Origin of the sequence: Rhizobium sp. NLR22b (assembly GCF_019685295.1) — a bacterium.
Lineage (GTDB): Bacteria > Pseudomonadota > Alphaproteobacteria > Rhizobiales > Rhizobiaceae > Rhizobium.
Genome location: NZ_JABDWM010000003.1, coordinates 340,145 through 397,815, shown reverse-complemented (window position 1 = coordinate 397,815; position 57,671 = coordinate 340,145). Strand labels below are relative to the sequence as shown.

Genomic DNA, 57,671 nt, shown 5'->3' with positions numbered 1-57,671 from the left:
CAGTGGGAAACCTTGTCGAAATATGCGCTTGCGCTCTTTGCCCGCGGCCAGGAAATGGCCGCGAAGCGAGGCCTGATCCTCGTCGATACCAAATATGAATTCGGCACCGATGGCGACGGCAACATCATCCTCGCCGATGAGATCCACACGCCGGACAGCAGCCGCTACTGGCTTGCCGACAGCTACCCGGCAAGCTTTGCCGCCGGAAAGCGGCCGGAAAGTTTCGACAAGGATTTCGTCCGCGCCTGGGTGGCGGAGCGTTGCGACCCCTACAAGGATGAAATCCCTGAAATCCCAACCGAACTGATCGAGCAGACCTCGGCCGTCTATATCAGGGCCTACGAGGCGATAACCGGCGAGCGTTTTGTTCCCGACAATAGCGGCGAGACGCCGCTTGCCCGTGTCCGAAACAATCTCGCCCGCTATTTCCCTTGAAAAGGCGACACGAGAGCCGCCGGGCCTTGCATCGGCTTGGCAGTTTTCGCTGAATAGCGCTAGCATCGGCAAAAAGGGATACCGGGCGCGGCCCGGCGGGGGACGGATGGTAAGAAGGCCGAGACGCAAGGCCGAGGAAACGCGACAGGACATCCTCTCCATGGCGGAGATGCTGTTTCGCGAACGTGGCTTCGCCGCGGTGTCGATCGCCGATATATCAGGCGCGCTGCACATGTCGCCCGCCAATGTCTTCAAGCATTTCCGTTCCAAGGTGGCACTGGTCGATGCCATCGCCGGGCGACATCTCGACAATGCCGCCGAGCGTTTTGTCCCTCTCGACCAGACCATGCCCGCGAAAGAGCAACTGCTTCGCTTCGTCCTGCGCCTGCTGGAGGGCCATCTGCAGGATATCCAGAAGAGCCCTTACATCTTCGAAATGGTGCTTTCGACCATCGAAGCCAAACTCGAAGCCGGCAATCGCTATCGCGCCCGTATCGAGGAGAAAATCGGCGAGATCATCCGCAAAGGCATGGTGGAAGGACGTTATCATTGCCGCGATCCCGAGCGTGCGGCGCAGACCGTCGCCGATGTGCTTGCCTGCGTGCTGCACCCTGTCCTCATCGTCCGCGACGACAAGGAGACGCTGGTGCATCGTGCCGAGGAAATCGTCGGCTTCGTCGATGCCGCACTGCAAAATAGCGCTTGCTAAGTGACGGTTGCTGACTTACGTCACTTCGTAAAGCTTTTGTTAGACTCGGGATTATGGCATTTGAGGCCAAGCTCATCCTGACGCTTACATAAGCCTGCGCTCGGCCCGGCCGGGCCCGTGGATCGAACGGCGATTGCCACCGCATGAGGGAATTCAGAATGATTCGGCGTGCCGTCCTCATCTCCTCGGCCCTGCTGGCCGGCGCATTGCTTGGCGCCTGCAGCGACAATGCCGGCAAGCCCGCGGGCAATGCCGGCGCGGCCGCGCAGCAGGCGATCCCCGTCGGCGTGATCGCCTTGACGAAGGCGAATTTCCCGATCACGACAATTCTTCCTGGCCGCGCCGAAGCTTTCCAGACGGCCGATATCCGGCCGCAGGTGAGCGGCATCATCCGCGAGATCGCCTTCAAGGAAGGCGGCGAGATCAAGAAGGGCGACCTTCTCTATCAGATCGAGGATGCGCCCTATATCGCCGCCGTCGAGCAGGCTAAGGCGGCCATCTCCAAGGCCGAGGCGAGCGTGCCGAGCGCTGAAAGCAATCTCGAACGCTACCAGCGCCTCGTCGGCAGCGGCGCCACCCAAATCGAATACGAGACGGCGAGAACGACGCTTCTCCAGGCGAAGGCCGAGGTCGAGGCGGCAAAGGCTGCCCTTTCCGCGGCACAGATCGACCTCGACCATACGAAGATCGTCGCGCCCTTCGACGGCGTCATCGACCAGACCGCCTACAATATCGGCAACGTCGTCTCGGCCAACCAGACGACGGCGCTGACGACGATCCGGCAGCTCGATCCGATCTATATTTCGCTGACGGAATCGAGCACCAACCTGCTGAGGCTGCGCGATGCGATGGCCGCCGGCGATATCAAGGGCGCGGAGAATGTCGCCTTCCACCTGATCCTTGAAGACGGCAAGGAATATAATCAGCAGGGGAAGCTCGACATGTCGAAGCAGGTGGTCAGCGAGACCACAGGCACCTTCATCATCCGTGTGCTCTTCCCCAATCCCGATCGCATCGTCCTGCCCGGCATGTATGTCCGCGCCACGGTCGCGCTCGGCGCCGAAACCGGTTATGCGCTGCCGCAGCTGGCGACGAGCCGTGACGCCAACGGCCGGTTGACGGCGCAATTCGTTTCCGCCGACGGCAAGGTCGAAACCCGCGCCTTCGAGAACAGCTCGCCCTCTAATAATTCCTGGCTGGTAACCGAAGGCATCAAGGACGGCGATCAGCTGGTCGTCACCGGTCTGCAGTCGGTCACGGCGGGCATGCCGGTGAAGCCGGTTCCGATGGAGATCAACGACAATGGCGTGGTCGTGGCTGCCGAGCAGCCCGCGGCCGGTGACGCTGAGAAGCCCGCAGCGAAGTAATCGCTGCGAGGCCGCATCGTCACCGTCTCAGCCGCACAGGAACAACCAATGGCCAAGTTTTTCATCCGACGTCCGATTTTCGCCTGGGTCATTGCGATCACCATCATGCTCGCCGGCCTGCTGGCGATCTTCACCCTGTCGATTTCGCAATATCCCGACATCGCCCCGACGACGGTGCGCATCAACGCCACCTATCGCGGCGCCAGCGCCGAGACCGTCGAAAAATCGGTAACGACGATCATCGAAGACGGCATGACCGGCCTGGACGACCTCACCTATATGACTTCGACTTCGTCGACCGGATCGGCCAGCATCCAGCTCACCTTCGGAACCAGCATCGATCCCGACATCGCCCAGGTGCAGGTGCAGAACAAGCTGCAGCTGGTCCAGTCGCAGCTTCCGGGCGACGTTATCGATGCCGGCATCAGCGTGACGCGCTCGACTTCGAGCATTCTCCTCGTCGGCTCGCTCGTTTCAACTGACGGCAAGCGCAATTCGGTCGATCTCGGCAACATCATGTCGACCTCCATCGAGGACCAGATCCAGCGCCTGGAAGGCGTGGGCAGCATCAACGTCTTCGGTTCCGGATACGCCATGCGCATCTGGCTCGATCCCTTCAAGCTGGTGAAATACCAGCTGACGCCGAGCGACGTCACAGCAGCGATCCAGGCGCAGAACACCCAGGTCTCCGTCGGTTCGCTCGGCGCCCAGCCGACGATCCCCGGTCAGCAGCTCAATGTCACCATCACCGCGCAAAGCCAGCTCACCACCGTCGCCGACTTCGAGCACATCATCCTGAAGGTCGAAAAGGACGGCGCGACGGTGCGCCTGAGCGATGTCTCGCGCATCGAGATCGGTCAGGAAAGCTACGGCGGCAGTTCGCGCTACAACGGCCTGCCTTCGAGCGGTTTCGCCGTCAACCTCGCAATCGGCGCCAACGCCATCGATACCGCCGCACGCGTTCGATCCGCGCTCGATGTCATCGGCCGCACCTTGCCGGAAGGTGTGAAGATCACCTATCCCTATGACACGACGCCCTTCGTGGAGCTGTCGATCGAGAAGGTCGTGCATACACTGATTGAGGCAATCGTGCTCGTTTTCGTGGTGCTGCTCGTCTTCCTGCAGAATCTGCGCGCCACGCTCATTCCGACCATCGCCGTTCCGGTGGTGTTGCTCGGCACCTTCGGGGTGCTGGCGGCCACCGGCTATTCGATCAATACCTTGACGATGTTCGCCATGGTTCTGGCGATCGGCCTTCTCGTCGACGATGCGATCGTCGTCGTCGAAAACGTCGAGCGCATCATGTCCGAAGAGAAGCTTTCGCCGCTCGAAGCGACGGAGAAATCGATGGGCGAGATCACCGGCGCCATCGTCGGCATTGCGCTCGTGCTGACCGCCGTCTTCATTCCGATGGCCTTCTTCGGCGGCTCGACCGGCATCATCTATCGCCAGTTTTCGATCACCATCGTCTCGGCCATGCTGCTGTCGGCGCTCGTCGCCATCGTGCTGACGCCGGCGCTCTGCGCCACGATGCTGAAGCCGGTCAGCGAACACGGGAAACACCGCGTCGGCGACTGGTTCAATCGCAACTTCACGCGCTCGACCAACGGCTATGTCTGGACTATCGGCTATCTCTTGAAGCGGCCGATCCGCGTCATGCTGGTCTTCCTTCTCGTCGGCGCCGGCTGTGCCTATCTTTTCACCCGGCTGCCGAGTTCCTTCCTGCCGCAGGAAGATCAGGGCGTGCTGCTGACCATCGTCACCACGCCGCCAGGCTCGACCACGCAGCAGACGCAGGCCGTCGTCGAGAAGGTGGAGCACTATTATCGCGAGAAGGAGAAGGATGCCGTCGAGTCCGTCTTCGGCGCACTCGGCTTTGGCTTCAGCGGCTCCGGCCAGAACAGCGCCATCGTTTTCACCAAGCTCAAGGATTTTTCGCTGCGCACCGATCCAAATCTGAGCGCTCAGTCGGTCGTCAACCGGGCCCTGCGCAGCTTCTTTGCGATGCGCGAGGCACAGGTTTTCGCGCTCCTGCCGCCGGCGATTCAGGGCCTCGGCGTGTCGAGCGGCTTTTCCATGTATCTCGTCGATACCGGCGGCCACGGCAGCGACGCGCTGACGGCTGCTTCCAAGCGGCTGATCCAGATGGGCAACAGCTCGGGTAAAATCGTGGCGCTGCGCAGCAGCAACAAGGAAGTCGAGCCGCAGATGCGCATCGTGCTCGATCAGGAGAAGATCGGCGCCATGGGCGTCGACATCGCCTCGGTCAATTCGATGTTGTCGATCATCTTCACCGGCCGCGACGTCAACGACTTCACCCTGAACGGCGAGATCAAGCCGGTCTACGTCCAGGGCGACGCGCCCTTCCGCATGCAGCCGGACGATCTTAATCACTGGTATGCCCGCAACACGGCCGGCGAGATGGTGCCCTTCTCCGCCTTCACCAAAACCGAATGGGTGAAGGGCGCACCTTCGCTTGCCCGCTTCAACGCCGTCAGCGCCATTCCGCTCGATGGCGCCGCCGCGCCCGGCGTGTCATCCGGCGATGCCATGAACGAAATGGAAGCGCTGACCGAGCAACTCGGCGGCGGTTACACCGTCGCCTGGCAGGGCATTTCCTACCAGGAGCGCCTTTCCGGCTCACAGGCGCCGATGCTCTATGCAATCTCGGTTCTCGTCGTCTTCCTCTGCCTGGCAGCGCTTTACGAGAGCTGGTCGATCCCCTTCTCGGTAATCATGGCAGTGCCGGTCGGCGTCCTTGGTGCTCTGGCGGCGGCAACACTCTTCGGCCAGTCCAACGATGTGTATTTCAAGGTCGGCTTGCTCACCACGATCGGCCTGGCGGCGAAGAACGCGATCCTGATCGTCGAATTCGCCAAGGATCGCACGGAAAGCGGCATGGGGCTTTTCGAGGCGACACTGGAGGCGGCGCGGCTGCGCCTGCGGCCGATCATCATGACATCGCTTGCCTTCATTCTCGGCGTCGTGCCTCTGGCGATCGCTACGGGCGCGGGCTCGGCGGCCCAGAACGCTATCGGCCTCGGCGTTCTCGGCGGCATGCTGTCGGCAACGATGCTCGGAATTTTCTTCGTGCCGTCCTTCTACGTCGTCATTCGACGCATCTTTGCCACACGCGACAAAAATGCGGCAGGAGTGTGATATAAATGCACTGTGATAATGCTGTTCCGATTGCTACATTGCGCCCGACTGCTTCGGTGTGTGTGTTTGCGGTTGGACGAGGCGCGGCTGCGATAGTGAAGCATGAAGCTTCGGACAAGAATTGACTTGCTCGAGTACAGGATGAAATGAATGGTATCTCTTCGTTTTGCCACACCGGCATTATTGTTATTACTGTCGGGCTGCGTTGTTGGCCCGGATCATGCTCCTCCTGAAATGCCGCTGCCCGCTAAATTCGGAGAAGGCGGAACAAAAAGTATAGGCGACGTTGCTACCGCAGCCTGGTGGACCGCCTTCAACGACCCCAAACTGAATGGCTATGTTCAGGCCGGCCTTGATCAGAATCTGACGGTCCAGCAGGCGATCGAACGTATCAATGCGGCCTCCGCAAACGTCACTGTCGCCGGAGCGGGCGCCCTGCCGAACCTGAACGTCGGCGCCTCTCACACGGTCAGCGGCCAGAGGGGCGAACTGCGCACGCAGTTCGACACGCGCAACACCAGCGCCGGCGACGTCCAGCTGAGCTGGCTGCTCGATCTCTTCGGGCTCTACAAGCGCAGCACCGAAAGCGCGCTCGCTTCGCTCGACTCCGCCTACGCATCGGCTGACGTTGCTAAGCTGACCCTCGTGCAGGATCTCGTCTCCAGCTATATCGACGTCCGCTATTATCAGCAGCGTCTGGCGCTTTCGAGGGCCAACCTGAAGTCTCGTCAGGAAACCTACGAACTGACCAAGTTCCAGCTGGAAGCCGGCGCTGCCTCGCGTCTCGATGTCGTTCAGGCCGAAGGCCTCGTACAGTCGACGCTCGCTGAAATTCCCGGCCTCGAAACCAACATCCGCATATCGGCCCATCACATCGCCACGTTGCTCGGCCTACCGGCCTCGGCCCTCGTCAATGAGCTGCTGAAGGGCCGCGGTCAGCCAGTATTCCGTGGCGGCATCAACTCGGGCATCCCTGCGGACCTGATCCGCAACCGTCCCGACATTCGCGTCGCCGAGCGCGATCTCGCCGCCGCAACGGCCAATATCGGTGTTGCCGAGGCCCAGCTTTATCCGAGCATCTCGCTCAGCGGCTCGATCTCGCCGTCCTACATCAACCAGCGCGGCATCCATGGCGACCTGACCCCCTGGTCCTTCGGTCCGACCCTCAACTTGCCGATCTTCGATGGCGGCCGTCTGCGCGCCAACGTCAAGTCGGCCCAGTCCACTGCCGCGACCGCCTATCTCAACTGGAAGTCGACGGTGCTGTCTGCGGTCGAACAGGTCGAGAACGCACTCGCGGCTGTCCGGCGCGACGCCCAAACGGTCGCCGCCCTACAGGCCCAGGTGAAGACCACTCAGGAAACGCTCGAACTATCGACCGCGTCCTACAAGGACGGCGCCTCGTCGCTGCTCGACGTTCTCGATGCGCAGCGCCAGGTTTCGCTTGCCCAGGCAAGCCTTGCCCAGGCGGTCCAGCAGATGGCCAAGGATTACGTCTCGCTGAACATCGCGGTCGGCGGGGGCTACGCACCCGGCGGCAAGACCACCGCGACGGTGGCGTCTGTGCCGGCAAAGGCCAAGAGCTGAGCGGCTTTTCGCCATTCTGAAATTACCAAACCCCGCGATTGCCTCGCGGGGTTTTTCATTGCCGGCAATATCCCGGAATACTCGCGCCCCAGACGAATTTGGATTCGACAAGCAGAAGGAGCTGCTATAGGACTGATTAAACGATTAATCAGAAAGCTAGATCATGGCGTCATCGCGCTCCGGACCGAACCTCAGCAGGATTGCGACCTCCCTCGGCGTTTCCATTGCCACGGTCTCCAATGCGCTTTCCGGTAAAGGTCGGGTCTCCGGCCCGTTGGTCGAACGGATCCGCGAACATGCCGCCGAACTGGGCTATGTCCCGAGCCAGGCCGGCCGAGCGCTTAGGACCGGCCGCAGCGGCGTTCTCGGCCTGGTATTGCCCGATATCGCTAATCCTCTGTTTCCGAAGATCGCACAGGCGATCGAATATGCCGCCTCCATCGCCGGTTACGGCGTGCTGATCGCCGACTCCCGTGGCGATGCTGCCGCCCAGACCGAGGCGATCGATCGTCTCGTCGAACGCGGCGTCGACGGCCTGATCATTGTTCCCCGCCGCGCCACCCGCATTTCGTCCGCCGCTTGCCCAGTCGCTCTCATCGACACCCCCTCGACGCCAGGCAACACCGTTTCAGCCGACCATTGGCAGGGCGGCCGCGAAATTGCTCTCCATCTCGCGGACCTCGGCCACCAGCGCATCCTCATCATCGGCAACAACCAGGAATCCAGCGTTCAGAACGACCGCGCCGATGGGATTCGCGCCGGTATGCACGCGGGCATGCATGCCGAAACGCTGTGGATCGGGAAGGTGGAGCAGGATGGCGGCAGCGGCTGTCCGCTCGGCCTCGCCGAAAAGGTGCGGGAGGGTTTTACCGCTTTCGCGGCTCTCTCCGATCTGCAGGCGTTGCGCGCGCTGACCGAGCTGCAGCAGGCCGGCATCAGCGTTCCCGGCGATGTCAGCGTCACCGGCTTCGACGACCTCATCTGGTCGCCTGTTGTCACACCGTCGCTGACGACGGTAAGGATGGACATGGATAGAATTGCCGGAATTGCCGTATCGGCGCTGGCCGATACCATCAGAAAAAGCCGCGTCCGGGAAGGCGTGCTCGTTACCGCGGAAATCGAACGCGTCGCAATGCAGCTGATTGTCCGCCAATCATCCGGGCCTGCGAGTCCGGCAACAAAAACCTCAGAGATGGAGAACATGTAAGATGAAAAAAGCTCTCATGGCGTCGGCGGCACTCGCCGCACTGTCGCCGTTTGCCGCCTCCGCAGCCGAACGAACGCTGACCATTTCCGTCTATGCCTTCGCCCAGGACGACTTCAAGACGCTGGTCTATGATCCGTTCGAAGCCCAATGCGGCTGCAAGCTGGTGGTCGAGACCGGCAACAGCGTCGAGCGGCTGGCCAAGATGGAGGCGAACAAGGCCAACCCCGTGGTCGATCTCGCCGCCGTTTCGATGGCGGATGCGCTTGCCGCATCGCGCGCCGGACTGACCGACAAGATCGATACGACGAAACTTGCCAATTTCGACAAGCTCTACGACGTCGCCAAGGACCCGAACGGCGACGGCATGAGCGTCGGCTACACTTTCTATGCCACGTCGATCGCTTATCGTTCCGACAAGATGAAAATCGAGTCCTGGGCCGATCTTCTGAAGCCGGAATATGTCGGCCATGTCGCCTTCCCGAACGTCACAACCAATCAGGGCCCGCCGGCGCTCTATATGCTGGGCCTGTCGCTCGGCAAGGATACGCCTGATCTGCAAGGCCCGATTGAGGCGCTGGGCGAAAAGAAGGACGACATCGTCACCTTCTATGAAAAGTCCTCGCAGCTCGTGCAGCTCATGCAGCAGGAGGAAATCTGGGCAGCCCCCATCGGCCGTTTCTCCTGGGCCGGCTTCACCAAGCTCGACCTTCCCGTCGCCTGGGCAACGCCGAAGGAGGGGCAGACCGGCGGCATGAACGTGCTGGTGTTGACCAAGGGTTCGAAAAACCAGGATCTCGCCATGCAGTTCATGGATTTCTGGCTTTCGACCGCGATCCAGACCAAGCTCGCCGAAAAGCTGATCGACAGCCCCGCCAATAGCGAGGTCAAGCTTTCGGAAGCTGCGGCCGGCAACCTCACCTATGGCGAGGAAACGGCCAAGAGCCTCAAACTGATCCCTTCCGCCATCGCCCTCGACAACCGCGCCGGTTGGCTGAAGACCTGGAACGAGAAGGTCGGCCAGTAGAGCCCGCATGAACCCGCCCCGGCCGCTCGCCGGGGCCATCTCCTCTCCTCGAAAGGCGTCTCATGTTCCAGAACCGCGCGGAAGCCCTGGCGCTTGCCTTGCCGGCAGCCGTCTTTGCGACGGTGGTCTTTCTGCTGCCCGTCGCAATCCTGCTGTCGGAGGGTTTCCGCGCCGATGGTGCCTGGACGCTGTCGGCCTATACCGGCTTCTTTTCCGAGACGCTGAACCGCACCGTTTTCCTGCGCTCCTTCCGGCTCGCCCTCGAGGTCACCGCCGTCTCGGCCGTCATCGGCTACGCCGCAGCCTTTGCCATCGTCAACCTGCCGGCGAACGGCAAAGGCCGCATGATCGGCCTCATCACCCTACCGCTGATGATTTCGCCGGTGGCCCGCACCTATGCCTGGATTGTCATTCTCGGCCGCACCGGTATCGTCAACCAGGCGATCACGGGCCTCGGTTTCAGCGCCGAACCGCTGCGCCTGCTCTTCACCGAGACCGCCGTCTTCATCGGCCTCCTGCAGCTATTCCTGCCGCTGATGATCCTGTCGTTGATCAGTGCGCTCGAAAACATCCCGAGGGATGCGATCCCGGCTGCCCGCGTGCTCGGCGCCAACTGGTTGCAGGCCTTTTGGAAAGTCGTCCTGCCGCTGACGCGCGAGGGTCTCGTCATCGGCGGCACGCTCGTCTTCACCGGCTCGCTCACCGCCTACATCACGCCGGCCATCCTCGGCGGTTCCAAGGTGCTGATGCTCGAAACGCTGATGTATCAGCAGGTGTCCGTCGCCAATGATTTCGTCTCGGCAAGCGTCATCGCCTTCATCCTGATCGTCATGAGCTTTGCCGCCAACATCCTGCTGAAACGCCTTGCGACGGCGAGGAGCCGCAGATGAGCATCCGTCTCCTTTCGCCTGTCGTGCTCCTCCTGCTGCTGATCTTCCTGATCGGCCCGTTCCTGATCATCATTGCCGCCTCGCTCTCGGCGGGCGATACGCTGGCCTTTCCGCCGCAAGGCCTGTCGCTGCGCTGGGTGATGAAGGTCTTCACCATCGAAAGCTTCCGCGACAGCTTCGCCATGTCGCTGTTCCTTGCCGTCTTCGGAACGCTCGCAGCCCTCATCCTCGGCATCCCGGCCGCCTATGCCTTGTCGCGTTACCCAATGCCCGCCGCCGAAACCGTCCGCACCATCGTCTCGCTGCCGATCATCGTCCCCGGCATCATCGTCGGCCTGGCATTGCTGCGTTATCTCGTCGTGCCCTTCGGTTTCAACATCACGCTTGCGCTGTTCTTTGCCCATGCGGCCCTCGTACTGCCCTATGCCGTGCGCGTCGTTTCGGCGAGCCTCGACAATCTGCGCGCGGATATCGAGGAAGCAGCCGTCCTGCTCGGCTCCTCCAGGCTCGGTGCCTTCTTCCGCGTGGTGATGCCGAATATCCGCGGCGGCATCCTGGCCGCCTTCATCCTCGGCTTCGTCACCAGCTTCAATCAGGTGCCGGTCTCGCTCTTCCTTTCCGGCCCGGGTGTGCGGACACTGCCGATCGACATGCTGGGCTATATGGAAACCACCTACGATCCTTCGATCGCGGCGCTCTCCGCCCTTCTCGCTTTCCTCTCGATCGGCATCGTCTTCCTCGCCGAACGCTTCCTGGGACTCTCGCGTTATGTCTGATGCCTATCTCAAACTCGACAAGCTGACGCTTCGCTATGGTGATACGGTCGCCGTCAGGGATCTCGACCTTGCGATCGCCAAGGGCGAGCTCGTCACTCTTCTCGGCCCGTCCGGCTGCGGCAAGACGACAACGATGCGCGCCATTGCCGGCCTGCTGAAGCCCGCTTCCGGCCGCATTGGCCTCGACGGCGCCGATATAACCCGCGTCTCCGCCAACAAACGCGCGGTCGGCCTCGTCTTCCAGTCCTACGCGCTTTTCCCGCATCTGACGGTCTACGAAAACGTCGCCTTCGGCCTGCGCCTCAAGGGCATTTCGGGCGCGAACCTCGATGCCCGCGTCGGCGCCGGCCTGAAATCCGTCGGCCTGACCAGCTTCGCCGGCCGAAAGCCTGCCGAACTGTCCGGCGGCCAGCAGCAGCGCGTCGCAATGGCGCGATCCATGGTGATGGAGCCGAAGGTGCTGCTGCTCGACGAACCGCTCTCCAACCTCGACGCCCGGCTTCGTCTCGAAATGCGCGCGGAATTGCAGCGCGTGCAGAAGGAGACCGGCGTCACCATGATCTTCGTCACTCACGATCAGGTGGAAGCCCTGGCCCTCGCCGACCGCATCGTCGTGATGCTGAACGGCGGCATCGAACAGATCGGCACGCCGGAGGAGATCTATAACAATCCCGCCTCCGCCTTCGTCGCCGATTTCGTCGGCTTCGAAAATATCTTCGCTCTGAAGGACGGAAAACTTGTGACGCCGCACGGCCCCGCAGCACTTTCCGATCCGCCGCCCCAGGCTGTGGCCGGCCTGGCCTGGCGCCCGCGTACGGTGACCATCGGCTCCGGTCCGTTCCAAGGTACGGTGCGCGGCACGTCTTTCGCCGGCAATACACGCGAATACCTCCTCCAAACGCCGCTTGGGCCTATAAAGGCTGAAATCGACGCGAGCTTGCCGCCGCACGAGATCGGCAGTGAGCTCGCCTTCAATCTGCCGGTCGCCAGCGCGGCCAACCTCAAGCGCTTCGGGTGATATCATGGGTGCATGGATCGATACCGACATGGGCTTCGACGACATCGCCGCCATTCTGGTGGTGGCGCAGTCGAAATATCAGATCGACGGCGTCTCGCTGGTCTTCGGCAATACGCCGCTGCCGCAGGTGCGGGCGAATGCCGCAGGCGCCGCCAGCGCCTTCGGCTGGACGTTCCCCGTCCATACCGGTCGTGCAGCACCTGTTCTCGGCAAGCCCGAAACCGCCCAGGCGATCCTCGGCGAAACCGGCATTCCGACGTCAGGCACCAGTCTGCCGAAGGCCCCTCCCAGTGCCGAGAGCGATGCCTTCACCGCGCTCTGCCGCTGGCTCGACGGCGACGGACCCCACCGCATCCTGGCGCTCGGGCCGCTCACCAATATCGCCGCCGTGGCGCTCGCCCGCCCCGATCTTGCCGCGCGCATCACCGACATCGTCTGGATGGGCGGCGGCGTCACATCGGGCAACCATACGGCCTCTGCCGAGTTCAACGCGCTCGCCGATCCCGAGGCGCTGGCAATTGTTATCGCCCATGGCCTGCCGTTGCGTATGGTCGATCTCGATCTCTGCCGCAAGATAGTTGCAAGGCCCGAAGATGCCGAGCCGGTGCGCAGTGCCGGCGGCGCCAATGCCGAACTGATCGCCGACATGTTCGCCGGTTATATAGGCATCGGCACCAGCCGTGGTCGTCCCGGCATGGCAATTTACGATCCCTCAGCCGCCGTGGCTTTCGTCGCCCCCGATATCGTTAGCTTCCGCCCCGCCCGCATCGACGTCGAACTGCAGGGCGCCCTCACCCGTGGCCGCACCGTCGTCGAGACCCGCGCCACGCATGCGACCTTCAACGCCCAATTCGCCGCCGATATCGACGTCGAGAAGGCGCGTACCATCATTCTCGCCGCTTTGGTCAACGAGGCCCGCAAATGAACGCCATTCCTCGTCAGGAACCTTTCGATCTCAACGATCCCGAATTGCGCGCCCGGGCAGTTGCCGCCGCCCGCGGCGACGCTCCCTTTGATATGCTCATCACCGGCGGCCGGCTGCTCGATGCGGTGACAGGCCTGATCCGGGAGGCTGATATCGGCCTCGTCGGCGCGCTCATCGCAAGCGTCCATACGCCGGCAAGCCGAACGGATGCCATCGAGATCATCGATGCGACCGGCGCCACCCTGACGCCGGGCCTGATCGATACGCACATGCATGTCGAAAGCTCGATGGTGACACCGGCAGAATATGCAAGCGCCGTGCTGGCGCGCGGTGTCACGACGGCCGTCTGGGATCCGCATGAATTCGGCAACGTCCATGGCCTCGACGGCGTGCGCTGGGCGATCGAGGCGGCACGTGCATTGCCGCTGCGCATGATCCTGCTCGCCCCCTCCTGCGTGCCGTCTGCACCGGGCCTGGAACTTGCCGGCGCCGATTTCGATGCCGCCGTCGTTGCCGAGATGCTGCGTTCACCCGCTGTCGGCGGCGTTGCCGAAGTCATGAACATGCGCGGCGTCATCGACGGCGATCCACGCATGAGCGCTATCGTCAACTCTGGCCTTGCCTCCGGCAAGCTCGTCTGCGGCCATGCTCGGGGCCTCGAAGGCGCTGACCTCAACGCCTTCATGGCAGCGGGCGTCACCTCGGACCACGAACTCACCTCCGGCGCCGATCTCGCCGCCAAGCTTTCCGCCGGCCTGACGATCGAGCTGCGCGGCTCTCACGATCATCTCTTGCAGGAATTCGTCGAGGTGCTGAACGGTCTCGGCCAGCTGCCCCCCACCGTTACGCTCTGTACCGACGACGTCTTTCCCGATGAACTCTACCAAAGCGGCGGCCTCGACGATGTCGCCCGCCGCCTGGTGCGCTACGGCATGAAACCGGAATGGGCACTGCGGGCCGCGACCTTCAACGCCGCTGAGCGGCTGAAGCGTTCCGATCTCGGCCTTGTCGCCTCGGGCCGCCGCGCCGATCTCGTTCTCTTCGAGGATCTCACGGAATTCCGAGCACGCCTCGTCATATCAGACGGCCGCATCGTCGCCCGCAACGGCAGCATGGAGGCGGCCGTTCAGCCGCTCGATACGGCGCCGCTCGTCAACTCCATCAAGCTACCGCCGCTGACGGAGAATGATTTCCGCGTCCCTGCGAAGGGCGCGCGCGTCCGCATCGCTACCATCGACCGTCCGCGCTTCACGCAATGGGGCGAAGCCGAAACGGAAGTCCAAGACGGCTTCGTCGTGCCGCCGGCCGGCAGCGCCATGATCGCCGTCGCCCATCGCCACGGAAAGGCCGGAGGCACCCCGCGCATCGGCTTTCTCACCGGCTGGGGCGAATGGCGCGGCGCCTTCTGCACCACCGTTTCGCATGATAGCCACAACCTCACCGTCTTCGGCGGCAATGCGGCCGACATGGCGCTCGCCGCCAACGCCGTCATAGCAGCCGGCGGCGGCATGGCAGTCGCCAAGGACGGCGTAATCCAGTCGATCCTGCCGCTCCCGCTCTCCGGCCTCGTCACCGACGCCTCACTGAAGGACACCGCCTCAGCCTTTGCCGAAATCCGCAAGGCCATGGACAAAATCGTCGACTGGAAGCCACCCTACCGCGTCTTCAAGGCCTGCTTCGGCGCAACACTCGCCTGCAATGCCGGTCCGCACCAGACCGACCGGGGGATTGCGGATGTGGTGACGGGGAAGGTGGTGGAAAGTCCGGTGCTGGAGATTTTCTAGGTCGAACGCATCTCAAAGCGAGGGGAGTGCCGTGCAGCCCTCCCTCCGCCTACGGGCGTCTGCCGCCGTGACCACATAACATATGGCCTATTCCGAAATAGACATTCGGAATCAAACCTTCCTGACCAGGCCGAACGGCAGCACGTTGTCAGATTCAAGCTGAGCTGCCGACGCGGGCCGTCCGATGTAATATCCTTGGATCTGGTTGATTCCGTACTGCTGCATCAGCCGCTGATGTTCAATGGTCTCAACGCCTTCAATGAGTATCCTTACGCCGCGATTGCGCAGCAGGCTGATGATGTCAAGCAACATCCGCTTCCCTTTTTCCGTGTTGCAATCATGGAGGAAGGATCGATCGATCTTGACTGTGTCGAATTCTATGAGGCGAAGCCACGAGAGCCCGGCAAACCCTGTGCCGAAGTCGTCCAGCCAGACTTGAGCGCCTAGCTTTCTCAGGTCGCTGATGCAACGAACCACGGTCTGGTCGATTTCCAGCTCAACGCCTTCTGTAATTTCGAAAGCAAGCCGAGCACCCGTCACGCCGAATTCTGCGAGCGTCGCAGCGACATAGCTGGCGAAACCTGGCATTTTAAGCTCAATCGGCGAAACGTTGACGCTGGCAACTTGCACCAAGCCGGTTGCCAACAGGTCTCGGCAAACGGTGCGGATTGCCCACCGGCCGAGTTCAACAATCGAACCTGTCCTTTCCGCAACTGGAATAAACATAGCAGGTGGTATCTGCGTCCCGTCCAACATCCTCAAACGCATCAAAGCTTCAACGCCGTCCGTCTTGCCTGTCTGAATGTTGCGGATCGGCTGATAGACGAGTGAGACAAGCCCGTGTTCAATCGCAATTTTCAACGTCGCGGCTATATCCTCGCTGTCATCGCTACTCTGCGGGTCTTCGGGATCGAAGACCACGAGGGTGTTGCGACCCGTTGCCTTGGCGGCATAAAGCGCGCGATCGGCTTCATGGACGACCTTGTCGACCTGTTTGGTCTCATCCCGCGTATAGGACACGCCGACACTCACGGTGATTACGGCGGTCCCGTCCCGCCTGTGCTCGTGTGGCCAGGCCAATGCTCGGACATCAGCACAAATTGCTTCTGCCAGGTCGGTCGCTCTTTGCGAATTCGGCATTGGCGTGATGACGATGAATTCCTCACCTCCGTATCGCCCGATAATCGAGCCCCAGGACGAGGCCACGCTTTGGAGAAGCTGCGAGACAGCGACAAGGCACCGGTCACCTTCTTGATGGCCGTAGCAGTCGTTATAGTGTTTGAAATAATCGACATCGATAAGCAGGACGGCAAAGTGCGCCCTATGGTCCTGCCAGCGTTGCCAGTAGTCACGCAGACGTTGATCAATCGCCCGGCGATTTTCCAGCCCGGTCAACGAGTCGGTGTTCGAGAGATGCAAAAGAGCCCTACCTCTTTCGTCGGCAGCAGCTTGCTGCAAACTCGCTTCAAGAGCATTCAGGAAGACTTTATAGCGCTCTCTGTTGAGTTGAAGGTTCACGTAAGAGGTAAAAATAAAGCAAGAAATGCAGAACGCACCGAGGATCAGCTTATGAAGAAGCAGCATCGGCGCGAATAAACAGAGGGCGCCGATGAAGATGAGCATGTTCGTTACGGAGGCCGCAAGAGCTAGCGGAAACCGGAAACTGAAGAACAGGTTGACGCTCATCATAAAGATCGAGCCAAAAACCATATAGTATGAAAAGGCGTCCGTGACCGAGGTCATCTGAGCGGTGAGAAGCCAGACAAGATAAGCTGCCAGCACGGACACTGCCGCAGCCATATCGACCGTATCGGCTTTTGCCTTGCAGTAGAGCAAGAGTTCCAACACGCACAGCGCACCGGCGCCAACCGCCAATCGACCGGCGATCGTGTACCGGACCACGTCGCCAATAAAGAGATAATCGGTGAAAGAGTATGCAAGGTAAGCGGCCACCGCTATCCAGAGGCCGTTGCGCGTAGCGGTCTTTCGGCCGCTCTCGCTCTTCTGCTTATAAAGACGGCGCAACTGTTCTGGCGACAGCATCGGCCTTATTGTGGCGACTGCGGTCTCGGCTAACACGTGCATCATGCCCCTGCCACCCAACATATTGCCACAGTTGCCCTACGCAGACTGCTGGCTGATGCTGGATAGCCCTGCGCAGACTCCACATCAACCGATAAGGCTCCCCCGAGCCACAAGCGGGCACAGTATCTGTCGGGTTCACTAATATTTTCTAAAATTAAAGCGTGCGCTGAGGCCGCGTTCCAACCTTGACGCTTGACCTTAAAAGAATGATGAAGATTTTATTCAATGTTTAGATCTTTATCCCCAATGAGGTTTCCGTGGCTCAGCCCCTCTTTTCCCTTGATGGCCAAAGCTTGATTACACCGCAGTCCGTTAGCAATCAGTTCCCCTCACCTCACCACGATAATGAAAAGGACCTGCTGCGGACTGCAGAAGCTGAGTTTGCGATTGTCATCAACATTGCAATGCAGCGGTTCGGTGCCGGGAAAGACCTGCCTGGCGCAGTCAAGTGGTTAATTGGTCAGCTTCATGACGTCCGTCAAAAATTCGGTGCTGCTGTATGGCAGAAGCTCATCCCATTTATTCAGGCCCATCCCTCGGCAAAGATCCTGCAGCAGTGCCCGTTCACTCGTTGGTCCTTTGAAAAACCTCGCGGCTATTCCGGTGATGCCGGTCTTATCGACTTTATTTATGGCCATCCGGCGGTGGCCGAACAAGTGGCCAGATCCACCCTTCTCGGGCTGGATATCTTTGAATACACGATCAACGCGCCCGGCCCGGTAGCGGTCAGGGAACGTCGCGACATCCTGACCCGCTACGTCGATGACACCGCTGCGCGAACGGGTTCGGATACCGAGGTGCTGGCCATCGCCGCCGGCCACCTCCGGGAGGCGGAGACATCAAAAGCATTGGCAGAAGGCCGCCTTAAACGCTGGGTTGCTCTTGATCAGGACCCCCAAAGTATTGGCTCGATCGCCAGCCAATTCCATGGGACTTCTGTAGAGCCTATCGACGGATCCGTGCGCGGCTTGCTCGCGCGAAAGCATCAGCTTGGCACCTTCGATCTGATCTACGCAGCAGGGCTGTACGATTACCTTGCCGATAAAGTGGCAATCCGGCTCACGCAGATTTGCATGGAAATGCTGAAACCGGGCGGCGTCTTTCTATTTGCCAACTTCTCCGATGAGATGGCGGATGACGGATACATGGAATCCTACATGAACTGGGAGCTCCTCCAGCGATCCAATGCCGACATGTGGCGTATAGCCAATGCCGGTGCGGCGGAAAATACGGTTGAAAAGACAGTCTGGTTCGGGGCCAATCGCAACATTATTTACGCCACCATCAGGAGGCTGTCGTAAGTCGCGACGACCGGGCCGCGCTGCTACAGACCGGCCGGCGGTTTGGAGCTCCCGCTGCTGGCGATCTGGGCCTTTGCCCTGGCTGGGGCTCCCAGCTTGGGCCAACTGACGGCAGGATCCATTTACGCCTGGGCGCTCGTGCTGATGCTCATCGGCCTAATCATCGCGGAGCTGAAACAACAGACCGCACCGACTCAGAAAGCCTTTCTCCGATAAATGCGCCAATCGGCCGTCTCCCGCACCAGCACATAGTGGCGGGCGATATAGTGGGCATAAAGGTCGCGCAGGCCGTTACCCGTCCAGATTTCGATCGGCCATTTCGGATCGAGGATAAGGTCAACGTCGGCGAACATCTCTTCCGCGGCCGGATGATCATCCGGTCCAAGAGTTCGCCCCCAATGATACCACACGCTGTCGCCCACCGGCGGTGTCAGCCCCATGCCGGCGGAGAAGGGATTGACGAAATCGAGAACCGCGACGCGCTCGTCAGCAGACATCAGTTGCGACAGGGCAGCCGAAGCGTCAGCCAATGTCCTGTTGTATCTCTCGAAGTATTCGTATTGGCCGGCGCTCCACATCTCAACGAGCCCGATCTCAGAAAACGCCGGCAGCGGGATCGGTTTGCCTCGGCCGCCGGCAGCATAATAGGCATGAATTGCGAGCGATGCAGCGTTGCAGACGGCGGAGGGCAACAACAGGAACCCTAGGAGTAATGGCAGGGCGAACCGCGCCTTCCCGTATCGGGAGAGCAGCTTGGCGCGAAAGAGGCTTTCCGTAATGACGGCGGCGCCCGCACCCAACGTCAGAATCCCGACGGTCTGGAAATTCTGCCCGATCAAGAGGATTCCGGTTGTGCCGCAGAAGGCAACGAAGAGCAAATGCCGATAACTCGGCGTCAGGTTGAGAACGACGAGCACGACCGTCAGATAGACAAAAAGGTCGGCGTGATTGTTCCGTACCAAGTGACCGAGGGCGGTCAACGTGAGAACGCCGCCGCTGTTTTTTGCTGAAAGGCCAAGGTCAGCAAGGTAGTTGAACCCGCCGCCCCAGATGATTTCAGTCGCGATAACGCTGAAAGCGATCATCCCGAGCGCCAACCTCACCCAACCGATCTGGCGACGATCGAAAAGCATGAACAAAAGGAAGCCAAGCCCTACGACGCCATAGGTGATCTTGGTGTAGAGCATCAGCAACACAAGGAGACTGGCGCATGCGGCGTCGACGGCCTTGCTACTCCCGGAGGCCGGCAAGCGAGGCAAATACATCACCAGCAGTAAGCCCAGCGACGCCCATCCAATCCGGTTGTAGAACATGGCAAAGGTCAGCTCCCCTATCCGCTCGCCCGGATTTGCGGGAACCGCAGCTATCAAGAGCAGGAAGATCGCAAGCGGCAGTCCGAACGCCATATGCATCCGGCTGCCCACGATTTCCGCGGCGATAGCCGCAAGCAGGAGAACCACTATCGCCATTCCAGCCGGCATCGCGCCGCCCATATTGCCCGACAAGCCATAGCCGGCGGCGGGAATGTAAAATGTCAGCGGCCCGAGTGGCGAATGGAAATCCACATTCGGCACCTGGCCATGTACGATGCGATGAGCACCATCCAGGAAAACGAAGAGGTCGTTGACGTACTTGGTCGTCGCCGTTTGGCCGGGCAGAGCGAGAAGGCAGGCGAGAACGAAACCCGTGCCGAAGATGACAGCCTGCGACCAACTCAACCGTGACGCCGGGCGCGATGCGCCGTCTCCCGCTTGCACAGTCACTTCACCTCGCTTTGCACCTTCGCCTGACGCCACTGGTAGACCGTCCACTCCGATGTCTTCTGAACGACCTCGAACCGAGCCGAAAGAAATGGGCCGTACAGCTCCTGCAAGGGCAGGCTGTTGATACCGGTTTTAGGCACCATGACGATCTTTACATCCGCAAAGAGCACTTCCGGTGGGATGTAGGCCTTCTCGTTGATATTGCGGTTCCAGTGAAACCAGGCGGAGTCACCGGTAGGCGGGCGAATTCCGAGGCCGGCTGAAAATGGATTGACGAAATCAAGCACAAAAACGCGTTCGGGTAGTACGGGCAACGCCTGCAGCAGCGCCCCCCCGGTTACGATGTCGTCGAGATAGCGCCTTATGAAGTCAGGTTCGCCGCCAGGCGGATCGATTTCCCGAACATCGTCAAAACGTGGCAGCCCGAGCGATTGACCAGCTTTCTCAGCCGCAAGCGATGTATGCAGAATGAGGGCAGCGGCGTGATGTACGATCGGCGGCGACAGGAATAAGGCCGCGAGCAGCGGAAGAGCCCCGGCAGGAAGAGCCAAGCCTCCTGTCCTTCTCCCGTCATCGCCTTGCTGAGGCCAGGCGGCTTTCTGCACCAGAGCGACTGCGCCGCAGTAGAGCGTGATAATGCCCCAGCTGTGGGCGTTCTGATTGATGATCGCCAGGCCGGCGCCTATGCAGAACCCGGAGAAGAGAAAATCGCGGAAGCTGCCGGTTTGCCAGATGGCGACCAAGGCGAAGGCCGCAAACACGATAAGGTCGGAAAGGTTCTCACGCAGGTTCTTCAGGATGCTGGCGACGTCATGGCCGCCGCTGACACGCGCCGCCGCCCGCAGATCCTCTATATGCTGAATGGTTCCGCGCCAGAAGAACTCGATGGCGATCATGGCCAGCCCCGTCAGCAGCAGGGCAGTCACGACCCAGCGGCGCTGCTGCCGATCCAACAGGATGACAAGGAGAAAGGCGGTTCCGGCGAGCCCGTAAGTCGCCTTGATGTAGAATGAGACGAGCAGAAGAAAGACAGCGGCAAGAGCATCGGCGGCATCGTTGCGCCCGCGCGCGGGCTGCGGCGTCAGATACATCACCAGCAGCAAGCCGAGCGCGACCCAACCGATGCGATTATAGAACATCGCGAACGAAGGATACCAGATGGAACTGCCGAGATTGATAGGCGCCGCGAGGATGAGAATGAGGAATATGCCGAGCGCGGCCGCCAATGACGGGTTGAGGCGAGACACAAGAATGCGGATCATTGCGGGGATGAAGGCGACGACAACGATAGCCATTCCAACCGGTATCGCAGCGCCGAAATTCCCCGTCAGTTGGTATCCAGCCGCCGGAAGATAAAAGACGAGTGGCCCGAGCGCCGTGTGGAAATCGCGGTTCGGCACCTGACCGAATGTGATGCGGTGCGCACCGTCGATAAAGACCAGCACGTCATTGATAAAGGCGGCGTTGATGGTCCTTCCCGGCAAGGCAAGCATGGCCGCAGAGACCAATGCTGTCAGGATGATCAAACCTTCCGCCGCGCGCAGCCGCCGTATCCTCGCCGCCGGTCGCTTGCTGGCGCCTGCTCCCGTTCCGATGGCCGCGTACGCGGCGTGATTGCCTGGTTCCGTCACAGCCGCAACCTCTTGAAGATCGGCTCCGGGATTGACCGGATCGCCGTCATCAGCGGTCGCCATATTCGTCTGACATAGACCACGTCCCCGCCTCTGCTTCCCTCGGCGACAGTAAAGATCTTCTGCGCGACCTCCCGAGGTTCGGCGGTGAGAAGCGGCGGGAGCTTCATGCCATGCGTCATGCGTGTCCGAACGAAACCGGGCTTCACGGTGAGCACGCGCACCCCGGACCCGGACAGCCGGTTCCTCAGGCCGGACAAGAAGGCGGTCAGCCCGGCTTTGCCGGCGCCATAGACATAGTTGGACGCGCGTCCGCGATCGCCGGCGACGGAACTAATGCCGACGATGGTTCCGGATCCTCTCGCCGCAAAACGTTCCGCCAGAAGGCCAAGAAGCAAAGCTGGCCCTTCAAAGTTCGTCCGCATGATCATGGCGGCATGCTCAAGTTCCCGTTCGGCGCGAGACTGCTCGCCCAGTTCGCCAACGACGCAGACCGCCGTGTCGGGCAGAGGCGAAACGGCGCCCACGAAATCTTCAAAGCGGCTTGTAGCGAGGATGTCGAGTTCGTGAACTAGGACATTAGCGCCGGTCCGCGCGCTGATGTCGTCGGCCTCGCGTTGTACGGCAGAGCGCTTTCGTCCGGTCAGAAGCACGTCCCATCCCGCCTCGGCATAGATCAGCGCCGTCGCGCGACCGATATCCGATGTCCCGCCTATCAGGAGCAGGGTCTTGCCGATCCCCTTCATATGCCGAGCCTCTTTGCCAAGCGGGAATTAAAGTGACGATCGGCGCCCGTTGCCTTGCGTAGCTCCTTGAACGCAGCCAACCGAGGGTAGCCAGCCTCGAATGTGTGACGTGACTGTCGTGCATCCTTGGCGAGATAGAGCCGCCCTCCTGCCTTGACAACCAGCTCATCGATTTCGTCGAGCAGCCGGAACACCTCCTGCGTGACGGGAAGGTCGAGCGCCAGCGTGTAGCCCGGCGCAGGAAAGGACAGCAGCCCGCTTCCGCCCCCTAGCTTCTTCAGAACGGCAAGAAAGGAGCCTTTTCCCGAACGCGCAAAACGCTCGAGCATGCCGCTCAGGACTGGAAGCGCGTCCTCGGCTGGAACCACGCACTGATGCTGCAGAAAGCCCCGCCTGCCATAAAGCCGGTTCCATTCGAGGATGCCGTCCAGTGGAAAGAAGTATTTATCCCAGTGGACCAGCGAGGTCTTGGCCGCCTTTCGCGCTCCCGCCCGGAAATAGATCTCGTTGAAGGCTGTTACGCTTGTTTTGTTGAGCACCCATTGCGGCAGATCGAATGGCAGTGAAAACATCCCTGCGTTTTTCGCTGCAAAGCGATCTACGCCCGACATGCCGCCGACCTGGTCCAGCGTCGCGTGTTCGCCGGCAAAGATCAGCGAGCGTCCAAGAGAGGCGCCTTGCGAAAGGCAATCGATCCAGGCGACCGAATAGGTGACATCCTCGGTCTGCTGCAGCGCCTTCAACGCCTCGCCAAGATTTTCCGTGACGATCGTCTTTTGCGCGATCCAGGCGGATTCAATCGGTCTCAAACGGAAAGTCGCTTCCGCGATGATCCCGGTCATACCCATACCACCGACCGTCGCGAAGAAAAGATCGGCGTTGCGCCCGCGGCTACAGGTGAGGGTCTCTCCGCTGGCGACCACCAGCTTGATCTCGCTGACATGGTCACCGAACCCGCCGTCGCGATGATGGTTCTTGCCGTGCACGTCAGAGGCAATCATCCCGCCGACCGTGACATATTTCGTGCCCGGCACCACAGGCGGAAAATAGCCTCTCGGAACAAAAGCGCGCAGAATATCCGAGAGCATTACGCCCCCTTCCACGGTCAGCGTCGCATCGTTCGGATCGAAGCTCCGCATTCGGCTCAGTCCACGGCACATCAGGGTGGAGTGTTCGCCGATCGCCGCGTCACCGTATGAACGCCCATTTCCGCGGCCGATCAGTCCCATGCGAGCGGCCACGGTGCCTGCAAGCGCCTCCGGCCGCTTGCAGTCGATTGCCTGGCTTTCATGGCGCGGATAGCGTCCCCAGCCCTCCATGAGTTTGTTACGCCTCCTCTGGTTTGAAGACGAATTTCCGGTCCAACGCGTATTTGGAAATATAGCCGATCGCCAAGCCGAGCGCTCCGCCGGTGTATTTTGCGAGCTCCGTCTTCCACACCGTCCAAAAAGTAATTTCAAACCCCCAGAATATGAGCGTCGTCAGAACACTGAACAGGCCGTAAAGCGCCACCTTGAGCATCTCGTCGCCGTGCGACGTGTAGCCGTCGAAGAATATCCATTTTTTGTCGAGGAGATATTTCAAGCCGAAGCCGGCAGCGGTCCCTGCGAGCATCGAAGGCATAAGGTTCGGCGACGGCGCCAGCTGCATGACAGTGGCCTGGACCGCGAAGTTGGCGGCGGTGGAGAGCATGGCGAAGGCGAGGTAGCGGGTTGCGAGGCCCGCGGAAGTGCTTCGCTCTGAGGACTGACGAGCCATTCGGCCACCTCACATTGCGGCAATGACAAGTACGCCGGCGACGCCGAGCGTGACGAGGCTGACCTTGTCCTTGATCGCGAAGACGACTGGATCGTCATGCATCTGTCCTCGGTGGGCGAGCATAAGGATGCGGGCAATCCAGCAGGCAAGGATCGGTCCGGCCAACCACAGCATGGCTGGCCTGGTGTAGATGTCTTGGGCACTGTCGCTTGCGGCATAGAGGGCAAATAACGTCAGCGCGTTCATTCCCGCTCCAGCTGCCAGGGCGCCCACCATCCCAATATCCGCCTTCCTGTAGTCGCGGCTCTTGGAATCCGGCAGGTGCGCGGCGCGGCGTGAAATGAGCTCGGTGTATCGCTTCACCAAAGCGAGCGAGAGAAACCAGCTCATCATGAAGGCAAGCAGCCAGGGAGATGGCCACACCGAGACGGCGGCAGCGCCGCCGATCACCCGCGTGGTGTATAGAGAGGCGAGAGCCACCACGTCCAGGATCATCTTCCGCTTGAGGAAGAACGAGTAGGCGGTGGTCAAGGCGAAATAACCCGCGAGTACGAGCACGAAGACGGGCGACACCATGGCGGCCACCGTAAGCGACAGCAAAAGCAGGATCGGGATTGCCAACAGAGCGTGCAACAGCGGGATCTCGCCACAGGCAAGCGGTCTGCGGCATTTGGTTTTATGACGGCGGTCGTCCTGCAGATCGACCAAGTCGTTCAGGAGATAAACGCCCGAGGCACAAAGCGAAAAAGCCGCCAGAGCCAGGCCGGCATTCGTAAGGCTATGGAGGTCAAAGAGTTGATTTGTCAGTAGCGGGATAAAAACCAACCCGTTCTTGACGTATTGATGCACCCGCAACGAGCGCGTCCAAATCCGCCATGTCGGTCTGTCGTGACTAAGGTGCTCGACGTTGTCGCATTGGCGCGAAAGCTCTCGAGCAACTGCCGCCGATGTCCTTATGGCATAGGACTTTGCGGCGTGGCGCCAGACTGACAAGTCGGCTGGGTCATTGCCGATATAGTCGAAGCCCCCCTCCCCGAAGGCGGCGACGAGCTTTGCCGCCTTCGCCTCGCCGACACAGTTCATCGTCTCGTTCGTTGCAAACCAGCCGGCGAAAAGGCCAAGGTGGTCGGCAACCGTGCAAACCAGGCGTTCGTGGGTTGCAGAAGCGAGGTAAACCGATCGTCCCTCCTCCCGTGCGGCCTTGATGACGTTCAGCACTTCCGCGTCATAGGGAAGAATAGCCGGGTCGAAATCCGCTGGTTGAGAAAGGCGGTGCTTCAGACACGCTTTTCCGGCGGACAGCGAACTGACGAAATCGACGATGGAAAGGGGCCGACGGCTAAGCTCCGAGAAGACAGTTTCGATCAGCAGGTCCGATCGAACGAGGGTGCCGTCGAGATCAACCACTAACGGGCGGGGCGACAGCGGTCTTTGCAGGACCGGTGGACTGTCCACCGGCAATGCCGCGGGTCCAGGTTGAGGCCACCCGTCCTCCTCGGCTCTCGGCAGAAAATCTCTTCGCAGCTGGAATTCATGGTGCAGCTCGTTCAAAGGATTTCCCTTATGCTTCGAGACCGTGAAAGCCCGCCGAACCACGGCTAAGCAGTTTGGTTCCATCACCAAAATGGGTGAGGTGCTGACGCCTGGGGAAGATTATCAAAGGTTGAGTTTTTCAGCGCAGACTCAGAACCTTCACGGAGAAATTGCGCCCTCGCCGCGCCCTGCCGTCGAGGTCGTGTTCGCGTCCGGCAAATTTTCACGCGTTGTACAAAATCGGATGACACGCTGAGGCGGGAACAAAGCGAGGATGCGCCGGTTCGAAGGACCGTAAAGATTAGAATGAGTGTCGTGATGAATCTGGCTCTGCTTTTCGGTGCGTTGACATTGACATGTTGGATGATGGGAGGAGCTGTTGCAGTGCTGGGCACTGCCGAGCACCCTCGTCATCACCTGCACCAACTCAGCGAATTCGTTTCGTTGGGCTTCAACGTTTTTGGGTATCGCATGTGCGATCGCGATGATTGCGGTCGTGATCGCCGCCTGATCTGCATTGTTATGCTCTGATCTGGTCAAAGCTCACAGCTGCAGCATGACATCCTTACATATCGCAAGTCTGTCAGCTCGCTGCACGGTCGATGCGTCGCAGCGTGTCTTCGGCGCCGGTCGAAGGCGAGATTTCAGCCATCATCCTTGGAGAGCTCAGGGGTGGGATGATGCAACTTCATGCTGCAGGTCTGTCGAGGCTACCGCAGATGCTGGATCCGGAGGTTCGAAGTCCCTGAAGTGTGGTGCCGAGGAACTTGCGCAACGTTACAGCGTTTCTGAATATCGTCTTCCGCTCGGTTGTCGGCGACACCCCAGCCTCGTTTCCAGGTCGGCATGACAACACAACAGATAATCGCATTTTCTGTTATCGCTCTCATGATGGCAGTCTTTATATGGGATCGCTTCCGCTATGATGTTGTCGCGTGTTGTGCGCTTGTATTGGCAGTCGGGACCGGCATTGTGCCACCGGAAAAAGCGTTCTCCGGGTTTTCGGATGACATCGTCATCATCGTTGGCAGCGCGCTGGTCGTCAGCGCGGGCGTAGCGCGCTCCGGCATTGTGGATTCGGCCATTAAGAGATTTTTCCCGAATCTGAACACGCTTTACACGCAGCTTGCGCTCTTGATGATTGCGGTGGCGATGCTTTCTGCTTTCATCAAAAATATCGGCGCGCTTGCCATCATGATGCCGGTCGCCTTCAAGTTCGCGAAAAAATCCGGTGCCTCTCCCTCAAAATACCTGATGCCGATGTCATTTGCTGCTCTACTTGGCGGATTGATGACGCAGATCGGCACCTCACCCAATATCGTCGTGTCGCGGCTGCGGGAGGAGATGACAGGAGCCTCCTTCACCATGTTCGACTTCACGCCTATGGGCGGTGTTCTTACGGTTGTCGGCATCACCTTTCTCTTGTTCTTCCACTGGTTGGTGCCAAGTCGCACCAAGCAGAACAGCTCGATCGAGGATGCGATCGAAATCAAGAATTACACCAGCGAAGTCGCGATCACGGCCCAGTCAACACTGCTTGAGCAGGCATTGAGTGACCTCCTGAATCTCGGTGATGGTGAGGTCATAGCCACCGCCGTACTGCGTGGCGGTACCCGAATGGCTCCGTTCCCCGATCTCACGCTCCGCTCTGACGACATTGTCCTGCTGGAAGGTCCTTCGGCAGCGATGGACCGGATTGTGTCCCAGGGGAAGTTGAAGCTTTCCGGCAAGCCTCTGGCAGAAGGCGGCCACCCGGAGGCGGACATCATTTCGCTTGAGGCAATCGTTAGTCAGGGATCCTCCCTCGCTGGCCTTTCCGCCAAAGAATTGGCGCTTTCCTATACGCGCGGGGTCAACCTTTTGGCGATTAGCCGGCGCGGTGAACGCCTCAAGGAACGGCTGGGAAGCTTGACCATCAGCACCGGTGATGTGCTCCTTCTGCAAGGCAGCCGGGGAAGCCTGACTGCCCTTCTGCAGGATTTCGGCCTGCTGCCACTCGCCCAGCGAGAGGTGTTGCTCGGCACCCGCCGCCGCGCCTTCATTCCGCTTCTTATCCTGGCGCTCGCGATGGCAACGACCGCGGCCGGTCTCGCGCCGGTTCCGGTGGCCTTCTTCGCAGCCGCCCTGGGCATGGTCGTTTTTCGAGCTGTTCCACTCGCGGATGTCTATAAATCGGTTGATGGACCGATCCTGGTGATGCTCGCGGCCCTTATTCCCGTCTCGGACTCCTTGCGCACCTCCGGCGGCAGCGATTTGATTGCCGGCTGGCTGAGTGGGGCGGCGATGAATCTGCCGGCATGGGGTGCGCTCGGCCTGATTTTGGTGACCGCCATGGCCGTTACGCCCTTCCTCAACAACGCCGCGACGGTCCTTGTCATGGCGCCGATCGCCGCCAGCTTTGCAACGGGTCTAGGCTTCAGACCGGAAGCCTTCCTGATGGCGGTAGCCATTGGCGCGGGTTGCGATTTCCTCACGCCTGTCGGCCATCAATGCAACACGCTCGTCTTCGGTCCCGGCGGTTACAAGTTTTCCGATTATCCGCGTCTCGGCTTGCCGCTGTCGGCGTTGATTATTCTCGTTAGCGTGCCAGCGCTGCTATTTGTCTGGCCCGTCAACTAGTGTGGAACGACGTCTCACTTCCGGAAAGTCGTGCATCACTGCCACAGCGCCGCAAAACGGTGAAAACGGACCAATGGGCATCGCTCAAACCTTCAACTCCCCCTCCACCAACGCCACCCAGTAAGCCGCCCCGTATCCAAGCGCCCCATCGTTAAAATCATAAGTCGTGTTGTGGTGTAGCGCGCCGTCAACCGCCGGTCCGTTGCCCAGCCAGACATAACAGCCCGGCGCGTTCTGCGCGAAGAAGGCAAAGTCATCTCCAGCCGTCGACGGCGGAAAACTCCTCCGCACGTTTTCAGCAAAGACGGTGCCGGCGGCGGCAAGCGCCCGTGATGTGGCATCCGCATCATTAACGACAGGCGGTATCCGCCGCTCAAAATGATAGTCGGCCGATACGCCATACATCGCAGCCGTCCCACTCGCCAACCGGGCGATCTCGGTCTCCAGCTGGTCGCGCACCTCAGGCGAATAGGCCCGTGCCGTTCCGCCGATCTCCACAATATCGGGAATGACGTTCAACGCCTTCGCATCGCCCGCCTGCAGGAAGCAGGCGCTGACGACCGCCGGCTGCAGCGGGTCGACAACACGGCCGACGATCGTTTGCAGCGATGACAGGAAAGTACCGGCTGCCGTGATCGGATCGCGGCCGAGATGCGGCTTGGCGCCGTGCGTGCCGACGCCGCGAAAGGTGATGCGCCAGCTGTCGGAGGAGGCGAGCTGCGGTCCCTCGACGACGGCGATCTCGTCGACCGCAAGCCCCGGCATATTGTGCAGGCCATAGACGGCATCGCAGGGGAAAAGCCGGAAGAGCCCCTCCTCGACCATGCGCTTCGCCCCGCCGCGGCCCTCTTCGGCCGGCTGGAAGATGAAATGCACGGTGCCGGAAAAATTCAGCGTCGCCGCCAGATGCCGCGCGGCGCCAAGCAGCATTGCCGTATGGCCGTCATGGCCGCAGGCATGCATCTTTCCCGGTACGGTCGATTTATAGGGCCGCTCCGCCATCTCAGGCATGGCGAGCGCATCCATATCGGCTCTCAACCCGATCCTGCGCGTGCCGTTGCCGACTTGCAGGGTGCCGACCACGCCGGTGCCGGCAAGCCCGCGATGCACGGCGATGCCGGCCTCCTCGAGAAGCTTTGCGGCGATACCGGCGGTGCGCTCCTCCTCGAAACCGAGTTCCGGATGCGCGTGCAGATCGCGGCGCAAGGCGGTGAGGAACGGCAGATCGTCTTTGATCCGGGCAGGAATGCTCATGGGCCTGGATATCCCTCCATGTGAAACGGGCGCCCGAACGGCGCCCGCGTCAGATCATTCGTTGTTCATCAAACAACTCGCGAGTTCAACCCTCAAGCTTCTTCGACGAACACCTCCTCGCGCTTCTTCCTGACGCTCGGCAGGAAGACGACGATCAGTACGGCGACCGCGATTGCCAGAAGCGTGGCGCTGATCGGCCGCGTGATGAAGGTGCTGGGGTCACCGCGCGACAGGATCATGGCGCGTCTGAGGTTCTCTTCCAGCAGCGGCCCGAGCACGAAACCGAGCAGCAGCGGCGCCGGCTCGCAGCGCAGCTTTGCCAGCACGTAGCCGATGAGGCCGAAGAAGGCGACGGCATAGAGGTCGTAGACGTTGGAATTGACGCTGTAGACCCCGATCGAGCAGAAGGCCATGATGATGGGGAAGAGTACGTAATAAGGCACCGTCAAAAGCTTCACCCAGAGCCCGATCAGCGGCAGGTTGAGGATGACGAGCATCAGATTGCCGATCCACATCGAGGCGATGATGCCCCAGAACAGCGCCGGCTGCTCGGTGGCGACGTTCGGGCCCGGCACGATGCCCTGGATGATCATCGCGCCGATCATCAGAGCCATGACGGGATTGGCCGGAATACCGAGCGTCAGCAGCGGAATGAATGAGGTCTGCGCTCCGGCATTATTGGCCGATTCCGGCCCTGCGACGCCGGCGACCGCGCCTTGGCCGAATTCCTTCGGCGTCTTCGACAAGCGCTTTTCCACCGTATAGGAGGCGAAGGAAGCGAGGATCGCCCCACCACCGGGCAGGATGCCGAGCGCCGAACCGATCGCGGTGCCGCGGATGATGGGCGCAATCATCTCCTTGAATTCCTGGCGCGAAGGCAAGAGACCCGATACCTTGGCCATCAGCACCGTGCGTGTCGACTCTCCCTCGAGATTGCGCAGGATTTCAGCGACGCCGAAGACGCCGACGGCGAGCGCCACGAAATTCAGGCCGTCCGCATATTCACGGATTCCGAGCGTGAAACGCGGCGTGCCGGTATAGATATCGGTGCCGACAAGGCCGAGCAGCAGCCCGAGCGCCACCATCGCCAGCGCCTTGACGACCGAGCCGTGCGCCAGCGCGATCGAGGAAACGAGGCCGACGATCATCAACGAGAAATATTCAGCCGATCCGAATTGCAGTGCGATGTCGGTCAGCGGCGGCGCGAAGACCGCAACGAGAAAGGTCGAGACCGTTCCGGCGAAGAACGAGCCGAGGGCCGCGATCGCCAGCGCCGCCCCCGCCCTGCCCTTGCGCGCCATCTGGTAGCCGTCGATCGCGGTGACGGCAGAGGAGGATTCGCCCGGCATGTTGATGAGGATCGCCGTTGTCGAGCCGCCATATTGCGCGCCATAATAGATGCCGGCGAGCATGATGAGCGAGGAGACCGGCTCGAGCTGGAAGGTGATCGGCAAGAGCATGGCGATCGTCGCCGTGGCGCCGATGCCGGGCAGCACGCCGATCAGCGTGCCGAGCAGCACGCCGATCAGGCAGAAGAGAAGATTGTCGAACGTTGCCGCCGTCGCAAAGCCGAGCGCGAGATTGCTGAAAAGATCCACCATCGCCTCCTAGAACCGGACCCAGGGGCCGAAGCGTTCGAACGGCAGTCCGAGCCCATAGCTGAAGACGGCGACCGAAAAGATTGTCAGCAGCAGCGACAGGATGACCGCGAATACCAGGTTCATCTTGCGCGACGCAAAGCAGGCGATGAAGGCTGTGAAGAACAGCGCCGGCGCAAATCCAAGCCCGCGCACCGTCAATCCGAAGAAGACGGGAGCCGGCAGAATGAAGAGCATGCCGCGCCAGGCGAAGGGATCGACCGGCTCCCCCTCCACACGCAGCGCCTGAAAGAAGATGATCGCGCCGAGAAGTATCAGTGCGCAGGCAAGGATAAACGGGAAATAACCGGGACCCATCCGCAAAGCCGTACCCAGGTCGAGCCCGACCGACTGATAGGCAAAGAAAGTGCCGGTCGCGACGAAAAGCGCGCCGCAGATCGCATTGGTGCTATCGAGACTGATGGATTTCATAGTGTCTCCTGGAGTTGGAGATGGTTCACGTGACGCGCTGCTGCCGCGATTGCCGCTCATCCGCCTGCCGGCACCTTCTCCCCGCTTGCGGGGAGAAGGGAACATGCCGCAAGCCTCTCGCCTTTTCCGCAATTGCTCAGGGCAGGTCCCCTCTCCCCGTTTTCGGGGAGAGGGTTATGATGAGGGGCTATTCCTGGCACATCCCTCACTAGTCCGCGTATTCCCCGGCGGCCTCGATCACCGGCTTCCAGCGGGCGATTTCGCTTTCGAGCTTGGCTTTCAAAGCAGCAGGCGTTGCATCTGCATCGGAGGACGGCGCCGTGCCGAGTTCGGCGAAGCGGGCGCCGACATTCGGATCCTTCAGCGCCAGCTGCAGCGACTTCGACAGGCGTTCGTTAATCGCGGCCGGCGTACCCTTCGGCGTGTAGATGCCGTGCCAGATGCCGACTTCGAAGCCCGGCAGGCCAGCTTCGACAGCCGTCGGTACATCCTTCAGCACGTCGAGGCGCTTCGGCGAAGTCACCGCATAGGCCTTGATCGTGCCGCCCTTAATCTGTTTCGTGGTGTTGGTGGTCTGGTCGCACATAATATCAACCTGGCCGCCGAGCAGATCCGTCATCGCCGGGCCGGTTCCTTTGTAAGGAACGGTCGTGAGCTGCGTCTGGATGGCGCTCATGAACATCATGCCGCAGAGATGCGAAGCCGCACCGATACCGGCATTGGCGACGGTGACCTTGTCCTTGTTGGCCTTGACGTAATCGATCAGGCCCTTGAGATCGGTCGGCTCGAAATCCTTGCGCGCGACAATCGTCATCGGCACCTCGGTGACAAGGCCGACATACTCGAAGGCGCCGAGCGTGTCGTAGGCGAGCTTGCGATAGAGCGTGGCGCTTGTCGCCATGCCGATATGGTGCAAAAGAATGGTGTAGCCATCGGGGTCAGCGTTCGCCACCCGGCCGGCGCCGAGCGTGCCGCCGGCACCGCCGACATTTTCGACGACGATCTGCTGACCGAGATCCTTCGACATCGATTCAGCCACCAGCCGCGCGACGGTATCGGTCGGGCCGCCCGCCGCAAAGGGGACGACCATGGTGATGGTGCGCTCGGGATAGGTCTGCGCCGATGCGACACCGGCGAGAAGAGAAACCGCGGCAGCCGCGGTCAGGCCGAGCACGGCCTTCAGGATTTTCATCGTTTCCTCCCTGATGAAACAGCAAGCCCGCCGACACATCCTCCGCGCCGGGGATGACCTATTTGCCGCCGGGAGAAATCGAGCCGCAATCACTACCGTCGCTTCCGCAAGATGATTCTGCGGCAGTGCAATGCAGCATGGGTCGATTTGGAAACAAACGGCATGGGTGATGGGTGGATTTCCACCCAACGCGCAACGTTCCAGGGCTGCGGCACCGTTGCCCCGGAGAATCACCGGAACCCGAACTCAGCTTTCGGTGGTCAGTATCCGCTTATCGAGGCCGTATTTTTGCATCTTTTCGTACAGGGTCTTGCGGGAGATGCCGAGGGATTCATAAACCGGCCTGAGGCTGCCGCCATGCGCCACCAGCGCGCTGGCGATAATCCCTCGCTCGAATTCGGCAACCCGCTCCGCAAGCCCGGTTGCCTCCTCGGTCTGCCGTCCACCATTGTCGAGCCCAAGGACCAGACGGTCGGCGGCATTCCTCAACTCACGCACATTGCCGGGCCAGTCGCGCTGGGCGATGTCGGAGATCACCTCCGGCAGCACGGCCACCTCGTCGCGGCCGTAGCGGGCGGCCGCTTCCCGCACCAGCTGCAGGAAGAGCAGCGGAACGTCTGCCCGCCGCTGCGATAGCGACGGCACATGCAGCGTTGCGACGTTCAGTCGGTAGAGGAGATCGGCGCGGAAGCGGCCAGCGGCTACCTCCGCCTCCAGATCCACCTTGCTCGTCGCGATGAAGCGCACGTCGAGCGGCACGACCTCGTTCGATCCGAGCCTGGAGATCACCCGCTCCTGCAACACCCGCAGGAACTTCGCCTGCAGGTCGAAGGGCATCGAGCCGATCTCGTCGAGCAGGATGGTGCCGCCGCGCCCATGTTCGAACTTGCCGTAACGCGGCCTGACAGCGCCGGGAAAGGCGCCGGCCTCATGGCCGAAGAGCTCGCTCTCGATCAGGTTCGCCGGCAGGGCGGCACAATTGATCGCAATGAACGGCCGGCTCGCCCGGGCGCTGATATCGTGAAGTGCACGCGCCACGACCTCCTTGCCCGCCCCGGTCTCGCCGACGATGAGCGTATCGGCATCGCTGGCGCCGATTGCGCGGATGCGGTAGCGCAGATCCACCATTACCTGGGTGCGCCCCGGCAGCCGCGCCTCGATATCGTCGCGTTTGCCGGCGACCGCCTTCAGCAGCCGGTTCTCAAGCACGAGACCGCGCCGCTCCATCGCCCGGCGAATGACGCCGGCGAGCATTTCAGTCGTGAACGGCTTCTCGATGAAATCATAGGCGCCTTCACGCATCGCCTTGACCGCTAGCTGTACATCGCCGTGGCCGGTGACGAGGATAACGGGCACCTCCTGATCGATTTCACGAATCTTCTGCATCAAAGTCATGCCGTCCATGCCGGGCATGCGGATATCGCTGACGACGACGCCGGGAAAACTGTAGCCGATCAGTTCCAGCACATGATCGCCGCTCGAAAAAGTTTCGACGCTGAAGCCGGAGAGCTCCAGCGCCTGCGCCGTCGAGCGGCGCAGTTCCTCCTCGTCGTCGACAAGCAGGATCTTGGCTTCGTTCATTCGGCTGCCTCCGGCATCAGCCCAGCCGCCGATTGCAGCTCGACGCGGAACACCGCGCCCCCTTCAGGATGATTGGCGGCAGTCAGGCTGCCGCCGAAATCCTTGATGATATTGTAGGAGATCGAAAGCCCGAGGCCGAGCCCCTTGCCCACACCCTTGGTCGTGAAGAAGGGGTCGAAGATGCGCTCGGCGATTGCCGCCGGCACCCCGGGTCCGTGATCGCGCACCGTCAGCACCACCTTGCCGGCCGCCTCGAAGGCCGAAACCTCGATGCGCCTGTCATCCAGTCCTTCAACCGCATCGGCCGCATTGGAGATCACATTCACCAGCACCTGCTGCAGCCGTACCGAACCGGCGCGCACCACCGGCGGCCGCGTTCCGAGATCGAGCCGGAGTTCGGCGTCCGCCGCCTTCAGCCGCCAGGCGATGATCTCCAGCGTGTCGCGCATCGCCTCGTCGAGGGGGACCGGCCCGAGCTTCTCATTCGGTTTGCGGGCGAAGTTGCGCAGGTGCCGGCTGATCGAGGCCATGCGGTCGATCAGCCCGCCGATCCGCCTTATATTGTCGCGCGCCTCCTCCGTTCGCCCTCGATCGATCAGAACGGCAGCGCTGTCCGTATAGGTCTTGGCGGCGGCGAGCGGCTGATTGAATTCATGCGAAAGGGCAGCCGACATCTGCCCGAGCCCGGCGAGTTTGCCCGCCTGGATGAGATCGGCCTGGGTCTGGCGAAGCTGCTGCTCGGTCAACCGCCGCTCGGCGATCTCCTCCTCGATGCGGCTGTTGACGCGGGCAAGATCCGCCGTGCGCTCCTCCACCCGCCGCTCCAGCTCGCCCCGCGCTTCGGCCTGCATCAACATGCGCTCGGCAAGCCGCGCCCGCCGCTGGCGAATGACCGCCACAGCAAGGCCTGCGATGCAAAGGATGAGAAAGACGGCGACAAGCGCGGTGCGCGCCTGGGCGCGGATGGAACTCGTCTCCATCAGCACGTTCACCGTCCAGTCCTCGGCCGGCATATAATGCGACAGCACCAGATACTCGCTTGCGCCCCGATCGCTCGCAAGCGTCATCAGATCATGCGGCTCGAAGCGATGACGCGTCACCGGCAGCGCCGTCAGCTTCGCATTGGCATAGCGCCGCGACGCCTCGGTGCGGGCGATACGGTCGGCCGTCAGCGGCAGGATCGCGCCATAGAGCCATTCCGGGCTGCCGGACATGAAGATGATGCCCTCGGGATCGGAGACGAAGATCTTGTATTCGCCGCCGCTCCAGGAGGATTCGATCATGTCGATATCGACCTTGAAGACGATGACACCGCGAATATCCGCGCCGACCCTGATCGGGGCAGAGAAATAGTAGCCGCGCTTTAGCGATGTGGTGCCGAGAGCATAAAACCGCGCCTGCCGGCCTTCGATCGCCTCCTGGAAATAAGGCCGGTAATTGAAATTCTGGCCGACGAAGCTCCCCGGTCCATCGTAATTGCTCGCCGCGATCGTCTCCCCGTCCGGCTTCACCACATAGATGTCGGAAGATTTTAAGAGCCCGTTGATCTCCTTGAGATAGAGATTGGCCGCATCACGCAGTGCCATGTCGTCGGGCGCGCTGACCAGTTCCTTGATATCGTCGTGATCGGCGATCAGCGCCGGCAGCGCCTCGTAGCGGTTGAGGTGGCCGCTGAGCGCCGAGACGGCAAGGCGTAGCGCCGTTCCCGCCTGAGCGGCAGCCTCCTCCATATAGGCGCGCGTCGCAATCGCGCTTCCATAGGTGAAGAAGGCGAAGATGACGAGCGGCACCAGCAGCAGCGCCGCGGTAGCACGATATCTCGAAGACAGATCCGGCTCCTCCCTTTCTGCCTTCACTCCCCAGCAAGGCATGCCCGACGGCTCAGTCTAATGAGGCAAGCGAAGATTTCCAAGAGCTCGCCGAAACTTGACACTCGGCAGGGACGGATGTCCTATTGCTGCACCGCAAGGAGACCCGTTCATGAGCGACGACCAGACGCCCGCCGACAGCAAGCTCACAAACTCCAAGCGCCGCTGGGCATCCGAGGGCAAGTTCCTGACCGGCCGCATCAGCCGTCCCGAGGCCGAGCGCCTGCCGCCCGGCCAGCACCTCGTCAAGAACTGGCCGGTGCTCGATCTCGGCCAGCAACCGGTCATTTCAACCGGGAGCTGGCGGCTTGAAGTACGCGGCCTGGTCGAAACGACACTCACCCTCACCTGGACGGAATTCCAGGCGATCGAGCAGAGCACCAGGATCAGCGACATCCACTGCGTCACCACCTGGTCGCGCTACGATAACAAATGGAACGGCGTTTCGACGCGGGATCTGCTCGATCGCGCCATGCCGAGGCCGGAAGCAGCCTACGTGATGCTGACGAGCTACGACGGCTACACCACCAATCTGCCGCTCGCCGATTTCGCCGCCGAGGGTGCGATCCTGGCGACCTCCTGGGAAGGCCTGCCGCTGACACCGGAGCACGGAGGCCCGTTGCGGCTCGTCGTGCCGCATCTCTATTTCTGGAAGAGCGCCAAATGGCTGCGCCGCATCGAGTTAATCGCCGCCGACGAGGCCGGCTTCTGGGAAAAGAACGGCTACCATATGTATGGCGATCCGTGGCGCGAGCAGCGCTATTCCGACGACTGAGCCTTCGGCCGCGAGACGCGACGAAGCGCGAGAACGGCCAGACCGAACAGAGCGGCCAACCCCGTCAGTGACGCCATGCTGGCAGGATGAAGCGGCACCTTGCTCCAGCTCGGCTTGATAATATCGGCGGTGTTGAAAGCCTCACCGCTGAACTGGCAGGTGATGAAGGCAAGTCCGCGGCCCGCCATGTCGGCGTCGATGGCCGAGATGATTTCGCCCGCCGCGGTTGCCTCTCGCGGCATCTCACGCATCGCCATCAGCACGGCTTTCGTCGCCGCGAGATAGGCATGGGCGCATTCGTTGAAAGGGCTTTCCTCGTCCGTCACGCTGCCCGGCATCCGGCCCCAGAAGCAATAGGAATACTGGATTTCCGAGTAGTTCAGGACACGCCGGAACGATTCGTTTGTATCGGCCGCCCGCGACGCCAGCATGCTGATGCTGCTGCGATACTCCGAAATGACCGCCATCTCGCCGTGAGAAATTGCCGGAATATCGAGCCCGGGATGAGAGCCGCCAGAGCTGCTCCCATGGGCGAGGGCATTTCCGATAAACATTGGCAACAGGCTCGCGATCAGACCGAGAAAAGCAAACCTGCCGATATGCCGCATCACCGGAACGCCGGCCGCAGACCGCTCTTGGCGGCAAGACGTCTTTCGGCCAGCGCTCCGAAAACTAGACCGAGCGCTGCCCAAAGGATCGCGTGCATTCCGAGCGTGGTCGTGCGGAACCGCCAGAGCACGATCGCCGAGAAATTCTCGGGCACCTCATTGATCGGCGGCAACAGATAAAGCACGAAGCCGATGAAGACGAGATAGGCGACGCCGGCGATAATCGCGCCGTTCCAGAGACCGAAGCGCTCGCCAAGGCGGCGCGACAGCGCGATCGCGGCAATCAGCGAGGCGAGCGAAACGACGATCATCAGGAAGAACAGTTCGGTCCTGGCGCCGATCGTATCGGGATTGCCGACAGCCGGCGGGTTGGCCGGATATTTGATGGCGGGAACAAGCACGACCGCCACGAAGGCGGCAATGGCGATGACGGCCGAAGTGCCGCGCGCCGATAGGCTGCTGAAGCGGCCGTGCACGAAGGCGAAGGCGAGCGAAAAAAGCCCGCCGACGGCGATGCTGTAGGCCATGACGCCTGTGAAAAGGCCGAGGCCGGCCTGCGTGGCCCGGCTGACGATTTCAGGTTCGGCAGCTTCGCCCGCCGCCTGGGCGCTCGCTTCCTCGAAGGCGATTGCCGCATCGACCAGCGGCTCGCCGAAGGTATGGGCGAAGGCGAAAACGAGGATGCCAGCAATCAGGCCCGCGAGCATGCCGCGAAGCAGAAGCTTTCCAACCATGTCAGTATTCCCCCTTGTCGCGCAAAACTGTGCAGCGGTTTTGCGATAACGACATGCGTAAACAAAGACCTAAAGCGCGAGAAGCGAATCCGAAAGATCGCGATGCGCTTTAGTGACAGGGAAATCCGAGGAGATGGCGGCCGTCATGCACGAATTCGTGCACATACATGCCGTTGAACAGCGCCATCGCGCCCTCCTCGGTGCCGACGAAATAAAGAACGATGAGCATCAGCAGACCGCCGAAGATCGCCCAGGGAAGGATTTCCCCTACAGGGATCGGCGCCGGCGCCGCGACAGGCGCGAAAGTGGTGTCAGACATGTATTCCTCCGGAATGACGCGTTCAGTCGAAAGAGTGTTGTGCGGCAGGGTCTGACTTCCAGCGTGAAGAAGTTTCGACACGCTGGTCACAGTGGCGCGACCGCGCCGGATTTCCACCGGCTTCCAAACCCGCAACAGCACGGTTATATCTGCACGCCGAAGAGACTGTCAACGAAACTTCACGAAGCCGGCAAAGGCCGTCCCCATCCCGTCATCGGAGATCAGAACAATCGTGAATATGCGCCTCACCTGGATCTGCCACGGCGCGACGTCGGCGAACCGCAAGGCCCAGTTTCCGCTCGACGAACCGCTGGAAGAAAAGGCCGTGGAAGAAGCAGCCAGGATGGCCGCCCTCCCCCACGCCGATCGTATTGTCACAAGCCCCGCCATGCGCGCCCTCCAGACGGCTGAGGCGCTCCGTCTCGAAGCGCAGATTGATCCGTCGCTTCGAGATTGCGACCATGGCCGCTGGGCTGGCAGGCCGATCGAGGCGATCGAGGCGGAAGAGCCGGAAAACCTCACGGCCTGGATGACCGAGCCGGGGGTGGCCCCTCACGGCGGCGAGAGTGTTTTCGACCTGCGAAAGCGCGTCGCTGGCTGGATGGATGCCCAGTCCGCCCGAAGCGGTCACGTGATCGCCATCAGCCACGCGGCCGTCATCCGGGCTGCAGTCGCCCACGTGCTTCAGGCGCCACCCTCCTCCTTCTGGCTGAGCGACGTCGAGCCACTCGCCATCCTTCGGATGACCAGCAACGGAAGCCGCTGGTCGCTACGCTTCCAGCATTAGAGATTCCTTATTTTATCCAGCCTTGCACAAGCAAATCGCGTCATTGCTGTTGAACCCGGTTTTGCGGGGACTACTTCCTTGTCCCAAGGAGATGGAAGAATGACATATGATTGGAGTGGAGAGCGTACACGGCGCCTGCGGTTGATGCGCGTCGCCACGTTCACGGTTTTGGCCGGTCTCATCCTCAGCGTTCCGCTGCTGATCGTCACCGCCTGAAGCACTGGAAAAGGCGAGCGATGCGTCAGCACGCTCGCCTTCGTTCTTCTGGGCATCTTTTCGGCCCAATCACCTGTAGCAACATTCTTCCTGAACGGGACCGGCGAAACAGCCGCAGTGCCGGTCCTGGCCGCATCGCAACGCTATCCGTCTGCCGGCGGCTCACCGCAAACCGCCCCCTCCGATAATTCGCCTTCTGGTTTCAACGAACATTTCAGACTTTCGTGATATCTCGGCGCGGGTGGAGTTGGAGAAGGCATAATGCCGGTGTTTTTCCAGAGCAGAGCCGGAAGGCAATGCATGTCGATCGTCGGTTTGGGGATTACCCTCTGGCTCCTAGCTACATTGCTGCGGTTCGACGACAGCCTGGTTTCCTTCATGACCGCTTTCCGTGAATACGGCGCCGACAAGCTCGTTCTGGGACTCGGCATCGCCGGCACCATGAGCTTCATCTACTCGGTGCTGCGTATTGCCGATCTGCGCAAGGAAATGGAACTGCGCGCCGCCGCCCAGGCAAAGGCCGACTGGACGGCAACGCACGACCATCTGACCAAGCTGCCGAACCGCTATGCCTTCGAGCGCAAAATCCTCTCACGGCCGGTCAGAAGCGACGAGGCCGAAATCGAGGAATGGAACCAAAACGTCACCATCTTCTCCGTCGACCTCGACGGCTTCAAAAAGGTCAACGATCTCGTCGGCCACAAGGGCGGCGACGTCTTGTTGGTCGAAGTTGCCAAACGCATCTGCGCGCTCGGCAATGCCGATTGCGTCTACCGCTTCGGCGGTGACGAATTCATCGTCGTCGCCTTTGCCCTGACGACACAACGCGAGGAGCGCTTCGCCAAGCTGCTGATCCAGGCCGTCACCCGCCCGATTCATATCGATGGTTTTGCCGTCGAAGTCGGCGCCAGCGTCGGCTACGATCGTTGGGTCGAGGGCAGCGAGCCGCTGGAAGACGCCGCCCACCGTGCCGATCTCGCCATGTATGAGGCCAAATCACGCGGCCCCAACCATCATCTCGTCTTCGAAAATTCGATGCAGGATAGGGTAACGGAACGCGCCTCCTTGGAAACCAGACTGCGCGCCGCGATCGCCAATAAGGCGATCAAGCCTTTCTATCAACCGCTGATTGATCTGAAGACCGGCCAGCTTTGCGGTTTCGAAGCCCTCGCGCGCTGGATCGGCGAGGATGGCGTCAACATTCCGCCGACTGTTTTCATCGACATTGCCGAGGAAACCGGGATGATCACCGCCTTGTTCGAGGATCTCCTTGCGCAGGCCTGCAGCGATGCGCTCACCTGGCCGGAGCATGTCACGTTGTCCTTCAACGTCTCGCCGGTGCAGATGGAAGACAGGCTGCTGACGTCCCGCATCCTCAAGGTCCTTTCGGCAAGCCGGCTACCGCCGCAACGCCTGGAAGTTGAGATCACCGAAAACGCGCTGATTCAGGATCCCGCTATCGCCGCCGTCATTCTCGAAGAGCTGCACGCGGCCGGCATTCAGATCGCTCTCGATGATTTCGGCACAGGCTATTCGAGCCTCGCCCAGCTCGCCCGCTACCGCTTCGACAAGATCAAGATCGACAAAAGCTTCATCGCCACCTATCGCGATGACGAACGCCAGGAAAAAATCGTCCGCGCCATGCTTGGCCTCGGCAGAAGCCTCAATATCAAGACGACTGCGGAAGGTGTCGAGGAGCATGGCCAGCTTGCCTTCCTGCTGCAGCTCGGCTGCGACATCGGCCAGGGTTACCTTTTCGGCAAGGCGATGCCCGCCGCCGAGGCGAGCATCTTCATCCGCGATCGCAACGTCAATCTGGCGTCAACGGCCTGAGCCCAGCTTATTTCAACAGAACCCAAGCTTTTGCGTCCCGATCGGCCGCCACGCACCGTCTTGTTGCGCACGGGGGGCTATTGCAGCTGGAGCTCTTGCCGCCATTGTGCCGCCAATGCTCAATGACCGCACGTGCGAGGTTGACAGGCGTGGGGATCGACCGAAGCAAAGGCAACCGCCAAATGATGCCTTTCCAGCGGGAGTTTCGGCGCTAGGTTCGCCCATCGTGACGACTGCGCGGGCTCTCTGAAGACATGTCATTCCCCGACCTTCTCCTGACCTTCAATGCCGGCTCATCGACTGTGAAGATCGGGGTCTTCTCAATTGATGACGCCGGGGCACGACGCCTCGGCAAGGGCGTCATCGATCTCCGCGCCGAGCCGCTCTCGCTTGACCTGACCAAGGGATCGCAGACATTCGACATGCCGCTGAAGGCGGAGGTGACGGACGATCTGCACGGAGTCATCGACGAGACCTTCACGCGTCTCGCCGATCATTTCGATATGGCGGCCGCAGCCGCGGCCGGCCACCGCGTCGTCCATGGCGGCGAGCGCTTCACGAGCGCCGTCGCGCTTGATGACGCCGCCACCGATGGGATCGAAGCGCTGATCCCGCTCGCACCCCTGCACCAACCGCAAGCGCTGCGCTTCATCCGCGCGCTCCGCCATCTGAAGCCACATCTTGTCCAGACAGCCTCCTTCGACACGGCCTTCCATGCCACGCAGGACGATCTCGTGCGCCGCCTCGCCATACCCCGTTCCCTGCATGAGGAGGGCATCAAGCGTTACGGCTTCCACGGACTTTCCTACAAGTTCATCGCCAGTGAACTCGCGCGCAAGGCGCCGCATGCGGCAAAGGCTGTGGTCGCCCATCTCGGCAGCGGCGCCAGCCTCTGTGCGATGGAAAACGGCATCAGCCGCGATTGCAGCATGGGCTTTTCCACCCTCGACGGCATCCCGATGGCGACACGCCCGGGCTGGCTCGATCCCGGCGTGATCCTGCATCTGGCAGGAGAGAGAAAACGATCGCTGGGTGAGATCGAGGATCTGCTCTATCAACGCTCAGGCCTGCTCGGCGTTTCCGGCATCAGCGCCGATACGCGCGATCTGTTGACGGACGGACGGCCGGAAGCGCGCCAGGCGATCGATCTGTTCATCCTGCGCATTGCCGGCGAGATCGGCCGCATGGCGGTAACACTCGGCGGCCTCGATACCGTCGTCTTCACCGCCGGCATTGGCGAGCATCAGCCGGAAATCCGCGCCGGCGTGGCGAAACGCCTGTCCTGGCTCGGCCTTTCGATTGATGAAAAGGCCAACGCCGCCCACAGATTCACGATCAGCACCGGGGAAAGCCGCATGGCCGCCCATGTCGTTGCCACGGACGAAGAACAGGTGATCGCCGACGAGGCGCTGTCCGTTCTCCGCGTCCGCTGATCCAGATCAATGGCGCGCTCGCGCTAACGGCTAGAACTGACGTTGAACGCGTTTTCGAACGGGAGAAGCCCCATGGAAAAGCATGTCTCGACCGCCGCCGCCCTGACCGATGCTGAACTCACCCTGATCGATCGCTACTGGCGGGCGGCCAACTATCTGTCGGTCGGCCAGATCTACCTGCTTGCCAATCCGCTGCTGCGCGAGCCGCTGCAGTCAGAGCACATCAAGCCCCGCCTGCTCGGCCACTGGGGCACGACACCCGGCCTCAACTTCATCTATGCGCATCTGAACCGCCTCATCCGCGCCCGCGATCTCGACATCATCTACATATGCGGCCCCGGTCACGGCGGGCCGGGAATGGTCGCCAACACCTATCTCGAAGGCACCTACAGCGAAATCTATCCCGATATTACCGAAGACGCCGAAGGGATGCGCCGGCTCTTCCGCCAATTTTCCCTTCCGGGCGGCATTCCGAGCCATGCGGCGCCGGAAACACCGGGATCGATCCACGAGGGCGGCGAACTCGGCTACGCCCTCGTCCATGCCTATGGCGCCGCCTTCGACAACCCCGACCTCACCATCGCCTGCGTCGTCGGCGACGGCGAGGCCGAAACCGGGCCGCTCGCCGCCAGCTGGCATTCCAACAAGTTCCTCAATCCCGCCCGCGACGGCGCCGTTCTGCCGATCCTGCATCTGAACGGCTACAAGATCGCTAATCCGACCATTCTCGGCCGGGCCGGTGACGACGAGCTCAAACGTCTTTTCGAAGGCTACGGCTACGAGCCGTTTTTCGTCGACGGCCATGAGCCGCGCGACATGCATCAACAGATGGCTGCGACGCTGGACCAGGTCTTCGACCGCATCCGTGGGATTCAGGAGCAAGCCCGCAGCGGCAAGGCTGCGGCGGGCTGCCCGCGCTGGCCAATGATCGTGCTGCGCAGCCCCAAGGGCTGGACCGGTCCGAAAGAGGTCGACGGCAAGAAGGTGGAAGGTTTCTGGCGAGCCCACCAGGTGCCGGTCTCCAACTGCCGCGAGAATGAGGGCCATCGCAGGATTCTCGAGGACTGGATGCAAAGCTACGATCCCGAAGATCTGTTCGATGCCGACGGCCGGCTGAAAACCGACCTGCGGGCGCTGGCCCCCGTCGGCAAACGCCGCATGGGCGCCAATCCGCATGCCAATGGCGGCTTGTTGCGCCGGGAGCTCGATGTTCCCGCCATAGGCGACTATGCGGTTGACGTCGGCAGGCGCGGCAGCGTCGCCGCCCAATCGACCGAGATCCTCGGCCATTACCTGCGCGATACGATGAAGCTCAACGCGGAGGCGGCAAACTTCCGCATTTTCGGTCCCGACGAGACGGAGTCGAACCGCCTCGGCAGCGTCTTCGAGGTCACCAACCGCGTGTGGATGGAGGATATCGAACCATATGATATCCATCTCTCCCGCGATGGACGCGTCGTAGAGGTGCTTTCCGAACATCTCTGCCAGGGATGGCTGGAGGGTTATCTGCTGACCGGGCGGCACGGCCTCTTTTCCTGCTATGAGGCCTTCATCCACATCATCGATTCCATGTTCAACCAGCACGCCAAATGGCTGAAGGTGACGCGCGAGATCGAATGGCGCAAACCGATCTCATCGCTGAACTACCTGCTGACCTCGCATGTCTGGCGCCAGGACCATAACGGCTTCAGCCACCAGGATCCGGGGTTCGTCGATCTCGTCGCCAACAAGAAGGCCGACGTCGTCCGCATCTACCTGCCGCCGGATGCCAATACCCTGCTCTGGGTCGGCGATCATTGCCTGCGCACCTATGACCGCATCAACGTCATCGTCGCCGGCAAGCAGCCGGAGCCGCAATGGCTATCGATGGACGAGGCGGTGAAACATTGCGAAGCCGGCATCGGTATCTGGCACTGGGCAAGCAACGAGGAGGACACGATCTCGCCCGATCTCGTCATGGCCTGCGCCGGCGATGTCCCGACGATGGAAACGCTCGCCGCCGTCGATCTCCTGCGCAAGGCCATTCCAGAGCTGAAGATCCGCACTGTCAATGTCGTCGACCTCCTGGCGCTGCAATCCAGTGACCAGCATCCGCATGGCCTTTCCGACGAGGCCTTCGACGCGATCTTCACCACCGACAAGCCGGTCATTTTCGCCTATCACGGCTATCCCTATCTCATTCATCGTCTGACCTATAAGCGGGCCAACCACGAGAACATCCACGTCCGCGGCTTTGTCGAGGAGGGAACGACGACCACGCCATTCGACATGACCGTGCTCAACCAACTCGACCGCTACCATCTCGCCATCGAAGCCATCGAGCGCGTGCCGGGCCTGAAGGAGAAGGCGAAAGACGCGCTTGCCGCCTTCCACGGCAAGCTCGCGGAGCATCACGACTATGTCAGGGAATACGGCGAGGACATGCCGGAGGTGCGGGACTGGACGTGGCCGGCGGCGTGAGCCATTCGCGACTGACGCGCGCGATGTGAGATGACCGAATGCCCTATGGCCGGTCAAGCCGAGCTTTTTCGTTCATCCGCCAAATCCGCGGCGTTTCGCCGGTATATTTCAGGAAGAAACGCGAGAAATAGGCGGGATCGACAAAGCCGAGGCGAAATCCTATCTCCTGAACGCTGCCGATGGTAAAGACGAGCTGGCGCTTCGCCTCTTCGATCAGTTTCCCGGCGATCAGTTCATGCGGGGTGTTTCCCGTCATCGAGCGAACGATACGGGTGAGATGCGTCGACGAAATGCCAAGTTCCCTGGCGTAGAAGGAAGCCGGCCTGTGCGATCGAAAATGCCGCTGGATCAGTTCGTCCAGCATCTCCATCCGCCGCTCGTTCTCATTTGACGGAAGCTCCTGCGCATATCCTTCATGGGAAATCCGCGCCGTCAGCCGCAACGCCAACCCGACATAGGCGGCCAAGACCTCGTTGCGGCCACCGCGGCGGTTTTCGAATTCGTCGCCGAGCCGCCTCAGCGTCTGCATGACATAGGCAGCCTCGGCATTTCCGGGATCGAGCGGCGTCAGATGCGGCATCGCCAGCCACTCGCCGAGATGGCTTCGCTCGCCGGGCGGGTGGCTGAGATGGGACCTCAATATAGTGATCACGAGGCCGTCGATATCACGTGAGAAGCGAAAGCCGTGATCGAGCCCAGGGGGAACCGTGATGACCGCCGGCGGACGGATGGCATGGCTCCTCTTGCTGAAGATCGCATCGCCCGAGCCGGCTTCGATGTATAATATCTGAAAGAAGCTCTCGTGGCGATGAAGCCGAATCTCCCATTGATGCAGGCTGCTGCGGGAGCGGATTGTTTCGCAATGCAACCAGAATTCCGGTGACCGCCCGATGTTTTCGCCGTAGAGTTCGTAGGTCGGTATGTGTCTGCTCATCGGCTCCCTCCTGCGCCAATGTTCGATTAGTGCAATTTTTAGGCTGGAATGTCCATTGTGGCGATCCGGCCAGCGCGGCAGAATCTGACAAAACGCAAAAATGCAAGGGAGGAAGCATTTGCGAACCCAGGTCGCCATCATCGGTTCGGGACCATCCGGCCTGCTGCTCGGCCAACTTCTGACCGAAGCTGGAATCGACAACGTCATCCTCGACCGCGTGAGCAAGGACTATATCCTCGGCCGCGTCCGCGCCGGCGTTCTCGAGGAAGGCACTGTCGGGCTGCTGGATGAAGCCAAGGCTGGAGCGAGGCTGCATGCCGAAGGCCTGCCGCATGACGGCTTCTCGCTCGCCTTCGACGGACGCGATCATCGCATCGACCTTCACGAATTGACCGGCGGCAGGCGTGTGACCGTCTATGGACAGACCGAGGTGACGCGCGATCTCATGGAGCGGCGGGAAGCTTGTGGCGCCCTTTCGATCTATGACGCCGCCGATGTGGCTCCGCATGCTATCGACGCTGGCTCGCCCTTCGTCACCTACCGGAAGGATGGCATCAGCCACCGCATCGATTGCGATTTCATCGCCGGCTGCGACGGCTTTCATGGAATAAGCCGCAGAGCCGTTCCCGAACGGGCGATCCGAAGTTTCGAGAAGGTCTATCCCTTCGGCTGGCTGGGCCTGCTTGCCGACGTGGCGCCCGTCAGCCATGAACTGATCTACGCCAACCACCCGAGGGGCTTCGCGCTCTGTTCGATGCGCTCGGCCAGGCGCAGCCGTTACTATATCCAGTGCCCGCTCGACGCGAAGATCGAAGACTGGAGCGACGAGCGCTTCTGGGACGAGTTGAGACGGCGCCTACCGGCTCATCACGCCGAGGCATTGAGGACCGCCCCATCCTTCGAAAAATCGATCGCGCCGTTGCGCTCCTTCGTCACCGAGCCCATGCGTTTCGGCCGGCTCTTCCTCGTCGGCGACGCCGCCCATATCGTGCCGCCGACCGGCGCCAAGGGGCTGAACCTTGCAGCAAGCGATGTCCATTACCTCTTCCGCGGGCTCCTCGAACATTACCGCGAAGGTTCCGACAGCGGCATCGACGCTTATTCGCAGACGGCGCTCGCCCGCGTGTGGAAAGCCGTGCGGTTTTCCTGGTGGATGACGACGATGATGCACCGGTTCCCCGATACAGGCGATTTCGATCAGAAGATCCAGGAAGCCGAACTCGACTATCTCACGCATTCTCGTGCAGCCTCCACGGTGCTCGCGGAAAACTACGTGGGATTGCCGTTCTGACACGAAGATTGCGGGATGAAAGCTGCGATACGCCGGTGAACAGCGAGAGTCGGGACGATACAGAACCATAACCGGCAAATCATGTGTTTGGGGATTTATTTCATTTTACATCACCATTTCGCATGACAAGCTAACCTGAAATTCAATACGGCGCTGGAGTACGCCGAAAAGGGAGAGAGAAGAATGAGGAAGCTGTTTCTGGCCGCCGCTGCGGCAATCCTTATGGGCACCAGCGCCTGTGCCGACACCATCAAGGTCGGCGTCATCGGGCCGTTCTCCGGCCCCTTCGCGCTCCAGGGCAAGAACTTCAAGGCCGGCATCGACGCCTATATGGCTGTCAACGGCAACAAGGTCGGCAGCGACACGGTCGAGATCGTCTACCGCGACGTGCCGCAGGCCGATCCGGCTCAATCCAAGGCGCTGGCGCAGGAACTGATCGTCAAGGAAAAGGTCCAGTATCTCGCCGGCTTCTATTTCACCCCCGACGCCATGGCGGTGACGCCGATCCTGAAGCAGGGCAACGTGCCGATGGTCATCATGAACGCCGCCACCTCGGCGATCGTCACCAAGAGCCCGCTTGTCGTACGCACCTCGTTTACAACATGGCAGACCTCGACGCCGATCGCCAAGGTTGCCTTCGACACCGGCGTCAAGAAGGTGATTTCGGTCGTCAGCGATTACGGCCCGGGTATCGACGCCGAGAATGCGTTTAAGGCCGGTTTCGAGAAGGCCGGCGGTCAGGTGGTCGAGGCGATCCGCATGCCGCTCGCGACCAACGACTTCAGCCCGATTATGCAGCGCATCAAGGATTCCGGCGCCGAGGGCGTCTTCGCCTTCCTGCCATCGGGCCCGACGACGCTTGGCTTCGTCAAGGCTTATAACGAGAACGGCTTGAAGGCCGCCGGCATCAAGTTCTTCGCGCCTGGCGATCTGACGCAGGAATCCGATCTGCCGGCGCTCGGCGACGCCGCACTCGGCATCAAGACGACCTTCCACTATGCCGTGTCGCACGACTCGCCCGAGAACAAGGCTTTTGTCGAGGCTGCCGCCAAGGCGATCGGCAACAAGGCCGAAATCTCCTTCCCTGCGGTCAGCGCCTATGACGGCATGTATGTCATCTACAAGATGATCGAGGCGACGGGCGGCAAGCAGGACGCCGAGAAAGCGGTCGACGCGGTCAAGGGCCTTGCGTGGGTGAGCCCGCGCGGCCCGGTCTCGATCGATCCGGAAAGCCGGCATATTACTCAGAACATCTATCTGCGCGAAGTCGCCAAGGCCGATGACGGGACGTACTTCAACAAGGAGATCCAGACGTTCGAGAAACAGAGCGACCCGGGCCTTGCGGCGGCCAAGTAAGATTGCGGCATCCGGACCGGCGGCGGGGTCTCGCGCATCGCGGCCGCCGCATCGAAGTAAGGTAACTTCATGCAGACAGTCTTCAGCATCGCCGTCGACGCCTTTGCCTATGGCATGGCGCTCTTCGTGATCTCGATCGGCCTTTCCGTGACCATGGGGCTGATGCGTGTCGTCAACCTGGCTCATGGCGCCTTCGCCATGATCGGAGGCTACATCGCCTCCTATGCCGCCCGTGACCTCGGTCTTAGTTATGCTGTCGCAGTCGTCGCGGCCGTCGTCGTCACGATCATCATCGCAATTCCGCTCGAGCGTTTTCTCTACCGCCGGATCTATGGCGCCCCTGAACTGACCCAGGTGCTGATGACAATCGGCATCACTTTCTGCGTCATCGGCATCGCGAACTACGTGATGGGACCGACGCTGAAGACGATACCGCTTGCCGGCACCTTGCAGGGATCGGCCGATCTCGGATTCCGCACCATTCCCGTGCACCGGCTTTTCGTCATCTTCTGCGGCCTCGCCGTTGCGCTCGCCCTGTGGTTCGCGATCGAGCGAACGAGCTTCGGGGTCAAGCTGCGCGCCTCCGTCGACGATGCGGCGATGGCTGCCGCACTCGGCGTGCGCACAGAGATCATCTATGCGGTGAGCTTTGCCGTTGCCGTCGGGCTTGCCGCCTTCGGCGGCGTGGTCGGCGCCGAACTCCTGCCGGTCGAGCCCTATTATGCGCTGCGTTACATGGTGACCTTCCTCGTCGTCGTCTCCGTCGGCGGCGCCGGCTCCATTCCGGGCGCGCTGATTGCCTGCCTGCTGCTTGGCGCCATCGATACGACGGGACGCTATCTGATGCCGGAATTCGGGGAATTCTTCTTCTATCTCGCCGTGATCGCCATCATCTGCATCTTCCCGCGCGGCCTTGCCGGAAGGATGAAATAGGATGACGCTCGTCATGAACAACGAAACCGAACGCCTCCGGCATCGGCGCGCAGTGAATGCCGATCTTCTCGGAGTAGCGGCCATCACGGCCATCGCCGCGATCGGCTATTTCGCCTTACCCGACAATCTGGCGCTTCTGACGCGGATGATCACGATCGCCCTGCTCGTCCTGTCGCTCGATCTCGTGACCGGTTATTGCGGCGTCGCAACGCTCGGCCATGCCGCGCTCTTCGGCTCCGGCGCCTATGCCGCCGGGATCCTGTCGGCGCATTACGGCATCAACGACCCGCTGCTGATGATGCTTGCCGGCATAACAGGGGGCGCGGTTGCCGGGCTGCTCTGCGGCGCGATCATCCTGCGCGCGCATGGGCTGCCGCAACTCGTGCTGTCGATTGCGCTCATCCACCTCTTCCATGAATTTGCCAACAAGGCCTCCTCCTGGACGGGAGGCAGCGACGGGCTTTCCGGCATTGCGCCGGACCCGATATTCGGCATTTTCGAATTCGATCTCTACGGCCATACCGCCTTCTTCTTCGGAACGACACTGCTCGTCATCGTCTTCATGCTGCTGCGATTGCTGGTTCGCTCACCCTTCGGCATGCTCTGCCGCGGCATCCGGCAAGACCCGCTGCGCATCCGCGCCATGGGCGGCTCGCCGAAGGCCGCTCTCATCAAGATGTACGTGATCTCAGGCGCCGTTGCCGGCGTCGGCGGCGCGCTGAATGCGATCTCGACCCAGGTCGTCGGGCTCGACAGCCTGTCCTTCACGCAATCGGCCGAAGCGCTTGTCATGCTCGTGCTCGGCGGCACCGGTTCCCTGTTCGGCGCGCTCTCCGGCACCGTCATCTTCATGTTCTTCGAGGATTATGTCTCGGCCGCCAACCCCTTTCACTGGCTGACCATGGTCGGCGCCCTGCTGATCGCCGTCGTGCTGTTTGCGCCGAAAGGCCTCTACGGAACGGCCGCCGCCTTGATCTGCCGCCGGAAGGAGACGCGCGCATGAGCCCGGTCTTCGAAGTAACCAATCTCAGGAAAGCCTTCGGCGGCCTTGCCGTCACCAATGATGTCTCGCTGGCAATGGCGCCCGGCGACCGCATCGCGCTGATCGGCCCGAACGGCGCCGGCAAGACCACCTTCGTCAACCTCGTCACCGGCAATCTCTCCCCCGATTCCGGCGAGGTTCGCCTCGGCGGCGAGGCGGTGACGAAGGTGGATGCGATCGGCAGGGTCAAACGCGGCCTCGTCCGATCCTTTCAGGTGACGCGGCTTTTTCAGGATATGACGCCCGCCGAACATGTGGGGCTCGCCGTCCTTCAGCGTGACGGAAAGACCCGCAAGATGTTCGGGAATTTCCTCGCCATGCCCGACGTCATGGCGGAGGTCGACGATCTCCTGGGTAAACTCGGGCTGGCCTCGCTGATGCATCGCAGAGTCAGCGAGATCGCCTATGGCCAGCAGCGGCTCCTCGAAATCGCCGTGGCGCTGGCGCTGAGGCCGAAGGTGCTGCTGCTCGACGAGCCTGCGGCCGGCGTGCCGCAAAGCGATACCGGCCGAATCGAACAGGCGCTGGCCGACCTTCCCGCCGATCTCGCCGTCCTGATGATCGAACACGACATGGACCTCGTCTTCCGTTTTGCCAAGCGCGTCATCGTGCTGGCGGCCGGCGCGATCATCTTCGACGGCCTGCCGGCCGATGTCACCAAGGATGCCCGCGTGCGCGAGGCCTATCTCGGGAGCTATGCCAATGCCAGCCCTGTCGCTTGAGGTTGAAAACCTGTCGGCCGGATACGGGCCGACGCGGGTGCTCGAAGGCATCTCCTTCACCGTGCCGGCAGGCGCCCGTCTAGCCGTGCTCGGCCGTAACGGCATGGGCAAGACCACGCTCCTGGCAACGCTTGCCGGCCAGACCAGGCGGTATCAAGGCCAGATCCACCTCGGTGGTTCGGATGTCACCGCAGCACCGAGCGCAATGCGCGCCCATAGGGGCCTCGGCTATGTGCCTCAGACGCGCTGCGTCTTTCCCACGCTGACGGTCGAAGAGAACCTTTTCGTCGGTCTGAAGGCGCGGCCGAAGACGGCGCTGGAGGAAGCCTATGCCATGTTCCCGCGCCTGAAGGAGCGCCGCCGAAACCTCGGCAACCAGCTCTCCGGCGGCGAGCAGCAGATGCTTTCAACAGCCCGCACCATTCTCGGCCGCCCGTCCGTTCTGCTGCTCGACGAACCGCTCGAGGGCCTAGCGCCTGTCATTTGCGAGGAACTGATGGCTGCCTTCGCCGATCTCGCCAAGAAGGGCGATATGACCATCCTTCTTGTCGAACAGCGCATCCAGAGCGCGCTCGATTTCGCCGATCACGTCATCATCCTCGAACGCGGCCGACTGGCCTGGACAGGCACGCCGGAACGCCTGTCGAGAGATCATCAAACGGTCGAAAGCCTGCTCGGGGTCGGCGGCTTGCACTGACGCCTGGAGCTAGTACTGAGCCCGTTGGAGGCAGAGCCAGCGGCATTGCCGGTGGATCCAAAGCGCCCCCCAGGATTGGTTTGAGGTCCCCCAGCAGCGAATCAGTATATCGTCATGACCATGTCATCATTGACCCACCATTATTCTCCGGAAAAGACGGGTTGTCCGCGAGAAACCAAGAGATCGCCTCAAGAGGCGATGAACATCATGAGCGAACGAAGCGCCGTGATCGCAAGGCATGCCAAAAAATCTTGGCGATAGACAGGGTCGGTGCCGGTTGGATCTCTTTATCTGGATATTTGTTCAGCAGGCGATTTAGATCTGCTGGAATTAAACAGGTAGAGTTGATCTGACGCTCCTTCAATTTTCGTTGCCAGACACCAGATAGGGTTGCATAGTCACATAGCACATTAGCCGGGAGGTAGAAATGGCAAACCACAAACCATTCGCGGGCAATGTATACCTGCCTGTTTTCAATCTCGACGATCCGATCAGCGGCGATGTTCTCGAAAACTCCTACGATACCGACGGAGATTCGGTGCGCCTGAATTTCGTCAACGGGCAGCGCATCAAGCAGCCGGCCGATCCTGAAGGCCAGCCGATAAAGACCATCATCGAAGGAAAATACGGCACACTCACCATTTTTTCCGACGGGACGTACACCTACGCGCTCGATCACTCCAAGCCGGAGGTCGCCGCCCTCGGGCCGGGAGATCAGCTCGTCGAGAAGTTCACTTTCAAGATATCCGACGGCAAAGGCGCCACCGATGTCGGTGCGTTCAGTATCGCAATCGATCTGCCGGAACGCGGCGACGTCTTCGTCAATTTCGAGGATGTCGGCCAAAGCGACTTTCCCACCGGCTACAAAGGCTTCGATTGGGGCGCCTGGCGAGACGGCGACGACGCGACAGTGCGCGAGGACGCCGACGGCAACCACTACCTGGGTGGGGGCGTCTTCTGGACCCCCATCTATTCAGCGGATGGCGGCCCCTTCCAGATCAAGCAGTTCGAAGTTGCCAACGGAACATCGAACTATGACAACGTCCTGACGATCGAAGGGCAGCTGAACGGCAACATCGTCTTCTCCACAACCGTGACCATAACCGCCGACAGCATCGATAATCCCCAGCTGATCGACCTCAGCGCCTACGGCGATATCGATTACCTCCTGCTCGACAGCGAACCGATCGTCACGGAAAACAGCGGTCCCGATTATTTCGGCGCGCAATACGACAGTTTCTACTTTGTCGTTTGAGGGATAGAGAGAAGCGTCGCATCACGAAAACTTTGCATCTTTCCGGCGCACCGCAGCGGCATCCGGTAGCAATTTCTTGCGATAGCTGATCGACCTGCACCCTGCTAGCTTTCGATCGTGCGGAGGAGCACGATCATGCTGGGATGGAGGAAATGATGCAGCCAGTCGGGATCAAGTTAGCGGCGGTCATGTTTTCGCTGGCCGCATGGGCCGTTATCATCGCTGCCGCATCCCATCTTTGGGCGATGAAGATGCCGATATTGCATTTGGCGCTCTACAGATAGAGCTGTCCTCGGCGCACCTGACACCCCCCACTCTCCTCGAGTACGCCGCCGATCCGATCGCGGATATTTCCGTGCTGACCTGCAGATCATGCTTCGGCGGGCAGCTTTGCGGCTGCGCAACGCCGGATCAATCGCCCTCGACGACGACTTGAGGCGATTCGTAATCTATGCAGTGAATTGGTGCTGACGCGCTAGGACGCGATCAGGTATGTCGTACGGGAGTGGATGAAGTAGAACACCTATCTGCCGATGTATGAGCTGGACGCAATGGCGAAGGGGATGGGGAAGCTTGATGGGCCAAATGACCATTGGTCAGGACTTGCACGGGATATCTTCATGGCGAAGCCCATTGCCGGTACTCCGCTTAATCCTGCTCTGCGGCTGGGTCTCTTTGATGGCAGGGATTTTACTATGGTCACTCCATCCGATCGCCTACGACAGTTGGCACATCACCCCTGTCCTTATTAGTTTGTTGTGGTTTTCGGGTCCGCTTTTGGCTTTTGCCATTTCGGCCGGTGCACTTATTCTGGATCAACCGGCTTCTCGCCTAATGAAGCGAGCCGCCGCTGTGCACTTCGGGGTAAGTCTGGCTGTTGGCCTAGTGGTATTGTTGACAGATCAGTTTGGTCCCGCCACCTGGTTGTTGCTGGCTGCGCTGGTCGATCTGCCGATCCTTGCGCTCGCGCCAGGCCGGATCGATAGCCAGAGAGCGGTCAAACTGCTACACATGGTGGTTGTGTCGTCGGTTGCAGGACCTATTGCCGCCCTCTTTCTTTGGTCCGCCCTCAACATCAAGATTGTGGAGTGGCGTGCACTCGCGGTCTCCGGTTCACATCCCTATTGCGTGCAGGTGCCCAAGGATTATCTCGGGCAGTACAAGGCAGTAACCCGACGGGCTGAATTGGCGGGTTTGAGGATGCGGACACCGTTTACAAATGGCGGTGGTTCCACCGACTACCAGTTCGCGTTTCACGCAGTGCTCGTGGTCAGGCATGATGAGGGGGACCGGTTGTACAACTGGTCCTACTTCGCCCAAAGCTTCGTCCCCGTCTCCGACAGTGCGATAAAAGGACTCACTCTTCGTGCTGATTGCGAGCCAATGGTTGCTTTCTTCGACGCGCTTTATCGTTAGGGATTGTCATCGAATTGTAGCAAACGCCCGGAACAGCTCGAACCCCGCGTTTGAGGTCATCGCCTCCGCCGCTGGAGGGAAATTACCGGACCGGAATTGTCGGCTGTTGAAGTGGTAGCGGAGGTCCGTTCTGGTCACAACAGCCGACAGCACGAACGGACAGAGATCAGCCTGGGAACATGGCAAATCGAGCTTAAACGCGCCATTGCCCTTTATCTAACCGCAAAGCTTGCCGCGCCGGCCAATGACGTCGAGGAAAAGGAAGCGCCAGGTAGATTAACGCCTGGCGCCTGAGCTTATCACGCTACGCGCGATAACGGCTGTTTCCGCTTCTTCGCCTTCTGAAACCACGTGATGCCCAATGCCCGCCAGAACGTAATTTTGTGGCTGGCGGAGAAGATCTTCGCCTCCTCCTCTGCAGCGGACAAGAGATCTACCATGGCAACCGTTATGTCGTCGGGTAACACGAAGTCGCAGTATTTTGGCTCTGTCATGAGCATTTCGACCGCCTTGATTTGAGATGCAGTCAAAGGACCGATCTCAGCGTTGGCAAGGATTTCCAGAATCTCCCGGGCGAACATAGGCCCGCGCCTCGCTATAAGAGCTTCGATCTGCTTGACAGCGATCGTTTGGCGCGCACCCGTGCCGGTATAGGCGTTGGGACTTTTCATCACCCTCACATTCGCCCTCGTGCACACGAGCTCGAGTGTCTGCGCGTCTTCGTCCGCAGCCGCAAGCGCGGCCTGATGCAGTTGAAGCGTGGTAACGGCCAAACGATCGGTATTTTGTCCAATGAATGCCTTTGCTTGAGCCGTCGTACTGGCGGCCTCTACGATCATCACGGGGATCTGGGCGATATGGGGGTTTGAAGCGGCGGCGATAGCCGTGTGCTGGCCGTCCAAGACCTTCAAGATGGTCAGGCCTTCGCTTTCGGCATATGCACAGATCGGGGGCTTAAAACTCGTCCAATCAAAACCCTCGATGATACGCCGGATCTGACGCATGCCCTTCTCGCTGATGTTTCGCTGATATGCCGGATCTACATAGAGGTCCGTTGGCTTCACCAGCTCGAAAATAGGCATGCCGGTTGGCGGCGCCTGCGGCTCCAGACCAGAAATACTTACGGGCGCTATCGGGCGAATGTTTTCCTGCATTTTTGTTCCTCGCTTTGTCGCTGGGAGCGTTAGAGAGGAACACTGAGAAGAGAACAGGTTGCTGCGCCACATCGTTTCGCCGGACCTAACATCCACAGTTAGATGTACGACTATGGGCCAAACCGTGGAAAACTTCTTGGCTGCCGGCCAGATGCATCCCAAAGGTGCGTTAACGATATGTTAAAATGCAATTTGACGTGGAGCGGCGTTCTGCCATGTTAGCAGCGGGCAACTGAGGGGTTATCCGTGAAAATAAGTTTGGCAGTCCGGCGCTTTGGCGTCGCGACGATATCACTTGCGTTGGCGGGGTGCACGACGACGCCGGCTGAGTTCAACAAGAAACCGTCTGCGGTTAGCAAGGCGGCGCTCTGCAAGACCGTATTTGAAACGCAAGATCCACAGTTCCAGCTCCAGCTCGTTGCGGAGTTGAACCGACGCGGGATGAGCATCCCGGAATGTCAGCAGATGGTTATACAGCAAAGGCAGGCCGCCGCAGTTGTTGTCGGCCTCGCATTGGTCGGGACGGCTGCCGCGGTTTGCGCGAATGGTAATTGCGGCGGCGGTGGTTACACGCCGTATCGGCGCTACCCTGGCAATTGTTATTCCTATTACGACCGGGCGGCGGACGGTAGCCTTTGCGGGAACCGAAGCGCGATGTCTCGCCCTGGAGGATGGTAGGGCTACAGCCACCCAATACGCTGGTTCAACTCGGGCGATTCTATACTGGAGCCGAATACATGTTTCGAAAGAAGACCGACGCTGACATACTTGCCGAGCTTGAACGTGATCGCATCAAGAGGGGCGGCGCCAGAGATTATGATGATCTGCGAAATCACCTAAGCGATAATGCGTACCTCTACTACATCCATCATCGCCTCGGTTGGGCGAACAAGCATCTTCATGAGATCCGTAACACAGGGTATGTCCTGATTGGTCTTCTAATGGCAATCGCTCTTCGGACCTTTGGTATTCTATGAGTGTTTGTGGATGAAGGTGACGAGGAATAAATGGCTAAGCTGACTTTTAAGGAGGCCGTGAAGCTGGAACTGGAGACGATCAGATCAGTCCAGGGCAGAGTCACCCAAGATGCGGTCGAAGCCACCATGGCCCGCTTTGTCCTGAAGGAGGACCTGTGCGAGCTGAAAAATGATTGGCCAACCAGTTATGGGCTCGATGAGGACACACGAGACAGGTTAATCGCCCACGCGCGACAAGATGCGGCTCTTGCCTACTATTCCTCCAGCAATGCGAAGAAGGAAGTTAAGCGCCTTCGATTTCTCGTCTGGGCGCTGGGCCTCGTTAATTTGGGATTCCTAATTTATCTAACAACGCGATAGTACAATTCACAAGGGGTAAAGAACCACGGCCTTGACACCATGACCAAGCCCGACCTAGCCACCATCCTCGAAGACGCCGCCGATCGGA

The 57,671-nt window shown here is 60.9% G+C and carries 49 protein-coding genes, 1 pseudogene and 1 riboswitch (2 of these 51 running past the window's edge); of the genes and pseudogenes, 32 read left to right on the top strand and 18 right to left on the bottom strand.

Translation table 11 applies throughout. The features are described 5' to 3' along the window. The 12 genes from HJC00_RS08005 to HJC00_RS07950 all read left to right on the top strand — a co-directional run. Positions 1-435 carry the 3' portion of a phosphoribosylaminoimidazolesuccinocarboxamide synthase gene (locus tag HJC00_RS08005; protein ID WP_221123021.1) on the top strand. It extends 510 nt beyond the left edge of the window, so only the last 435 of its 945 coding nucleotides appear in the window; its start codon lies off the left edge, out of view; the stop codon is at positions 433-435. A gap of 106 nt (positions 436-541) precedes the next feature. Further along, a complete protein-coding gene (locus HJC00_RS08000) occupies positions 542-1,144 on the top strand; it encodes a TetR family transcriptional regulator (protein ID WP_210629985.1) in 603 nt (200 codons plus the stop codon). Positions 1,145-1,302: 158 nt separating this feature from the next. Beyond that, the gene (locus HJC00_RS07995) at positions 1,303-2,511 is read left to right on the top strand and encodes an efflux RND transporter periplasmic adaptor subunit (RefSeq protein WP_221146497.1); all 1,209 of its coding nucleotides are present in this window, start codon (positions 1,303-1,305) and stop codon (positions 2,509-2,511) included. A gap of 48 nt (positions 2,512-2,559) precedes the next feature. Further along, on the top strand, positions 2,560-5,670 hold the full coding sequence (locus tag HJC00_RS07990) for an efflux RND transporter permease subunit (protein WP_210629983.1): 3,111 nt from the start codon (positions 2,560-2,562) through the stop codon (positions 5,668-5,670). A 150-nt stretch (positions 5,671-5,820) separates the two neighbouring features. Further along, positions 5,821-7,257 (top strand): efflux transporter outer membrane subunit, encoded by a 1,437-nt coding sequence (locus tag HJC00_RS07985; RefSeq protein ID WP_210629982.1) that lies wholly within the window; start codon positions 5,821-5,823, stop codon positions 7,255-7,257. A gap of 163 nt (positions 7,258-7,420) precedes the next feature. Next, entirely contained in the window at positions 7,421-8,464 is a 1,044-nt protein-coding gene (locus tag HJC00_RS07980; RefSeq protein ID WP_221123015.1) for a LacI family DNA-binding transcriptional regulator, read from the top strand. Position 8,465: 1 nt separating this feature from the next. After that, complete coding sequence (locus HJC00_RS07975) at positions 8,466-9,488, top strand: ABC transporter substrate-binding protein (protein WP_221146496.1); 1,023 nt, start codon at positions 8,466-8,468, stop codon at positions 9,486-9,488. A gap of 62 nt (positions 9,489-9,550) precedes the next feature. Beyond that, a complete protein-coding gene (locus tag HJC00_RS07970) occupies positions 9,551-10,378 on the top strand; it encodes an ABC transporter permease (RefSeq protein WP_210629979.1) in 828 nt (275 codons plus the stop codon). Beyond that, entirely contained in the window at positions 10,375-11,154 is a 780-nt protein-coding gene (locus HJC00_RS07965) for an ABC transporter permease (RefSeq protein ID WP_221163826.1), read from the top strand. The genes HJC00_RS07970 and HJC00_RS07965 overlap by 4 nt, the downstream gene beginning before the upstream one ends. Beyond that, the gene (locus tag HJC00_RS07960) at positions 11,147-12,172 is read left to right on the top strand and encodes an ABC transporter ATP-binding protein (RefSeq protein ID WP_221163825.1); all 1,026 of its coding nucleotides are present in this window, start codon (positions 11,147-11,149) and stop codon (positions 12,170-12,172) included. The genes HJC00_RS07965 and HJC00_RS07960 overlap by 8 nt, the downstream gene beginning before the upstream one ends. Positions 12,173-12,176: 4 nt before the next feature. Then, positions 12,177-13,097, top strand: a complete 921-nt coding sequence (locus HJC00_RS07955) for a nucleoside hydrolase (protein ID WP_210629976.1) — start codon at positions 12,177-12,179, stop codon at positions 13,095-13,097. Then, complete coding sequence (locus HJC00_RS07950) at positions 13,094-14,881, top strand: adenine deaminase (protein WP_221163824.1); 1,788 nt, start codon at positions 13,094-13,096, stop codon at positions 14,879-14,881. The genes HJC00_RS07955 and HJC00_RS07950 overlap by 4 nt, the downstream gene beginning before the upstream one ends. Positions 14,882-14,992: 111 nt before the next feature. On the opposite strand, the gene HJC00_RS07945 is transcribed toward HJC00_RS07950, so the two are convergent. Continuing rightward, positions 14,993-16,969 (bottom strand): putative bifunctional diguanylate cyclase/phosphodiesterase, encoded by a 1,977-nt coding sequence (locus HJC00_RS07945; protein WP_405048783.1) that lies wholly within the window; start codon positions 16,967-16,969, stop codon positions 14,993-14,995. Positions 16,970-17,223: 254 nt separating this feature from the next. Here HJC00_RS07945 and HJC00_RS07940 point away from each other — a divergent pair, with 254 nt between their 5' ends. Then, entirely contained in the window at positions 17,224-18,267 is a 1,044-nt protein-coding gene (locus HJC00_RS07940) for a class I SAM-dependent methyltransferase (protein WP_210629974.1), read from the top strand. Between the two features lie 194 nt (positions 18,268-18,461). On the opposite strand, the gene HJC00_RS07935 is transcribed toward HJC00_RS07940, so the two are convergent. Genes HJC00_RS07935 through HJC00_RS07910 form a run of 6 tightly spaced genes read right to left on the bottom strand, consistent with a single transcriptional unit; the run spans position 18,462 to position 25,716 of the window. Beyond that, a complete protein-coding gene (locus tag HJC00_RS07935) occupies positions 18,462-19,985 on the bottom strand; it encodes a hypothetical protein (RefSeq protein ID WP_259672207.1) in 1,524 nt (507 codons plus the stop codon). 41 nt (positions 19,986-20,026) lie between these two features. Then, the gene (locus tag HJC00_RS07930) at positions 20,027-21,724 is read right to left on the bottom strand and encodes a hypothetical protein (RefSeq protein WP_247241705.1); all 1,698 of its coding nucleotides are present in this window, start codon (positions 21,722-21,724) and stop codon (positions 20,027-20,029) included. After that, positions 21,658-22,407 carry an SDR family oxidoreductase gene (locus HJC00_RS07925; protein ID WP_210629973.1) on the bottom strand — a complete coding sequence of 250 codons (750 nt, stop codon included), beginning with the start codon at positions 22,405-22,407 and terminating at the stop codon, positions 21,658-21,660. The genes HJC00_RS07930 and HJC00_RS07925 overlap by 67 nt, the downstream gene beginning before the upstream one ends. Beyond that, positions 22,404-23,726: an FAD-binding oxidoreductase gene (locus tag HJC00_RS07920; RefSeq protein WP_221163832.1), complete on the bottom strand. Its 1,323-nt coding sequence runs from the start codon at positions 23,724-23,726 to the stop codon at positions 22,404-22,406. Before HJC00_RS07920 ends, HJC00_RS07925 begins: the two co-directional genes overlap by 4 nt. Before the next feature lie 7 nt (positions 23,727-23,733). Continuing rightward, positions 23,734-24,165 (bottom strand): GtrA family protein, encoded by a 432-nt coding sequence (locus tag HJC00_RS07915; protein ID WP_210629972.1) that lies wholly within the window; start codon positions 24,163-24,165, stop codon positions 23,734-23,736. Between the two features lie 9 nt (positions 24,166-24,174). Beyond that, positions 24,175-25,716 carry a UbiA family prenyltransferase gene (locus tag HJC00_RS07910; RefSeq protein WP_221163823.1) on the bottom strand — a complete coding sequence of 514 codons (1,542 nt, stop codon included), beginning with the start codon at positions 25,714-25,716 and terminating at the stop codon, positions 24,175-24,177. A gap of 288 nt (positions 25,717-26,004) precedes the next feature. Here HJC00_RS07910 and HJC00_RS07905 point away from each other — a divergent pair, with 288 nt between their 5' ends. Next, positions 26,005-26,229: a hypothetical protein gene (locus tag HJC00_RS07905; protein WP_259672206.1), complete on the top strand. Its 225-nt coding sequence runs from the start codon at positions 26,005-26,007 to the stop codon at positions 26,227-26,229. A 315-nt stretch (positions 26,230-26,544) separates the two neighbouring features. Beyond that, positions 26,545-28,317 (top strand): SLC13 family permease, encoded by a 1,773-nt coding sequence (locus HJC00_RS07900; RefSeq protein ID WP_221163822.1) that lies wholly within the window; start codon positions 26,545-26,547, stop codon positions 28,315-28,317. 84 nt (positions 28,318-28,401) lie between these two features. Here the strand turns inward: HJC00_RS07900 and HJC00_RS07895 are convergent, their stop codons facing one another. From HJC00_RS07895 to HJC00_RS07870, 6 genes are all read right to left on the bottom strand, one after another. After that, positions 28,402-29,571, bottom strand: a complete 1,170-nt coding sequence (locus HJC00_RS07895) for a M20 aminoacylase family protein (protein ID WP_221163821.1) — start codon at positions 29,569-29,571, stop codon at positions 28,402-28,404. Positions 29,572-29,663: 92 nt separating this feature from the next. Next, the gene (locus HJC00_RS07890) at positions 29,664-31,169 is read right to left on the bottom strand and encodes a tripartite tricarboxylate transporter permease (protein WP_064804722.1); all 1,506 of its coding nucleotides are present in this window, start codon (positions 31,167-31,169) and stop codon (positions 29,664-29,666) included. A gap of 9 nt (positions 31,170-31,178) precedes the next feature. Then, on the bottom strand, positions 31,179-31,640 hold the full coding sequence (locus HJC00_RS07885) for a tripartite tricarboxylate transporter TctB family protein (RefSeq protein WP_210629967.1): 462 nt from the start codon (positions 31,638-31,640) through the stop codon (positions 31,179-31,181). Between the two features lie 208 nt (positions 31,641-31,848). Further along, positions 31,849-32,832 carry a tripartite tricarboxylate transporter substrate-binding protein gene (locus tag HJC00_RS07880; RefSeq protein WP_210629966.1) on the bottom strand — a complete coding sequence of 328 codons (984 nt, stop codon included), beginning with the start codon at positions 32,830-32,832 and terminating at the stop codon, positions 31,849-31,851. A gap of 246 nt (positions 32,833-33,078) precedes the next feature. Further along, the gene (locus HJC00_RS07875) at positions 33,079-34,413 is read right to left on the bottom strand and encodes a sigma-54 dependent transcriptional regulator (RefSeq protein WP_210629965.1); all 1,335 of its coding nucleotides are present in this window, start codon (positions 34,411-34,413) and stop codon (positions 33,079-33,081) included. Then, the gene (locus tag HJC00_RS07870) at positions 34,410-36,284 is read right to left on the bottom strand and encodes a sensor histidine kinase (RefSeq protein ID WP_259672205.1); all 1,875 of its coding nucleotides are present in this window, start codon (positions 36,282-36,284) and stop codon (positions 34,410-34,412) included. Before HJC00_RS07870 ends, HJC00_RS07875 begins: the two co-directional genes overlap by 4 nt. Before the next feature lie 109 nt (positions 36,285-36,393). Between HJC00_RS07870 and HJC00_RS07865 the strand changes: the two genes are divergently transcribed. Next, positions 36,394-37,056, top strand: coding sequence for a sulfite oxidase-like oxidoreductase (locus HJC00_RS07865; RefSeq protein WP_221163820.1), 663 nt, complete (start codon positions 36,394-36,396; stop codon positions 37,054-37,056). On the opposite strand, the gene HJC00_RS07860 is transcribed toward HJC00_RS07865, so the two are convergent. The 3 genes from HJC00_RS07860 to HJC00_RS07850 form a co-directional block, all read right to left on the bottom strand. Then, a complete protein-coding gene (locus tag HJC00_RS07860; RefSeq protein WP_259672204.1) occupies positions 37,041-37,610 on the bottom strand; it encodes a hypothetical protein in 570 nt (189 codons plus the stop codon). The genes HJC00_RS07865 and HJC00_RS07860 overlap by 16 nt on opposite strands. A gap of 53 nt (positions 37,611-37,663) precedes the next feature. After that, complete coding sequence (locus HJC00_RS07855) at positions 37,664-38,398, bottom strand: CbtA family protein (RefSeq protein WP_221163818.1); 735 nt, start codon at positions 38,396-38,398, stop codon at positions 37,664-37,666. A gap of 109 nt (positions 38,399-38,507) precedes the next feature. Further along, positions 38,508-38,717, bottom strand: coding sequence for a CbtB domain-containing protein (locus HJC00_RS07850; RefSeq protein ID WP_011426664.1), 210 nt, complete (start codon positions 38,715-38,717; stop codon positions 38,508-38,510). Positions 38,718-38,742: 25 nt separating this feature from the next. Continuing rightward, a riboswitch (cobalamin riboswitch) is annotated at positions 38,743-38,893 on the bottom strand. Between the two features lie 56 nt (positions 38,894-38,949). Here HJC00_RS07850 and HJC00_RS07845 point away from each other — a divergent pair. The 4 genes from HJC00_RS07845 to HJC00_RS07830 all read left to right on the top strand — a co-directional run bounded on the left by HJC00_RS07845 (position 38,950) and on the right by HJC00_RS07830 (position 45,446). Then, positions 38,950-39,504 carry a histidine phosphatase family protein gene (locus HJC00_RS07845; protein ID WP_210629961.1) on the top strand — a complete coding sequence of 185 codons (555 nt, stop codon included), beginning with the start codon at positions 38,950-38,952 and terminating at the stop codon, positions 39,502-39,504. A gap of 477 nt (positions 39,505-39,981) precedes the next feature. Further along, entirely contained in the window at positions 39,982-41,553 is a 1,572-nt protein-coding gene (locus HJC00_RS07840) for a bifunctional diguanylate cyclase/phosphodiesterase (protein ID WP_210629960.1), read from the top strand. Positions 41,554-41,807: 254 nt separating this feature from the next. Next, positions 41,808-42,986: an acetate/propionate family kinase gene (locus HJC00_RS07835; RefSeq protein WP_210629959.1), complete on the top strand. Its 1,179-nt coding sequence runs from the start codon at positions 41,808-41,810 to the stop codon at positions 42,984-42,986. Between the two features lie 72 nt (positions 42,987-43,058). Next, complete coding sequence (locus HJC00_RS07830; protein WP_221163817.1) at positions 43,059-45,446, top strand: phosphoketolase; 2,388 nt, start codon at positions 43,059-43,061, stop codon at positions 45,444-45,446. 43 nt (positions 45,447-45,489) lie between these two features. Here HJC00_RS07830 and HJC00_RS07825 read toward each other — a convergent pair whose 3' ends face one another. Then, positions 45,490-46,380: a helix-turn-helix domain-containing protein gene (locus HJC00_RS07825; protein ID WP_210629957.1), complete on the bottom strand. Its 891-nt coding sequence runs from the start codon at positions 46,378-46,380 to the stop codon at positions 45,490-45,492. Positions 46,381-46,498: 118 nt separating this feature from the next. Here HJC00_RS07825 and pobA point away from each other — a divergent pair, with 118 nt between their 5' ends. The 9 genes and pseudogenes from pobA (at position 46,499) to HJC00_RS07785 (ending at position 55,092) form a co-directional block, all read left to right on the top strand. Beyond that, the gene (gene pobA / locus HJC00_RS07820) at positions 46,499-47,671 is read left to right on the top strand and encodes a 4-hydroxybenzoate 3-monooxygenase (RefSeq protein ID WP_210629956.1); all 1,173 of its coding nucleotides are present in this window, start codon (positions 46,499-46,501) and stop codon (positions 47,669-47,671) included. Between the two features lie 183 nt (positions 47,672-47,854). Continuing rightward, positions 47,855-49,027: an ABC transporter substrate-binding protein gene (locus HJC00_RS07815; protein WP_210629955.1), complete on the top strand. Its 1,173-nt coding sequence runs from the start codon at positions 47,855-47,857 to the stop codon at positions 49,025-49,027. A gap of 69 nt (positions 49,028-49,096) precedes the next feature. After that, a complete protein-coding gene (locus HJC00_RS07810) occupies positions 49,097-49,960 on the top strand; it encodes a branched-chain amino acid ABC transporter permease (protein WP_210629954.1) in 864 nt (287 codons plus the stop codon). Between the two features lies 1 nt (position 49,961). Beyond that, positions 49,962-50,963 (top strand): branched-chain amino acid ABC transporter permease, encoded by a 1,002-nt coding sequence (locus HJC00_RS07805; protein WP_210629953.1) that lies wholly within the window; start codon positions 49,962-49,964, stop codon positions 50,961-50,963. Beyond that, a complete protein-coding gene (locus tag HJC00_RS07800) occupies positions 50,960-51,724 on the top strand; it encodes an ABC transporter ATP-binding protein (protein WP_085779309.1) in 765 nt (254 codons plus the stop codon). The genes HJC00_RS07805 and HJC00_RS07800 overlap by 4 nt, the downstream gene beginning before the upstream one ends. Continuing rightward, complete coding sequence (locus tag HJC00_RS07795; protein WP_210629952.1) at positions 51,705-52,421, top strand: ABC transporter ATP-binding protein; 717 nt, start codon at positions 51,705-51,707, stop codon at positions 52,419-52,421. Before HJC00_RS07800 ends, HJC00_RS07795 begins: the two co-directional genes overlap by 20 nt. A gap of 427 nt (positions 52,422-52,848) precedes the next feature. Next, positions 52,849-53,676, top strand: a complete 828-nt coding sequence (locus HJC00_RS07790) for a VCBS domain-containing protein (RefSeq protein WP_221123913.1) — start codon at positions 52,849-52,851, stop codon at positions 53,674-53,676. Positions 53,677-53,977: 301 nt separating this feature from the next. Continuing rightward, positions 53,978-54,194, top strand: a pseudogene (locus HJC00_RS32375) (CopG family transcriptional regulator). A 58-nt stretch (positions 54,195-54,252) separates the two neighbouring features. Next, on the top strand, positions 54,253-55,092 hold the full coding sequence (locus HJC00_RS07785; protein ID WP_221154666.1) for a hypothetical protein: 840 nt from the start codon (positions 54,253-54,255) through the stop codon (positions 55,090-55,092). A 299-nt stretch (positions 55,093-55,391) separates the two neighbouring features. Here HJC00_RS07785 and HJC00_RS07780 read toward each other — a convergent pair whose 3' ends face one another. Further along, positions 55,392-56,246, bottom strand: coding sequence for a hypothetical protein (locus HJC00_RS07780; RefSeq protein WP_221134833.1), 855 nt, complete (start codon positions 56,244-56,246; stop codon positions 55,392-55,394). A 737-nt stretch (positions 56,247-56,983) separates the two neighbouring features. On the opposite strand from HJC00_RS07780, the gene HJC00_RS07775 reads away from it, so the two are divergent. The 3 genes in view from HJC00_RS07775 to HJC00_RS07765 are tightly spaced (at most 39 nt apart) and all read left to right on the top strand, a layout consistent with a single transcriptional unit that may run on beyond the window. Beyond that, the gene (locus HJC00_RS07775) at positions 56,984-57,223 is read left to right on the top strand and encodes a hypothetical protein (protein ID WP_221152475.1); all 240 of its coding nucleotides are present in this window, start codon (positions 56,984-56,986) and stop codon (positions 57,221-57,223) included. A gap of 30 nt (positions 57,224-57,253) precedes the next feature. Next, positions 57,254-57,583, top strand: coding sequence for a hypothetical protein (locus HJC00_RS07770; RefSeq protein ID WP_221134832.1), 330 nt, complete (start codon positions 57,254-57,256; stop codon positions 57,581-57,583). A 39-nt stretch (positions 57,584-57,622) separates the two neighbouring features. After that, positions 57,623-57,671, top strand: partial view of a CopG family transcriptional regulator gene (locus HJC00_RS07765; RefSeq protein WP_221134831.1) — the start only. 242 nt of this gene lie beyond the right edge of the window; only the first 49 of its 291 coding nucleotides appear in the window; its start codon is at positions 57,623-57,625; its stop codon lies off the right edge, out of view.

Excerpts from the sequence above, each read along its gene's own strand:
- HJC00_RS07870 (WP_259672205.1), bottom strand. The coding sequence starts at position 36,284 with ATGCCTTGCTGGGGAGTGAAGGCAGAAAGGGAGGAGCCGGATCTGTCT.
- HJC00_RS07990 (WP_210629983.1), top strand. The coding sequence starts at position 2,560 with ATGGCCAAGTTTTTCATCCGACGTCCGATTTTCGCCTGGGTCATTGCG.
- HJC00_RS07930 (WP_247241705.1), bottom strand. The coding sequence starts at position 21,724 with ATGGCGACCGCTGATGACGGCGATCCGGTCAATCCCGGAGCCGATCTT.
- HJC00_RS07905 (WP_259672206.1), top strand. The coding sequence starts at position 26,005 with ATGAGTGTCGTGATGAATCTGGCTCTGCTTTTCGGTGCGTTGACATTG.
- HJC00_RS07960 (WP_221163825.1), top strand. The coding sequence starts at position 11,147 with ATGTCTGATGCCTATCTCAAACTCGACAAGCTGACGCTTCGCTATGGT.
- HJC00_RS07945 (WP_405048783.1), bottom strand. The coding sequence starts at position 16,969 with ATGATGCACGTGTTAGCCGAGACCGCAGTCGCCACAATAAGGCCGATG.
- HJC00_RS07795 (WP_210629952.1), top strand. The coding sequence starts at position 51,705 with ATGCCAGCCCTGTCGCTTGAGGTTGAAAACCTGTCGGCCGGATACGGG.
- HJC00_RS07995 (WP_221146497.1), top strand. The coding sequence starts at position 1,303 with ATGATTCGGCGTGCCGTCCTCATCTCCTCGGCCCTGCTGGCCGGCGCA.
- HJC00_RS07955 (WP_210629976.1), top strand. The coding sequence starts at position 12,177 with ATGGGTGCATGGATCGATACCGACATGGGCTTCGACGACATCGCCGCC.
- HJC00_RS07825 (WP_210629957.1), bottom strand. The coding sequence starts at position 46,380 with ATGAGCAGACACATACCGACCTACGAACTCTACGGCGAAAACATCGGG.
- HJC00_RS07980 (WP_221123015.1), top strand. The coding sequence starts at position 7,421 with ATGGCGTCATCGCGCTCCGGACCGAACCTCAGCAGGATTGCGACCTCC.
- HJC00_RS07835 (WP_210629959.1), top strand. The coding sequence starts at position 41,808 with ATGTCATTCCCCGACCTTCTCCTGACCTTCAATGCCGGCTCATCGACT.
- HJC00_RS07805 (WP_210629953.1), top strand. The coding sequence starts at position 49,962 with ATGACGCTCGTCATGAACAACGAAACCGAACGCCTCCGGCATCGGCGC.
- HJC00_RS07950 (WP_221163824.1), top strand. The coding sequence starts at position 13,094 with ATGAACGCCATTCCTCGTCAGGAACCTTTCGATCTCAACGATCCCGAA.
- HJC00_RS07900 (WP_221163822.1), top strand. The coding sequence starts at position 26,545 with ATGACAACACAACAGATAATCGCATTTTCTGTTATCGCTCTCATGATG.
- HJC00_RS07970 (WP_210629979.1), top strand. The coding sequence starts at position 9,551 with ATGTTCCAGAACCGCGCGGAAGCCCTGGCGCTTGCCTTGCCGGCAGCC.
- HJC00_RS07895 (WP_221163821.1), bottom strand. The coding sequence starts at position 29,571 with ATGAGCATTCCTGCCCGGATCAAAGACGATCTGCCGTTCCTCACCGCC.
- HJC00_RS07815 (WP_210629955.1), top strand. The coding sequence starts at position 47,855 with ATGAGGAAGCTGTTTCTGGCCGCCGCTGCGGCAATCCTTATGGGCACC.
- HJC00_RS07800 (WP_085779309.1), top strand. The coding sequence starts at position 50,960 with ATGAGCCCGGTCTTCGAAGTAACCAATCTCAGGAAAGCCTTCGGCGGC.
- HJC00_RS07790 (WP_221123913.1), top strand. The coding sequence starts at position 52,849 with ATGGCAAACCACAAACCATTCGCGGGCAATGTATACCTGCCTGTTTTC.
- HJC00_RS07850 (WP_011426664.1), bottom strand. The coding sequence starts at position 38,717 with ATGTCTGACACCACTTTCGCGCCTGTCGCGGCGCCGGCGCCGATCCCT.
- HJC00_RS07780 (WP_221134833.1), bottom strand. The coding sequence starts at position 56,246 with ATGCAGGAAAACATTCGCCCGATAGCGCCCGTAAGTATTTCTGGTCTG.
- HJC00_RS07855 (WP_221163818.1), bottom strand. The coding sequence starts at position 38,398 with ATGGTTGGAAAGCTTCTGCTTCGCGGCATGCTCGCGGGCCTGATTGCT.
- HJC00_RS07785 (WP_221154666.1), top strand. The coding sequence starts at position 54,253 with ATGGGCCAAATGACCATTGGTCAGGACTTGCACGGGATATCTTCATGG.
- HJC00_RS07860 (WP_259672204.1), bottom strand. The coding sequence starts at position 37,610 with ATGTTTATCGGAAATGCCCTCGCCCATGGGAGCAGCTCTGGCGGCTCT.
- HJC00_RS07925 (WP_210629973.1), bottom strand. The coding sequence starts at position 22,407 with ATGAAGGGGATCGGCAAGACCCTGCTCCTGATAGGCGGGACATCGGAT.
- HJC00_RS07885 (WP_210629967.1), bottom strand. The coding sequence starts at position 31,640 with ATGAAATCCATCAGTCTCGATAGCACCAATGCGATCTGCGGCGCGCTT.
- HJC00_RS07880 (WP_210629966.1), bottom strand. The coding sequence starts at position 32,832 with ATGAAAATCCTGAAGGCCGTGCTCGGCCTGACCGCGGCTGCCGCGGTT.
- HJC00_RS07865 (WP_221163820.1), top strand. The coding sequence starts at position 36,394 with ATGAGCGACGACCAGACGCCCGCCGACAGCAAGCTCACAAACTCCAAG.
- HJC00_RS07985 (WP_210629982.1), top strand. The coding sequence starts at position 5,821 with ATGGTATCTCTTCGTTTTGCCACACCGGCATTATTGTTATTACTGTCG.
- HJC00_RS07875 (WP_210629965.1), bottom strand. The coding sequence starts at position 34,413 with ATGAACGAAGCCAAGATCCTGCTTGTCGACGACGAGGAGGAACTGCGC.
- HJC00_RS07965 (WP_221163826.1), top strand. The coding sequence starts at position 10,375 with ATGAGCATCCGTCTCCTTTCGCCTGTCGTGCTCCTCCTGCTGCTGATC.
- HJC00_RS07770 (WP_221134832.1), top strand. The coding sequence starts at position 57,254 with ATGGCTAAGCTGACTTTTAAGGAGGCCGTGAAGCTGGAACTGGAGACG.
- HJC00_RS07830 (WP_221163817.1), top strand. The coding sequence starts at position 43,059 with ATGGAAAAGCATGTCTCGACCGCCGCCGCCCTGACCGATGCTGAACTC.
- HJC00_RS07775 (WP_221152475.1), top strand. The coding sequence starts at position 56,984 with ATGTTTCGAAAGAAGACCGACGCTGACATACTTGCCGAGCTTGAACGT.
- HJC00_RS07920 (WP_221163832.1), bottom strand. The coding sequence starts at position 23,726 with ATGGAGGGCTGGGGACGCTATCCGCGCCATGAAAGCCAGGCAATCGAC.
- HJC00_RS07810 (WP_210629954.1), top strand. The coding sequence starts at position 49,097 with ATGCAGACAGTCTTCAGCATCGCCGTCGACGCCTTTGCCTATGGCATG.
- HJC00_RS07840 (WP_210629960.1), top strand. The coding sequence starts at position 39,982 with ATGCCGGTGTTTTTCCAGAGCAGAGCCGGAAGGCAATGCATGTCGATC.
- HJC00_RS08000 (WP_210629985.1), top strand. The coding sequence starts at position 542 with ATGGTAAGAAGGCCGAGACGCAAGGCCGAGGAAACGCGACAGGACATC.
- HJC00_RS07975 (WP_221146496.1), top strand. The coding sequence starts at position 8,466 with ATGAAAAAAGCTCTCATGGCGTCGGCGGCACTCGCCGCACTGTCGCCG.
- HJC00_RS07915 (WP_210629972.1), bottom strand. The coding sequence starts at position 24,165 with ATGGCTCGTCAGTCCTCAGAGCGAAGCACTTCCGCGGGCCTCGCAACC.